This is a genomic window from Pontibacter pamirensis, assembly GCF_010015475.1.
In the GTDB taxonomy this organism is placed as follows: Bacteria; Bacteroidota; Bacteroidia; order Cytophagales; family Hymenobacteraceae; genus Pontibacter; species Pontibacter pamirensis.
Window position 1 is genome coordinate 1 of sequence record NZ_SSNI01000048.1, and the last position, 40,763, is coordinate 40,763.

General features: G+C 48.7%; 27 protein-coding genes and 2 pseudogenes. 15 read left to right on the forward strand and 14 right to left on the reverse strand.

Annotation, left to right across the window (positions count from 1 at the left end):
* The 3 genes and pseudogenes from E1919_RS28295 to E1919_RS23740 all read left to right on the forward strand — a co-directional run.
* Positions 1 to 106: pseudogene (locus E1919_RS28295) on the forward strand (IS701 family transposase); the annotation flags it as partial.
* A gap of 8 nt (positions 107 to 114) precedes the next feature.
* Positions 115 to 282, forward strand: a complete 168-nt coding sequence (locus tag E1919_RS23735; protein ID WP_162055903.1) for a hypothetical protein — start codon at positions 115 to 117, stop codon at positions 280 to 282.
* A gap of 335 nt (positions 283 to 617) precedes the next feature.
* The gene (locus E1919_RS23740) at positions 618 to 1,838 is read left to right on the forward strand and encodes an adenylate/guanylate cyclase domain-containing protein (RefSeq protein WP_162055904.1); all 1,221 of its coding nucleotides are present in this window, start codon (positions 618 to 620) and stop codon (positions 1,836 to 1,838) included.
* 260 nt (positions 1,839 to 2,098) lie between these two features.
* On the opposite strand, the gene E1919_RS23745 is transcribed toward E1919_RS23740, so the two are convergent.
* On the reverse strand, positions 2,099 to 2,485 hold the full coding sequence (locus E1919_RS23745; RefSeq protein WP_162055905.1) for a DUF302 domain-containing protein: 387 nt from the start codon (positions 2,483 to 2,485) through the stop codon (positions 2,099 to 2,101).
* Between the two features lie 425 nt (positions 2,486 to 2,910).
* On the opposite strand from E1919_RS23745, the gene E1919_RS23750 reads away from it, so the two are divergent.
* From E1919_RS23750 to E1919_RS23765, 4 genes are all read left to right on the forward strand, one after another.
* Positions 2,911 to 3,561: a Crp/Fnr family transcriptional regulator gene (locus tag E1919_RS23750; protein WP_162055906.1), complete on the forward strand. Its 651-nt coding sequence runs from the start codon at positions 2,911 to 2,913 to the stop codon at positions 3,559 to 3,561.
* Between the two features lie 212 nt (positions 3,562 to 3,773).
* Positions 3,774 to 5,114 carry an MBL fold metallo-hydrolase gene (locus E1919_RS23755; RefSeq protein WP_162055907.1) on the forward strand — a complete coding sequence of 447 codons (1,341 nt, stop codon included), beginning with the start codon at positions 3,774 to 3,776 and terminating at the stop codon, positions 5,112 to 5,114.
* A 308-nt stretch (positions 5,115 to 5,422) separates the two neighbouring features.
* On the forward strand, positions 5,423 to 6,955 hold the full coding sequence (locus E1919_RS23760; RefSeq protein WP_162055908.1) for a hypothetical protein: 1,533 nt from the start codon (positions 5,423 to 5,425) through the stop codon (positions 6,953 to 6,955).
* Between the two features lie 350 nt (positions 6,956 to 7,305).
* Positions 7,306 to 7,557 (forward strand): COG3415 family protein, encoded by a 252-nt coding sequence (locus E1919_RS23765; protein ID WP_162055909.1) that lies wholly within the window; start codon positions 7,306 to 7,308, stop codon positions 7,555 to 7,557.
* Between the two features lie 264 nt (positions 7,558 to 7,821).
* On the opposite strand, the gene E1919_RS23770 is transcribed toward E1919_RS23765, so the two are convergent.
* From E1919_RS23770 to E1919_RS23780, 3 genes are all read right to left on the reverse strand, one after another.
* Positions 7,822 to 9,417 carry a hypothetical protein gene (locus tag E1919_RS23770; RefSeq protein WP_162055910.1) on the reverse strand — a complete coding sequence of 532 codons (1,596 nt, stop codon included), beginning with the start codon at positions 9,415 to 9,417 and terminating at the stop codon, positions 7,822 to 7,824.
* A gap of 504 nt (positions 9,418 to 9,921) precedes the next feature.
* Entirely contained in the window at positions 9,922 to 11,706 is a 1,785-nt protein-coding gene (locus tag E1919_RS23775; protein ID WP_162055911.1) for a hypothetical protein, read from the reverse strand.
* Positions 11,707 to 11,716: 10 nt separating this feature from the next.
* Positions 11,717 to 15,235 carry a hypothetical protein gene (locus E1919_RS23780; protein ID WP_162055912.1) on the reverse strand — a complete coding sequence of 1,173 codons (3,519 nt, stop codon included), beginning with the start codon at positions 15,233 to 15,235 and terminating at the stop codon, positions 11,717 to 11,719.
* A gap of 895 nt (positions 15,236 to 16,130) precedes the next feature.
* Here E1919_RS23780 and E1919_RS23785 point away from each other — a divergent pair.
* The 7 genes from E1919_RS23785 (at position 16,131) to E1919_RS23815 (ending at position 26,371) form a co-directional block, all read left to right on the forward strand.
* Positions 16,131 to 17,492 (forward strand): hypothetical protein, encoded by a 1,362-nt coding sequence (locus tag E1919_RS23785; RefSeq protein WP_162055913.1) that lies wholly within the window; start codon positions 16,131 to 16,133, stop codon positions 17,490 to 17,492.
* Positions 17,493 to 17,497: 5 nt separating this feature from the next.
* Entirely contained in the window at positions 17,498 to 17,911 is a 414-nt protein-coding gene (locus E1919_RS23790; protein WP_162055914.1) for a hypothetical protein, read from the forward strand.
* Positions 17,912 to 17,913: 2 nt separating this feature from the next.
* The gene (locus E1919_RS23795) at positions 17,914 to 19,365 is read left to right on the forward strand and encodes a hypothetical protein (RefSeq protein ID WP_162055915.1); all 1,452 of its coding nucleotides are present in this window, start codon (positions 17,914 to 17,916) and stop codon (positions 19,363 to 19,365) included.
* Between the two features lie 115 nt (positions 19,366 to 19,480).
* Entirely contained in the window at positions 19,481 to 22,942 is a 3,462-nt protein-coding gene (locus tag E1919_RS23800) for an acetate and sugar kinases/Hsc70/actin family protein (protein WP_162055916.1), read from the forward strand.
* A gap of 166 nt (positions 22,943 to 23,108) precedes the next feature.
* Complete coding sequence (locus tag E1919_RS23805) at positions 23,109 to 23,948, forward strand: hypothetical protein (protein WP_162055917.1); 840 nt, start codon at positions 23,109 to 23,111, stop codon at positions 23,946 to 23,948.
* A 9-nt stretch (positions 23,949 to 23,957) separates the two neighbouring features.
* Complete coding sequence (locus E1919_RS23810) at positions 23,958 to 25,715, forward strand: hypothetical protein (protein ID WP_162055918.1); 1,758 nt, start codon at positions 23,958 to 23,960, stop codon at positions 25,713 to 25,715.
* A gap of 2 nt (positions 25,716 to 25,717) precedes the next feature.
* Entirely contained in the window at positions 25,718 to 26,371 is a 654-nt protein-coding gene (locus E1919_RS23815) for an OmpA family protein (protein WP_162055919.1), read from the forward strand.
* Between the two features lie 929 nt (positions 26,372 to 27,300).
* On the opposite strand, the gene E1919_RS23820 is transcribed toward E1919_RS23815, so the two are convergent.
* The 7 genes and pseudogenes from E1919_RS23820 to E1919_RS23850 form a co-directional block, all read right to left on the reverse strand.
* Entirely contained in the window at positions 27,301 to 28,227 is a 927-nt protein-coding gene (locus E1919_RS23820) for an IS3 family transposase (protein WP_162055929.1), read from the reverse strand.
* Positions 28,164 to 28,481 (reverse strand): transposase, encoded by a 318-nt coding sequence (locus tag E1919_RS23825; protein ID WP_162055920.1) that lies wholly within the window; start codon positions 28,479 to 28,481, stop codon positions 28,164 to 28,166. The genes E1919_RS23820 and E1919_RS23825 overlap by 64 nt, the downstream gene beginning before the upstream one ends.
* Positions 28,482 to 28,737: 256 nt before the next feature.
* A pseudogene (locus tag E1919_RS23830) lies at positions 28,738 to 29,004 on the reverse strand (transposase); the annotation flags it as partial.
* Positions 29,005 to 29,039: 35 nt separating this feature from the next.
* Positions 29,040 to 29,594 carry an amidohydrolase family protein gene (locus E1919_RS23835; protein WP_162055922.1) on the reverse strand — a complete coding sequence of 185 codons (555 nt, stop codon included), beginning with the start codon at positions 29,592 to 29,594 and terminating at the stop codon, positions 29,040 to 29,042.
* A 39-nt stretch (positions 29,595 to 29,633) separates the two neighbouring features.
* Entirely contained in the window at positions 29,634 to 30,470 is an 837-nt protein-coding gene (locus E1919_RS23840; RefSeq protein ID WP_162055923.1) for a DUF6671 family protein, read from the reverse strand.
* Positions 30,430 to 30,756, reverse strand: coding sequence for a hypothetical protein (locus E1919_RS23845; RefSeq protein WP_162055924.1), 327 nt, complete (start codon positions 30,754 to 30,756; stop codon positions 30,430 to 30,432). The genes E1919_RS23840 and E1919_RS23845 overlap by 41 nt, the downstream gene beginning before the upstream one ends.
* A 204-nt stretch (positions 30,757 to 30,960) precedes the next feature.
* Entirely contained in the window at positions 30,961 to 32,397 is a 1,437-nt protein-coding gene (locus E1919_RS23850) for an NADP-dependent isocitrate dehydrogenase (RefSeq protein WP_162055930.1), read from the reverse strand.
* 148 nt (positions 32,398 to 32,545) lie between these two features.
* On the opposite strand from E1919_RS23850, the gene E1919_RS23855 reads away from it, so the two are divergent.
* Positions 32,546 to 33,469, forward strand: coding sequence for a LysR family transcriptional regulator (locus E1919_RS23855; RefSeq protein ID WP_162055925.1), 924 nt, complete (start codon positions 32,546 to 32,548; stop codon positions 33,467 to 33,469).
* Positions 33,470 to 33,624: 155 nt separating this feature from the next.
* Here the strand turns inward: E1919_RS23855 and E1919_RS23860 are convergent, their stop codons facing one another.
* From E1919_RS23860 to E1919_RS23870, 3 genes are all read right to left on the reverse strand, one after another.
* Entirely contained in the window at positions 33,625 to 35,277 is a 1,653-nt protein-coding gene (locus E1919_RS23860; protein WP_162055926.1) for a SulP family inorganic anion transporter, read from the reverse strand.
* Between the two features lie 124 nt (positions 35,278 to 35,401).
* Complete coding sequence (locus tag E1919_RS23865) at positions 35,402 to 36,379, reverse strand: L-threonylcarbamoyladenylate synthase (RefSeq protein ID WP_162055927.1); 978 nt, start codon at positions 36,377 to 36,379, stop codon at positions 35,402 to 35,404.
* Positions 36,380 to 37,227: 848 nt separating this feature from the next.
* The gene (locus E1919_RS23870) at positions 37,228 to 40,494 is read right to left on the reverse strand and encodes a PAS domain-containing sensor histidine kinase (protein WP_162055928.1); all 3,267 of its coding nucleotides are present in this window, start codon (positions 40,492 to 40,494) and stop codon (positions 37,228 to 37,230) included.
* Positions 40,495 to 40,763 lie beyond the last annotated feature (269 nt).

The following is a 40,763-nucleotide window of genomic DNA, read 5'->3' on the forward strand; positions in this document are numbered from 1 at the left end:
GCGCCCGGCGTGGGTGAGCGCCGACAGCTGGTACGCCTCCGTAGAGAACCTGAAGTTCCTGAGAAACCAGGAAGTGGGTTTTCTGGTGGGGCTGGAGGCAAACCGCACCGGTTGATGTTGACAACACAGCAGAAAGCTTCCAATGGAACAATCACCTGGCAGCACTTCATCTATGAAAAGCTCACCGATGATGCTTTTAAAATGACATTTGAAGTGAGCAGGGATGGCAACACCTGGCATATGGTTGACTACCTGGTTTTCAACCGTATGTCAGCAGGTTAAACCGGAACAGGTGCAAAGATGTGCATTAGGCAGGTTTTTACACCGGCAGCCTGCCAGGAAATCAATTACTTCCAGCAGGAACAGGTGAGAGTCCACTTGGTGTGCTGAATCCCTTCATCATACATGGACCCGCAAAAGTGAAAGATAAAAGTGGCATTATAGTTATATTTAATAGTCCTGTTCTGTTTATCCGTTGATGTGGACAGCCAAACGGAACAAGCCCTGTTTAGCTAACAGTTGGCGGAAGTTCCTACCTCATGTAAAAGAATAGTTTCGTCTGTTTCCAACACCTTGTATGATGATTTTTTAAGAATAGCACCTTATAAACTCGTTAAATGAACATCGTTAAACGCATAACAGACCTGGGTACAAATAAGCAAACCGACCCGGTCTATAATAAGCACATAAGGTTTACCAATTCGGTAGCCTTGTTTGTTTGCTTTTTTATCGTTCAAAACGCCGCCTTGGCTTTTTTCTACAATCAGCCTCTCCTTCTTTTGGTTTACATGCTGCATTTTATATCGATTGCCCTAGTGCCTGTTTTTAGTTATAGGGGGAAAAGGGTTCTGGCCAGCGCCTGGTTTAGTAGCGTGGCCATCCTATTCGTTACTTTTTATTCTATTGAGTTCAACTTGGCCAGCTATAATTTTGTTTTTCTGCCAATGATTGTGTTTTTGCAGTTCTTTCTTTTCTCTGCCACAGAAAAAAAGCAAATTATCATCTTCACAGTCATCACTATAATTTGTTTTGCGGGTGCCATAGTATGGCAAGAACTGCAAATGCGTTTGCTTATACCTGTTCCTAAAGGGCTTTTGGAGGCACAAAGGTGGAATTCACTAATCGGCATCCCTTTTTTAAGTATAGCTTTTGGTATTTATGCCCATTCTACGATTCATGATGCAGAGCAGGAGGTGGCCAGGGAAAAAGAAAAAACAGAGCAACTTCTGCTCAATAATTTGCCCCAAGCTGTGGCGGAGCGGTTTAAAAATGACCAGTCATATTTAGCAGAAGGCTATCCATCGGTCAGTGTGCTTTTTGCCGACATCGTGGGGTTTACCCGCTTTTCAGAAAAGGTAGCACCTGATGACTTGGTCCAATTCCTGAATGAAGTATTTTCAAAATTTGATTCCTTGACCGAAGCCTTTGGGTTGGAAAAGATTAAAACCATTGGCGATGCCTACATGGTGGCCGGAGGGGTACCTGTCCCTTCGGATAATCATCTGCAAAGGGTTTGCAGGATGGCAATCAAAATACAAGAGGTCATTCAGGAAATCAAAAGCCCTGATGGAGAACCGTTGCGTATGCGCGTCGGCATCAGTACCGGACCAGTAACAGCGGGTGTCATTGGGGTAAAGAAATTCATTTACGACCTGTGGGGCGATACAGTCAATACCGCCAGTCGGATGGAATCACTTGCTGAAGGTGGAAGTATTCAGATAACCGGCGACGTCTACGAAATTATCAAAAATGAATTTGACTGCATAGCACGGGGAACGATTCAGGTGAAAGGCAAGGGAGCCATGGCGACTTATTTATTGATAGGAGCCAAGGCATGAACGGGTGAATAGCACTTGTCTTGTCCTGATATAGGTTGATAAATTTTTCTCTTGGAGATGGTTTTCTTCAGATGCTTTTACAACCAACAGTCTTTGTACTTACCATGATAGGTGTTATAGGAGTCTTTCAAACCATCTCTTTATGAAGCTTAACCAAGCTATTTCCAGAAAATAGGATAATAGATCAAAAAGAGCATCTAAGCAGGGATTCCGGGGCGAGTGTCTGAATGGGTATTTTGTACCTACGAACGGTTTTGAGCCTATATGCTTTCAATGACAGTTTTAAGTTTCTGGCTCACTTCTTTGGCTATTGCTTCTAAGTCAGCATTGCCTATGGCTGACATGGATTCCATTGGGTTGATAGCGGTTACCTCTACCTCCCCGTTCTCATGTTCCTGCACCAGCACGTTGCAGGGAAGCATCACGCCAATTTTATCTTCTTGCCCGATTGCCTCATAGGCAAGCTTCGGGTTACACGCACCCAGGATTTTATACTCCCTGAAATCCACATCAAGCTTTTCCTTTAACTTTTCCTTGAGGTCAATCTCTGATATCACGCCGAAGCCCTCGCTGCCAAGAGCGGCTCTGGTCTTCTCTAATGCATCCTGGTAGCTGTAGTTTACTTTTTTGGTGATGTGGTAGTTCATAGCAAAAAAATGGATGGTGTTTCCTTAAATACGAGAAGATGATGCGCGTGTTTATGTACCAGTTAGTCCACACATTAACAGGCCCTTGCTCCTGAAATCAGGGGTTATAAAAGCAAGTCTACATCCTGCCAGTGTAACAAAAGTCACACACTGGTTCTGATTAAAGAGTTAACTTTGTTGGCTACGCCGGTTCTGGAGTACGGACTGAATAATCAGTCTCAGCCTTCTTTTTACCGTTAAAAGAAAAGAAGTGCCACTTTCTGCCGCTGTTGCAAAGCGTTAACCTGACACACATGCCCTCATCGGCTGTTTTGGAAGGCTGAAAACCTCCAAATCCGTGAGGCTAATGCTTTTAACAGTCACTTTATTACGGGTTAAGAGAACCTGGGAGTAGTAAACAAAATATCTGACTAAGCTTCCTTTATATGCCTATTGAACTTCCACTTATCACAGATCCTGTTTTGCTTGAAGAGATAGAAAAGAACGGCAAAATTCAGGAGTTTGAGCCTGGGCAGGCCATCATTGAGCCGGGGCAGTACATCAAGATGGTGCCCATCATCCTGGAGGGGTCTGTTAAAGTGATGCGGACCGATGAAGAAGGGCATGAGCTGCTGCTCTACTACATCGAAGGCGGGGACACCTGTGCCGTTTCCCTGACCTGTTGCAGTACCTCAAGCCCCAGCGACATCAAGGCAGTGGCGGAGGAAAGAACAAGGGTATTGGGAGTTCCTGTCCGGAAGCATGAGGAGTGGACGAATGAGTTTCGCCAGTGGAAGGACTTTGTCGCCATGACCTACCAGAAGCGCTTTCAGGAGATGCTCAGGGCCATTGATGATGTGGCCTTCAGGAAAATGGACGAGCGCCTGCTCCGGTACCTGGTGGTCAAGTCAAAGCAGCTGAATACGCTGGAACTGTCGGTTACTCACCAGGAAATCGCCAATGAGCTGGGCACCTCCCGGGAGGTTATCTCCAGGCTGCTCAAGCAACTGGAGAACCGCAAGTTGGTGGAGCTGGAAAGAAACAAAATCTATGTGCGCCATGATCTGGAACAATTCCTCGAGAGCCTTTCCCGCTAAGTCGGCCTCTGTTTATACAGGATTATATATAAGGGGCTTAAGCTCCTTTCGTAAAGATATTCTTCCAGTAACCTTCATTTATAAGAGTTTCCTGTTTTCCCAAGTTCTACAAAAGGGAGCGTAAGCCCTTATGTGACAAGAGTCACAGACATTGCCTTGTATGGTATCTACCTTTGTATCATATATTCAGACAAAAGGAAAACGATAGGAACATGAAAATAAAACAATTTGAAGACAAGGGACTGGCGCATTACTCCTATGCTGTGCTCAGTGAATGCGAACGGGAAATAGTACTCATAGACCCTGCTCGCGACCCACAGTCCTACTATGACTATGCAGCGGCGAACAACGCAAAAATTGTGGGGGTGATAGAAACGCACCCCCACGCGGATTTTGTGAGTTCGCACCTGGAGATACACCAGCAGACCGGCGCCACTATTTACACCCATAGCCTGGTAGCGGCAGACTACCCACACCAGGCGTTTGATGAGGGCGCTGTGCTGGAATTGGGTAAAATCAAGCTCAGGTCGTTGCACACACCCGGTCACTCCCCGGACGGTATCATCATTGTGCTGGAGCACGAGGGAAAAGACAAGGCTGTGTTCACGGGCGACACGCTTTTCATTGGTGACGTAGGACGCCCGGACCTGCGGGAGAGTGCGGGCAACATTACAGCGAAAAGGGAAGAGCTGGCCCGGCAGATGTACCACAGCACCCGTGAAAAGCTGATGAAGCTGGACGATAATGTGGAGGTGCTTCCAGCCCACGGCGCAGGCACCCTCTGCGGAAAGGGGCTGAGCGAGGCTAACAGCAGCACCATTGGTGCGGAGAAGTTCGGGAACCTTGCCCTGCAGGAGATGAGCGAGGAGGCTTTTGTGAAAATGATTACAGAGGACCAGCCTTTCATCCCGAAGTACTTTGGCTATGATGTGGACCTGAACAAAAAAGGAGCGCCGGCTTACCTGGAGTCCCTGCAAGGGGTAAGGGTGCTGAAGAAGAACGCGGTGCCTGAGGCGGGTGTTCTGGTAGTGGACGGACGACCACAGGAGCAGTATAAAAAAGGCCATATAGCAGGTGCCATCAACATCCAGAACGGAGATAAGTTCGAGACCTGGCTGGGCAGCATCGTGGGGCCGGACGAAAAGTTCTTCTTAGTCGCAGCGTCAGAAGAAGCCCTGAACCAGCTAATGGAGAAAGCAGCTAAGATTGGCTATGAACTGTTAGTGGAGGGGGCCTTTGTGTATGACAAAGAAGGCGGTAAAGCAAGCGAGGCTTTCGACAGAGAGACTTTCAAGGCCGAAGAGAATGGCTTTACCGTGGTTGACATCCGCAACAGCAGTGAGACAAAGGCCGGCAAGTTCTTCCAGCAATCCATCAACATTCCCTTGCCTGAACTGCGGGAACGAGCCAGGGAGATTCCGACAGACAAACCCGTGGTGGTGCACTGTGCCGGAGGATACCGCTCTGCAGCCGGAAGCAGTATTCTGGAAAGCCTGCTCCCGGTAAAAGTGCTGGATATGAGTGAAGCAGTGACAGCGTTAAAAAACAATTAGGGATTTTGTACAATTACCCAAATATTCATTAAGCCCACTATACCTGTAAATCAAAAGAAGGATGATTCATTTAAAAATTATTAAAATACCATTAGTTTGCCTCGGTTTAAACATAAGATTTCAAGAATAATTCTTCTCTCCGCTTTACTATCTTCCAGTATCTAATCTGTACTTCTTTCATCCATTCATCATGCCTACTAACATTTTCTTCACTACAAATGTGAAGCTCAGCTAACAAACTAAGGCGACTGCCGTTTGGAGAAATAGAGCACCGCATGATTTTTTTAACCTAAAATATCGAGCAAGCCATGGATTTTAATAAATTGAAAGCGAGACAAAGGCAAGACGAAATCTCCTTTGGGGTGCGAGCCAGCCTTAAGGCGCCGACGATCAAAGGCAATCGAGATGGTGATCTCCCGTACGAGAAGATAAAGCGATGGCAGTGCGTTTTGGATAGAAATCGGATAGTGCTGGGCTTGAATCGCCTTGGGATACTTTGTCTATCCCTCGTGTTGATTTTTGTTCTCGGTGCATGCGAAGACTTGGAAGACTTGGTGGATAAACCAACGGATAATGGGCAGTCAGGTGCCTACAAACTCTATGAGTCGGTAGGCATCCAGATCTCGGGCAGGAGCGGCGAGAACATCCAGTTCGGCGACTATTTCAGCGATATGACGGAGGTCTGGTCGGGTAACCGGGCTGCAGGCGACGGTACGGGTTTCGGCGACTTTCGCGTAACGCTCCCAGTAAATATCGAGGTGAGCGACAGCCAAGACGACACTTTAATCGTTAAAGACATCTTTGGCGATAACAAATTCACCTGGCAGCGCCTCGAGTCGCTGAGCGATCAGGCCCGCCGTGTCGGTGGAGTGTTTGAGGTGGACATGCCCGTGCTCATCCGCGTATCCGACAGCAAACGCATTTTGATCGACGTAGAAGATATTTTCGGCGACAACTCCTTCACCTGGACCGTCGACACGACGGACACGATCTTAGACGTGGGTCAGATCGTCGGCGGGGTGGGTGGCCCCTTCCGGATCGCGATGTCCGTGACGATTGAGGTGTTCGACAGTCAGGATGTCGAGGTCGACGTCGAGGACGTGTTCTGCGATATGAATTTCACTTGGAACGGTGGCGCGCAGAGTTCGGCCAGTTTTGTTGGTGGGTCAATGGGTATCGAAATGCCCCTAACGTTTCGGGTAGAGCGCAGCGAGCGGGTCAGGATCAACCTCGAGGACACTGCAGGGGATATGAAGCTCAACTGGACCGCAGGGGGTAGCGAAGTCGTCGGCGGCCCTATCCGTTTCGACGTACCGACGAACTTCATCGTCGTCAATAGCCGCGACGTGAACATCGACTTCGAGGATCAGGCCGGCGACAACATTCTCAACTGGGTGCTCAAGGGGCAGGGGCAGAACCCCACGCCGCCGCAGCTAAATACCCCGGTAACTGCCTCGACCCCGGCTGTGTTCCGTGTGATAGACAGTAGGGGAGTGAAGATCAACAGCGAAGACTTCTTCGGTGACAACGTGTTTGTATGGAAAGGCCCGTTTCCCCAGGAGGCCCGCCCCGGCCTGGATGTCGCCGTCTCGGTTTGGGCGCCTACGACGTTTGAGGTAAAAGTCAGCCAAGATGTCAACATCGACGCGGAGGACGTCTACGGCGACAACGTGTTCGCGTGGTACCCACCCAATATCGACCAAGCATCGCCTCTCCCAGCGTCGGTCTACAAGGTTGTCGGGGACGTGCGACGCGATGTGGTGGGCAGCGACTCGGTGATCATCGAATTTGCGAACTTGAACAAGGGCAACCAATACCTCTGGGGGCCTGCACCTGAATAAAGTGAGCTATATCACGAGGGGGGCCGAGTTTAGGCTCTGAAATTGATTTGCCGTACGAGGTGGTGAAGCGCCGGAAGCGGGTCTCGAATAAGGAGCCGATCGGAAGCATAAAAAACTGTGGGGCAAATAGTTGTGATGGTTCTATAGATGCGCTACATTTTTGAGCAATTCTAATACCAAATAAATCAAAGAACCTTCAACAGTAGAAATTTATTGAAGGTCTATGGGATGAGTAAAGAACGGAGATTAAGGAAAGTGCTGAGGAATTGCTGAAGAGGAGTAGAAAGATCTCCCACCCCTTAGCGCATGCACGTGTACGGGCCTTTTATTTGTACAAGAGCGGAAAGAATATGGAGTATGGGAAAATAGCCAAAGAAGTTGGTTATGGCGCTCATGCGGTAGGGCAGTGGTTCAGGCTTTATAAGGAAAAAAGCCTGGAAGCTTGTCTGGAGATAAATCCGGGAGGCAACAAAAGAGAGTCAGTCATAAGTGGGAAAGTACTGGAGGAATTGAAAGGAAAGCTTTCTGATCCGGTCAACTACTTTACTTCTTATAAAGAGATTCATGAGTGGCTGGAAAAGGAGCAATTAGAAAGAGTTTGAAATTACAGTTAAGAGCTGACACTTGTAGTTCAAGGGGTATGGTCTTAGACCTGATGTTCAGTTGGTTCAGTTCCCTGAGAACACGTCCTATCTCTGTCTCCGGAATGTTGATCATAATTAAGATATTTTTGTCAATGTAGCCAAAACGCTCCTGTACAACCGGAAACGCTTTTATAAATGTAACTACACCTCACTAATTGTGGCTCCCAAATATTGTTCTAACCTCATCACGCCTAGATATGTTGAAACTCAGTTATACAAATTCTAAACGCATTCCGCGCTAACTTCGCGCCCGAATATACGTCCGGCCTGACCAAGTGTTGAAAGTCCTCCCATAATCCCATGCTGCTCCAATAGCACAAGAACACTTTCATCTTGGAGCAGAGCGCGGAGCGTCTCAAGCTCTTGTTCCTCTACACCAGCCTCCTGACGCAGCTGTTGTAGTTCGGGTGTCAAACCCTCCGAGCGGACGACGTGAATAGCTTGAGCCAGTATCTCGGTTGATGGCAAGTAATGGGCTTCGAGTTGCATTATAGCTTCGGCGGAAAGAGACGGTAAAGTTTCTGCTTTTGCTATCAGTTCTCCTGTTAACTGCCTGTAAAAATTTGCTTGCATCTGTATAGCTTGGTAATCGCCTGCTTCCAGAGCGCCCATCATTCGTCCATGAATGATACTACGTGCTTGGTCGCGCGCTGTTATAAAGAAGACCGAGAGCAAAAGATCACGGATTGCTGTAAACTCAGGGTTTGTTAATATTGGAGGCATTTCAGGCAGAGGTTCCACACTTACTGACTCATGGAAGTGGGGATCTGGCTCAGGGGGATCAAGAGCCACCGCACCAAATGCCGCTGCTGCTGCATATGCTTTTGCGGCCATAGCGAAAAGTGCAGGGGCAGTTGGCGCGGTAAATATACCTATAAAAGCCGCAGCAGCCCCTATAGCGAAGCCAGCCGCCGCAATCATGGCCCCTTGAGCTGAGAAGCCAGCCGCGAGTTTCACCTCCGGCACCTTAACAGTAACGGCAACCTCTAGAGAGGATACAGCTGGGTAAAGATTGCCATATTCGTCCTCCAATGTGAAGTTGACAGTATATCTGAACGTATTGATTGTTGGACCCTTGATAAGCCATGTTAGCTTTTGTATCCAATCCCAGTCTTTTTTCAAGGGAAATCGAAGGATTGATGAGTTAGCTCCCACCTCTATTGAGGTATCGGAGTTCACTCCACGGTCCGAAATGGCACTTGCATTATCAGTTTCTTCAAGGGCTGCTTCAGCACGTTTTATCTTCGCATGAGCGTGATTTTTTAACTTGCCTTGCAAAAAATAGTTCTCTTTCCATTTGATATCTCCTGGCGTATCTATCCATTCCCACCATGTAGCGTCTACTGGCTCTGGTATGACATGGAGCTTACGATCACGGACGAAAGGACCTTGATCCTTTCCTTCTCCAGTTACCAAGAGTCGCAACCCATTGGTTCCGACCTTGTACACGCTGTCGGCCGCGTCATCGGATGGTATTATGTTTAATTCCTGAATGACGGCTATCCCAGGGGCCTCACCTACCGGGTTGTATGGTTTAAAAGCCACACGTCCACTTGTCCACACTAAGCTTCCGCTTGTTTCGATATCAGCGCGAACAGCATCTCCTGGATCTGTAGCAGCGATAAAGCTTCTTAGTACTGACCAACGTATGGGAATAGCCTCACCGGGATATATTGTACGCCGGACAGAGAAATTGACAGAAAAGTAGATAATTCTGAATCCAACCGCAGAATTATAGTCGGCCCTATCAATCTGCCATGTCCGTGCCAGATCATTTAATATTATACTGTTCTCGAGTTGAAGAATGCTGTCAGGCATAATATTTATATTTTAAGTACGGAAAGAAACTCCACTATCAATGGCGGTAAGTAACTGTTAAAGCAGCTTAAGGGACAGGCTGTGATAGAATGCTTGGGAAGCAGTGAAAGGGCAAATCTTCTTAAAGTTTACATTGAGCATCACATAAAGAAACTGTGCATGATGCTGGTTTTTTAATCTAATATATATAAGTCATTAAAACTGTATGTTTTTAAGTTGTATACGTAAAATTGTTAATATAAGGCAATTGTATATAAATATTTTAATATTAAAATTGTTGTTAACCAGAATAATAAGCTATAGGTTTGGTTAATAAATTATTAATGGTGTTGTCATATGATTCAAAAGCGGGAGAAGAAAAGAGTATTCGTCCGCACTCATTTCTAAGCGAGGAGGTGTTCGAGCAGCTGTCACCAGCTATTGTCCCTGGAATGGGAGTAATATAAGCCGTAATATGCCTGGTTAAGCAATTACTTCGAACCTACCCACACCCAAGCGACCAATTTAAGGTCCTGAGGTTTCTGCTGCGGCTTGCCGCAGCGCCTCAATAAAGTTGCGGTTTTCACGGGCCGTCATGAATTGAAGGTTGCCACCATCGATCGTGCTTATTAGCGGACGCGCGTCTTTCAGCCTAACCGCATCATCGACCGCTTTGCTATGGCCGACAATGCCATGGTCAAAATCCACGTGCGTTTGCACCCGCTGGGCCTTTGGCCCCTTCGTGCGGATATGTATTGTCCAACTTCGTGTCAGCCTGTTCTTGCCAACAATGATACCGGCGTGCTCCTTGAGATCATTCACCAATTGATTGTCATTGCCGATCCTGCGCATGGCTCTGGCTCGCCATTTTTTATATAACTTGTCTCTAACGAAGTTATTGGGATTGGGCGGGCTTTTAGACCGCAATGCCTGTTCAAGCTTGCGGTATACCCCTTGGCAGGCTTCAAGAGCGTTATCTTGGCCTTTCGGCAATGCGGCGTTCCAATGCCGGCGAATACGGTCGGTTATGCTAGCTGCAATGTCTTCGGCATCCTGTAGCGTGCTCTTGGCCATCTTGGATGCAGGCTTTCCCCATGTGCGACCCAGCAACCGACCTAAAACAAGTGGTTGGCGACGGTTGAGGAACATGAAGGCCCGAGCGGTCGGCGTGGCTATCTTTACAACTTTGGCAATAGGCAATGTGTATTCAACAAAGGCTTGATCGATTTCTCGCATTAATCGCGCTTCTCCGTCGGTCAACCGTAACCTTTTCCCTGCAGCGCGAGCTTCGCGCATCCGCTTTAGAAGTTCCGCAACTTTTCGAGGGTCGATGTGCCTTAGGCGGCTGAGAATCCGCAGGAAGGCGGTAACGCTGGTGCGAGCGGACATTGCTACGCGCGCGAGACTTCTACCGGCGAATACGATTGTCTTCGCCGCAGTCAAACCAAGCTTTGCAACCATGGCTGCATCGCCGGCCAAGCCTCCGCCAGGCATCAGCGAGATCACTACGAATACACCTTCAAGGATGCGCTCACCGGTGCTAAGCTCATTACCACTCATATCTAATCCAGTAACAGCCGAGGCAAATGAACCGGCTGTACCATGGGTCATCATATTGATTGCCATAGCGACCGATTGCAGGCCAGCCCTCGATTGGAAAAAAGGGATTGAACGAGGGTCTATCACACCCGGATGGCGTGGCATATTGCCCTTCTCATATTCCATCACGAAAGCCTCGACAAACTGGTAGTCGAGGCCGGTTTCGTCCACGTATCTCTGAATCTTTTCTCGCCACTCCTGATTTGCACGATAGACTGGATCCTGTTCCATTGCTCTAGCTCGAGCCGCAATTTGGCGGCGTGTGCCGGCTTTAACTATCTCAAGGTACTCTTTTCCAATAGTCCGGATCATCATCCAAGTAAGATCTGGGTCGATATTCGGGTTTCGTTTAGCAAAAGCACGGAAAGCAGCGTCAGCAAGCCTTTCTGCATCTTGATCGTTCTGAAGAAGATGGCTGCTGAATTGTTGCCGTACCCTGAGCGCCAGCTCGTTTAAGTCCTTTGCCTGTGATGCAAGACGCTCGCCCATCTGCGTAAGCGCGAAGCCTGTGCTGCGCTGCTGAAAACTGATGCCGAAGTCAGTAAGACGAGACTCTTCAGCTGCTAGCCTGTTATATTTTGGGTCAGATGCTCCCTCGCCCGGCGAAGGGACGACATCCACAGATGCAAATGGATCCTTCGCTTGATGACGTTTAAATTGCGCCCCTATCAAGTCTGTGTCTGGAAATTCCTTACCTGTGTCGTTTCCCATTGTATTTGATTTACTCCGGATCGTCTATGGGTAACATTGGTTCCACCGCTCCATTGATGATGATCTTCTTCTCGATGTCCGGATCTTCGCGTTCGCCGTTGAGGATGCGATCAACGAGCCGCAGATTCTCGAGTTCTGCCTTGCGCACCTCAGCTTGTACTTTCTTGACGTCAATGGCGCGGTGTAGCATCTTAAACCGCTCTATCAACGATGATGTGGCCGGTAGCGCTTCAATAAACAAAGATCCGGTTGGCACAATGATCTCTTCGCCGTTGCGGTGTGGTGCCTGAATCAATCTCTGGTACTGATCCATGAGCTGCTGCCGAACTTTTTCGAACTCTGTGTCGCTCAACTTCCTGTTTAGTTTAACAACATAGTCGGCAAACTCCTCCAGTGTCCAGTTTCCTACATCGTCCGGATCAACAACTTCCTCGAAACCCTGAAGTATGTATGGATCCGCCATAAAACGGGTAAGTGGGTTTGACACTTTCAGTGCAAAGATCATGTAGTTGCCAAAGTAACCAAGGAGGTTATCCAGATCCGCAACTTGGGAGAGTGGCTTAGTCTCAAGCCGCTCAAATTTCGTGACGATCTCGCTCTCATAGACTGCTGTTGGTTGGCTGATGCCGGAGCCTGGAATGGTGCGATGAGCATACGCCGTCATGGCTCTGCGTACCGGCGTCACACCAGTCGGGAAGCTATACCAGCTTTGATGCCTGAACGTCGGCACCGGCACTTCGTGGAGTCGCAGGTACCGCTGATCCGGTGGCTCATGATTCCAAATCGCCTGCATGTAATGAAGAATGTTTTGCTTGATGTGCGTGCGCAAGCGAAGGATCTGTGTCCGGTGATTCAGATTCTCGGAAAGCGCCTTTGCATAGGTCTCCGTGAGGGCGTTAAGTGCCGTTACTTCGCGCTCCACGCGCATCAAGAGGTCCCTTTCTTCATCCGCCGTGCGCTGAATCACATCTTTGAGCGTGTCTTGGCGGCTGTCGCCGAGTTCCGGTGTGTCCGGGTGAATGAAGTCGCCAACCGCATCGTAAACGTCCTCGACCAGTTCCACTGCTTCACCAACTACAGGAATGCCAGAGAACCATCCACCGTCGTTACCCTTTTCCTTGGCAGAACGCTCCAGCAACGAGCGTTCGAGCAAATTGCGATATGTGGCGACCCGGGAACGAACAACCGCGAGTTCACGCCGCAGTTCGGAAATGAGACGTCGCTGCTGCTCAATGTTCTTAAGCATTTCAGCCAGCGCGGCCCGGTCGCCGACCACTCTCTTGCTCAAATAATCAAGGGCAGGGATGAATGAGTCGTCTAGAATCGTACGTCGCAAAATCCAGTCATGGCTAACAAGCCATGCCTCATTGATCTCATGTGGCGCCGGCATCTCTTGGGCAACGAGCACGACCTCAGTTAACTGATGAAGGCTCTCTGATACTGCGTAACGTCTCTGCAGCTCATAGAAAAGGAAAGTAACTGCAAGCTCATCGTTTGGATTTGAGATCTCGCCAGACTCCACGGTCTCTACGCTCTCGATATCTTCGGTGTTGACCTCAACGGTTAACTCGTTCTTGAACTCCTGCGCAGCCTTGATGACGGACTCCCGGAAGCTGCGCTTCACTGATTCCGATGTTTCCCCGACGTCACGGTCGAACGAAGTTTTGAACGTGTTTTTGCCCGTCGCATCCGTGCCGCTGCTAGAATCCGAACTCAGATGGAAGTCAGTCTTCGTATTTGCCTTGCGTATTATTTCCTCTTCGGCACGTGAGGTCGTGGACATTTCATCTTTGCGCACGCTTAGGTGATTTTCGACTTCCCGCTCCGCGCGCTTGCGCTGACGCTTGACAGTTCGAGTATACTTCTGCACTTCCTTCGGCGCGAGGGTGATTGTCTTCGCCAGCTTGCCAGCTTGATAGTCTCCAGGTGTCCATTTCTGCCGGTAGGTTACAAGTAACCCGAAATTTACGCTCCGCTCGCGTCGGTTCGCAGCGAATGTGGTGAAAGAATAAGGCTCTTGCAGGCGTTGCTCAAGCTCGGCAATGAGGTCCGGGAGTGGCGTGTGGGGTTTGTCCGGATACTCTGTGCGTAAACCGTCCAACATACCAACATTGCCGCCGAGTATACCCGTTTGAGCAAGTGGATGCCCAGATAATTGTGCCCCCCCCTTCGCGACCGTACTCAAGGGTTCGGCGGCGCGGCGCATAGCAAAGTTCACCGCGGCAGCTTCACGTTTCAGACCCAACACGGGGTCAACAATGATGCCGTCCGGTGGCGGCTGACCACCGGTAAGTACGATTTCGTTGTAGGCGCTTTCGGCGATATCAAGCACGCCTTGATCAATTGCTTCCTGCCACACATGGCGAAATGCAACTTGGAGATTGTAGAAGTCATAGAACGCAGGTGTGTCTGCGGGACTTGGCTTGAACGCGAGATCCTGAATATTTTCGGTGACTGTCCCTTGCGTGGTGCGTGGCTCGAGACCGGCGAGCACTCCTTCCTCTGGTGATGTCATTGTGTCAACAAGCCGTGCGAGATAGTGTGGAACGTCCGATGATTCTATCATTTCCACGCCGCTACCGGGCGTGTCCAGCACGTTACCCTGGGGCGAATCATCATCCTCACCTTTGAGTGCAGCAAGTGCTTCTATTTCTTGTGGCGAGGCCGTGCGCCGGATTTGATCCGAAGGATTTGTGCGCAAATAAATAGGGCCGCTCTGAGCTGGCCGATCGGGACCGAGAAGTGATTGCAGATCTTCAACGGAAATCTTAGACTCGTTATCCAGTTTATCTTGAATTGCGCGAGCCTGGTCCTCAGTCAATGCGAGGCGTGCAACGGACTTTGGCCGAGTGCCTCCTTTACTGATCACGTCTTTAAGATCGGCATCGACAACTCCGCTGTGTACAGTCTGCACTGAGGCATTAGGCTCCACGAATGTTCCGGATATTAGCTGTTTTGGACTGACTGCGCTTAAACGATCTGCGAGCGCGGGTCTAATCTCTTTGCGGAAGACGGACATTTCGCTGCGTGCCTTCGCGACTTTCAAAGTCACTGCCTCTTGTTCCACATCCGCGACTTCCACGTCACGCGTTGCGCGAGCAATTAGTCGCTTCCGCATTAATGCAGGCGGCTCGGCCACCCCATCATCTAATTCGCCTGGTAGTGCGATTCCGTTCATTTCTAGATCGTTGGCAGGGATACGGATTTGATACGCCTCACAAGGACTAGCGTTCTTTCGCACAGTGGGGGCGATGAAGAGCGGCTGACGTGCACCAGCGGTTTCCTCTGGCGGGAATACCGTAAGGAGCAACTGCACTCGACGTCTATCGGCTCCTTCAGTGTTGGCCTCCGCATATTCCATCTTGAACTTGCCGTCGGAATCTGTGATCGCGGACGCCAGGCGCATCCATTCATCTTCTGGAGCAACAGCCGTAGTTACTTGAGAACTCACATCAAAGGCGGCCACCATGAGATTTGGGACACCACGCCCTGTCTCTCTGACAATTATACTTCCGAATACTGTGTTCATAAAGGATCCTCCGAGTTATTTTGTGGACCAGAATGAGTAATCAATGAAGTGTGCGCACCACTATAACTTCCACCGGCCGCATAGTGTGCACGAGTGAAAACAGCCTATTAAGAAAAGTATAATCATTACATTCATACCCTTTGTTTACCTAGGATTGTCAAGATTACACAGCTCAATTCTGTCTATTGATGTAGCTTATCGGTTATTTCAGTGACTCTGGATTGTTTTTGTCGCTCCGTCTCATTTTTCCTATCAACTACGACAATGAATAGTTATAAAATGGGGTTCATAATCATATATACGTTTTGGATTTAAAAAGTATAATTAATTATGGAAAATTTTAAACATATTGGGTTGTAGATTAATCATTGACTATGCATTACTTGACATGTTCATCAATACCCTGAAAATATAATTCATATAAATAGACAGCCAGGGAGGGTGCTTCTATGCTACATAGGTACAGCTAACTCACCGATGCCATTCCTCTTAATTGTATAACGTTGCTACCAAAAAAAATAAATTGAGACAGTTGTTGTTGACTCAAACTTGCCTTCTGCAGGAATGTTTTCCAAGTTAGGTTGCCTAGCAACATGTTATATTATTTTTTACTTATATTTAGCTGGATATGCTCCGGAATGGTAACCTTATAGTTCTGTAAATGGTGTAAATATAAAGGACTGAGTGCTACAGCAACATGCTATTATGCCCGGTGGCAAAGCAAATAATAATGACACTCCTGTTTAAGGTTTATATAATATACTCGTCTGGGCACCTTACCCGTTGTTTATATGGTTGCCATACTATACTAAACAGGACAAACTAAATTACGAGCGGTTTTATCTAACCTTATTCCCTTTTTTTCAGTAGTTGCGAATCAGTTAAAATATATTGCATGCGTATTACAAAATTCAAGAGCGTTTTATACACGCTGCTGCTTTGCATTGTGCTTACTCTGTCTGGATGTTTTAAAAAACAGAGTGCCGGTGACGAATCTGATACGGAAATAAATCCGACAGCACAAACCGGGGAAGCAGCATCTCCAACTACTGCCACAACTGCAGAAAACGCCGCTCCCTCAAAAGTAAATGTAAACTTGTACCTGGAAATCTCCAACGGGATGAAAGGGTTTATGCCCTCAGCCACTGCCGGAAAAGAAGCTACTACCTTCCAGAACAACCTGAACAAGCTGCTTTCAGAAGTACAGGATGGGCGTTATGTGGCAAACAAAGGCTTCTACCTTGCGAAAGAAGATGCGAAGAGCCGCCCGGTACTGGACAGCGTGTCTTATAATACCATTAAAAGCTATATCGTCAGCGGAATTAAGGATGATGTGCGTGGCACACCGCTTCCGGCCATGCTGCAGGCGGCTTTGCAGAATTCTATAAACCAGGAGGCAGTGAGTATAATCATTTCTGATTTTATACATGGTCCCGATCCGCGCGATCAGGGTCAGTTTATCTCCCTTGACTCGGATATCAGGAGCAGCCTCAGAGAAGCAGAGCATCAGGGTTTGGCCATTGCCATACTTGCCAATACCTCCGAATTCTTCGGCACTTATCATCCTGCAGTGAAAACACCGGAATTAAGGCGAACGCTGAATGGCGTGGAGATACCTTATTATATATGGGTGATTGGAAAGCAGCAGGACGTACAGCTGGTTACAAACAAGGTGCTGCGTAACCTTCCCCTACAGCAGGCTTACTTTGGTTTTGAGTATGAGTCGGTCCCATTTTCTGCCTTACTGAAAGAAAAAGCATTCAAGCCTGCCGGTATCGTTTACTGCAGCAGTCGCAATGCCGACCCCTGCACCTCGGTTAACCTGCAGCCTGGTAAAAATGAGCCGGTAGAGTTTACGCTGGGGCTAGACCTGAGGCTTTTACCGGCATCCATGCAAAGTGTAGATTACCTGAAGCGCAACCTGAAGGTAACCGGCAATGGGAGCAGACCAGCTTTAGTATCGGTTACGGCAGCCGATGAAAGCATTAAAGCAACACCCGACCTGGCGAAGTATTCTCATTTCGTTCGGGTGCAGGTGCCACAGCTCACCGCTAACTCTGGCTCAATCTCTGTGCAGTTGCCGCAGGTTTCTCCGAACTGGATAAAAACCTGGTCTACCGACAACGATAACAACCCAGTAGCAGCACCGAAACAAACCTACAAGTTTAGTAAAATAGCTGATGGTGTTCAGGCATTATACCGGGACCAGAGCGACTACGTTTTCAATGCAACTACACAGTTTATTAAAGCAGATTAACCTATATGATACAACAGTTTTTTTCAGGACTCTATGAATTCGTTTTAGGTCGTCCTATGCCTGCCAACTTCACCAATGATTACCGCGAAGTTGTATTCCCAAACACTGGGTTGATGTTATTCATCATTTCACTGGCAATGGTGCTGGTTTATTATTATGTGCTCAACCGCATGATGAGCACCGGACTCTACAAACCCCGGCACTGGGTTATATTCCTGGTACTGAACGCAATCATCGCCTTCATTATCCCCATTGCGCAGGTAAATGGGAATGAAATTGAGACACATTCTTACACGTATATGTTCGCTTTCGTGAACGTGGTATACAGCCTGATACTTTTCTTCGTTTTCTCATTACTGCTTAAGAGGGGATCCGTGCAGGCATGGACAACCCCTATGAAATGGCCCAATAAAAAATAACTATGGCAAAACTTTTTGTATTCGGAATAGGTGGCACAGGCTCCCGCGTGATCCGCTCGCTGGTCATGCTAATGGCGGCAGGTGTCAGAATTCAGAACTGTGATAAAATTGTACCCATTATAATTGACCCGGATACGCAGAACGGTGACATGAACCGTACAGTGGAGCTGCTCAAAACGTACAAGCACATACACGACGCGCTGGGGCGCCGAGAGGAAGGTTTCTTTCACACTGACATAAGTACCCTCTCCAGCATAGCCGGCGATGGCACCTCTAAGATCAGGGATAGCTTTGTGTATGACTTCGGCGGGATTAATAAGCCCTTCAAAGACCATGTAGGCTATAACCAGCTCGACATAGAAAGCCAGTCACTGATTGATCTGTTGTTTACACCTGAGAACCTGAACAACAGCCTTGATGTAGGCTTCCGTGGCAGTCCGAACGTAGGTAGCGTGGTGCTGAATGAGATCATTGACTCTCCGGAGATGCGCTTTTTTGCCTCTAACTTCCAGGCAGGTGACCGGATATTTTTTGTAAGCTCTATTTTTGGCGGAACGGGTGCCGCTGGTTTCCCGCTGCTGCTAAAGAACTTCAAGGACACCCGCACAAGTTTACCTAACGCTGCCAGCCTGAATGCAGCACTGACAGGCGCAATGGTGGTATTGCCTTATTTTTCGCTGGAGCAGCCTGCAGCCGGCGTAGAAGCTGATTTTATAGACTCCAATACATTTACCACGAAGGCAAAAGATGCGCTATCGTACTACCAGCACCACCTGAATGGTGTGAATGCGGTATACTATATGGGCGATACGCCGGACAAGCCAATGGAGAATAATCCGGGTCGTGCCAGTCAGAAAAACGATGCTCACTTGGTAGAACTGCTGAGCGCACTCGCTATAGTAGACTTCATGGATTACTCGGACAATGAGCTTTCTGGGAATGAAGTATACCATGAGTATGGCCTCCGAGAAGACGTAAGCAATGTGCAGTTCTCGCACCTAGACAGTGAGACAAGGGATCGCATTGCCAAGCAGCTTATCCGCTTCCATTACTTTGAGCGCTACTACACCACCCACCTGCCCGCTGACTCGCAGGCGGCTTATGCCAAAGGGGTGGATTTAACCAGCGCCATCCGCAATGAGCCTGTGTTCAAGGAGCTGAATAAATTCCTTACCAACCCGGAGTTCGGATATCAGTCGTGGCTGCGCGAGCTTAACAGCAAGGAGCGAACATTTGACGCGCTCAATCTGAACGAATCTGATTTCAACCGCATGGTATCGGACAAGCATATTGAGACGGGCTTCCTGAACAAAGGCATCCACCAAGGCTCTTTTGTGAAAGAGCTGAACCGGGCATCTGAATCCATATCAGACAGAAATGCTTTTAAGGCAACTATAAAAGCCTTCGAAACCGCAACAGGTACGCTGGTAGAAGAGAAGCTGAAGTATAGTTAATTCTAAAAGTGAGTAGGTCCCACCAGGGGCAAATCAGTACTGCAATTTTAATGTGCAAAACCAACGGACAGCGCCTTGTGTCGCTGTCCAACATTCTTTAACAAACTGAAATAACATGCCGAAAGTACTTCGTCTTCATAAAACTGGTTCTAATGTGGAGGGTTGGGCCAAAACCAGCAAGATCACCAGCACCGAGATAAAAGATATCACCGATGGCGCTGGGGGGAGAGCCTTGAAGATCAATGCCTCTATCCCGACGCCGTTCGCCCGCATGCACCTGTTCGAAACTGCCTTCGATTTTGTGAAACGTGGCGTGGCGGGCTCGAACAACAGCATTTACCATAAGTTCGTCACCCACTTCTGGGACCTTTGGGAGCTGCTCTATAACCACCAGAGCTACGCACAGGCTGGAAATAAGATCATCATCCGCCGTTGGAACAAGCAACAGCAGCTGGGAGCAATGCAAGCAAACCCGAATACGAACCTGTTGGGCCGTACCTTGGAGCTGTTCATGAATGACAGACGCTTTGAAGGTATAGAAGATATTTTCCTGTTCTTCTTTGAGTCTACCAACAGCCGCGGTGAACGTCAAATGCAGCTTATTGGCGGCACATCACCCTTGACGTTCCTTTTTGTTGCTCCGAACGTGCAGCCCCTCAGTCTTAACCGTGCGCAGAATATAGGAACTTACTTCGACCATAACTATGTGTCGCTGGAGGCGAGGGAGCGGGATTTTAAAGAGTATGTCCACAAGCTTTTTGTGTCAGACCCGGCCATGATACAGGCTTTTCCGGCCGTACATAACTCGCTGGATGAGAACCTGCTGCGCAGCATTAACATGGCGGGTGCCGTGGGGCAGAACGCGATTGCCTCCGAATATCTGCAACTGGTAGATTTCCAGCAGAACCCGGTGCACGTTGGCCACCTGAACTTCCTGGTGAAGAAAGACCAGACCGCCGTTGCCAGCAGCGACCTTTTTATTAGCCCGACCCACACTGGTTTTACTGGTGAGCGGCCTATCGTGCTGAAGCCCGAGTTGCGATTGGCGCCAAACATCAAGTATGTAAATAACTTGGCATGGCCAACAAATACAGTGGTAGGCTATTCTGATGAAAAACCACTGGAGAACCGTTCTTTGCCAGGCGTAGGATTCAACTACCCCTACCTTACGATAAACGACCTGCTGCAGGAAACGCTGGTGCAGGTGCCTTACGAAGTAAACACCGACCGTTTCTACAGCGGTACGGTTGTGTATCAGCCGGGCGTTACGGAGAAAACTTTTAATTACCTCCTTCCTGTAACGAGCCTGTACTTTGATTTTTTTTCGCCACAGGATCTGGCGAGTCACCTGACCTTTCATATCGACGTGAACCATGTGCGGGTAACGTTGCAGGTGCCAACAGAAAGAGGAAATGTGGTGTATGAGCGAAGTTACTATGATAACCCGCTGAACTCGAAAGATGCCAGTGGAAATGTAATTCCAGAGAAAGGCCAAATTCTGAAATCCAGGATTGGTTTGGGTGTGTTCCCTTTCTACAAGTTTACCGATGCCGTGCAGTACAACGACTTCTATAAGGTGATGCTAGTGGATGAGGACATAGATCCGCTGATGGTGAACAAGAACCACGGCCTGTCTTTTTTTGTGGGGAGCAAACAATTGGAATCAAGCGGAGGTATTATTTCCGCGACGGCGCACCCCAGAACCAAAAAGAGCAACAGTAGCGCCGGCAGTACCTATTATGAGATACGTGGCACACACTTTGATTTTGCTGAGTTAACCCATGCCGGCGTGAATCTGACTGGCAAAGCGTTGATTGTGCCGAAGTTCCAGGAAATGCAGCAGGGCATACATAGCTTCACCTTTGCAGTTGATTTTGGAACCTCGAATACTCACATTGCTTACACATCCGGCTCTAACCAACCTCCGCGTGAGTTCTCCATCACGGCTAGCGATCAGCAACTGGTGATGCTGAACAAGCCATCCGAAGATCCTACCTTAACAGATTACCAGCGTTTCCATAAGCGAGGCTTTGGCAGATTGTTTGCCGTAGAGACCTTGCTGAAGCGGGAGTTTTTACCGCTCATCATCGGATCGGGTGGCTCTTTGTATAACTTTCCGACCAGGACAGCCATTTGTGAATCCATCGACTTTGAGAACCAAATTACGAACCTGTTCGGTAACATCAACATTGGTTTCTCCATCAACACCGAAGGTACACATCAGAATCAGTACAACCAGACATACCACACTGACCTGAAATGGAGCGAGACGCTGACAAATACCGGCAAGCGCCGAATTGAGGCTTTCTTTACTGAAATCATGCTCCTTATTAAGAATAAGGTGGTGCTGAACCACGGCAATGTCGCTAGCACGAAGATTGTGTGGTTTGCGCCGCTGAGCTTTGATGAGTATTCCCGCAACATGTTCCAGAACGTGTGGGACGGCGTGTATAACAGCGTATTCAAGAATGGTAGAACAACAGTATGCATCACTGAATCGGTAGCGCCTTTCTATTTCCTATCCAGAACGGGTGCCGTGGTGCCAAGCCAGGATGAGAACCTGATCAACGTTGATATTGGCGGAGGCACAACCGATGTGCTGCTGTTCACAAATCGAAAGCCGTCCCATAGCTCTTCCTTCCGGTTTGCCGGTAACGACCTATGGGGCGATGGTTTCGCCACCGTGAAGACCAGCAAAGACAATGGACTGCTGCAGTACGGCGTAGACCATGTGCTGCGCATTCCACTGACTGAAGAGGGCCGCGAATACCGCAAGTTCCTGGAAACTGCCCTAGGTAATCCTGATTTCAACTCTTCTGATATCAGCTCTTTGCTGTTCAGCTATGACAAAGAGTTGAACTACAGCTCCCAGTTGCTGCAGGCACGCCAGCTAAGGCTGATGTTTTACCTGCACTTCGGCGCGCTAATGTACCACCTCGCGCAGCTGGTAGCGCAATTGGATGTGAAGGTGCCACGTTACATTTCTTTCAGTGGTCGCGGAAGCTTATACATCAAGCTCCTGAGCGCAGGTAACAACCTGTCGAATGTGGAGCGTTATGCTAAAGCCATCTTCTATAAAGTGACAGGGCAGGAGCCACCGGCAAACTTCAAACTTGTGCTGGTAGAAAACCCAAAGCAGGTAACAGCCAATGGTGGTGCCATGGCGCTGGAAGGAGCAGATTTGAATGACCTGACCAACATCCCGATCATGAAACCAACAGGCTCAGCAAATAAGGAAGATGCCCTGACGCCGGTTACTAAAACCCAGATAACAGGGGAGTTGCGACAGGAAGTAATGGACAACGTGATGAACTGCTTGCAGCTGCTGCTGGATGATCCGGACATATCGCCGCTGATGCGCTCTATGGGTGTGGAAGTGGACCCGATGCGGGTGCTCAACTTTATGCGCGCCAACCTACAGGATAGCTATACCATGGTGCTGGAAGATACTGTACGGGGTCTGACAGACAGGGAGCAGCTCCACGAAACCATGTTCTTCATGCCGCTGAAGCAGTCATTATACCTGTTGTCAAAAGATCTATACAAGCAGCAGGCGCAGGTAGGTGCCATCTCATAAAGTGCGTGCAGGAGCAGCGTTTAATTCAGCCTTTCCTTGTCCCTAAGGAGGGGAAAGGCTGAAACGGGCTAATTGGCAGGCATAAGAGCTGTTTTGCTAAACGCTTATTACGAATGCCTTGTTAAATCCGACACTATATCTATTTTAGAACAAACCACAGGTTTACATGAATTATATCGCAATTATACTGAGTATTATAGCCCTGATAGGAGCCGGATTTGCTATCCTGAGGGCCAGCAGCTCACACCGTATTTTAATGAAACGGATAGAGACGCTTAAAGAAAGGAACAATGCGCAGGAGGCGCGGCTCCGTAAGTTGGAGGGTAATTCGGGAAGAGGTAACAAACCAGCACGTGAACCTAATGAGCCGGATCAAAGAAACCAACCTCGGCAAAAACAGCCGCGTCATGAGCAGGAACAGCAAAAAAAGCAAAGACAAAACGACCAACTTCAGCAGGTGTCACAAGCATCTCAACAGACACAGGAAATCCCACAACAGACTCAGCCAAGAAAAAAGAAGGAAAACAGAAGACGCAACGAACCAACAGATAGAACTAACTTCCAGGAACAAGGGGAGGAGCGTCCAATTGTAGCAGCGAAGAATATTAGGCTGGAAATTGCAGAAGGCGATTTTCTGGATAACCTGGAGCGGTCATCAGAAAATAATCCGACGGCAACAGTAGCAGAATCTGGTATAAAATATGCCGTCATCCCGGAAGACGGTTTGATCAGGATGCACCAGCTGCAGCAGCAGCCGGACTCCGACAGCTACCTGGAGGTAGATGTGCCGGCTGATGGCAGCAACATAACAAACTACCGCTTTAACCTGGCCGGGAATCACGCTTTTGTTATCGCACAGGGTATCGACCGTTTGGAAAACGCCTTCTCTTTTGAGAAGCCCTCTAACCGGATGGTGAGTACGGTGGTGCAGCAGCAGGATGGTGTGCTTACCAGAGTGAACAACGGCTGGAAAATTCAGGAAAAGGCGAGAATCGATTTCAGATAAACCCCTTACATGGAATTCATTTTTATTTTTGAGGCTCTTTTAGTACTGGCTATTCTTGGCTACCAGGTGTACGTGTACCGGAATACAAGAAGTAAAATTGAGCTGATAAAGAACCTTTTTCCTTCCGAAGACCAGCTGTCTGTGGGTGAGCATCTGCTCGACAACCCTTCGGTACCTGCTTCAGAAAAGCAAACTTCTGAACAGCTGTGGAGGACGCTGTTGGCAGGGCAGCCTTTCAGGGAATTTAAGGCATCTAATCCGGTAGTAAAAAGAATTGTTTCTTCCGAGAATGGCGTCTTACATATAGAGGCAAAGGGTGGGGCCGTGCAATTTTATAAAACTGCTGTCGATAAATTTGATCAGCTGGTAAAGGGTAATAACGTCTACCTGATAGAAGGTGACCCGGAGGCCTTATTCAGTACAGTAGACGCAGGGGGTAAAGGAGCTGCCACTATCGATCTGATTGAAGTCCGCAACCCCTCTGAAACTTTCAGCAAGATCATCCGGAATACGAACGAGTATCTGAAGCGTAACAAAGGGGCAGCGGCTGATTTTGATATCTTAAAGGATGTGTCAGAGCGCTTTTCTGAAGCCCTGGATGCCGAAGTACAGTCTACGGTTGCCACACCGCTATATATTGGTTTACTTGGTACTTTTTCCGGAGTTATTATTGGTCTCTCGAGCCTTATTTGGTCAGGTTTAGGTGCCGGGGAGGCCGGTGCTGCGACAGATTCGTTTATTACAGATCAGAACATCCCGTCTTTCCTATTCGGAGTGCTCATTGCAATGGCAGGCAGCTTCTGCGGGCTTCTGCTCACCTTGTTAGGGAATAATGCCCTCAAAAATGCCCGCAGCACCCGCGACATGCACCAGAATGAATATTATACTTTCCTGCAAACACACCTTCTGCCTAAGCTGAACTCGGATATGGCTGCCAGCCTAGGCAACTTGAAGTCGGTGCTGGATTCCTTTAACAAGGACTTCCTGGACAAGGTGCTTGGCTTCCGGCCTATTGTGGACACGCTCACAGAGAACATCAGCACCCAGAAGGAATTTATTGAGAAGCTGGACCAGATAGGGTTCACACAAATGGCCAACGCCAACCTGCAGGTATTTGACAAGATCAAGGAAAGCGAGCACCTGTTCAAGAACTTTATGCAGTACCAGGTGGCGTTAAATGAATCGGTGCGGAAAGGGGCGGAGCTGACACATAGCATAGAGCAGGTACTGAGCAGACTGACCAGCCTGCAAAAAGGTTTTGACGAGGTACCGGGTTACCTGCAGAAGCACGACGAATCCATTCAACGACAGGTGAATTTCTTTGGACAGCACGAGCAGGATTTAAGAAACATTGGTGCCCGTGTAGAACAGTATTTTGACAAAGCCGCACTTAGGTTAACTGACCTGATGGAGGCGCGGCTACAGCACCAGGAGCGCGATGCGCAGAACGCGTATGAGAAATGGCAGGAGCATTTCAGGAGGCTCAACGAGGATAACGTGTACAACCGTATTCTGGAGTACATGCAGCCTTTCGAAAACCTGAATCAGCAGCAGGAAAAGCTGAATGTTACCCAACAGCAACTGTTAGGGGATATACGGCAGACAAATGAGCGCCTGCTTCAGAAAATTGAAACTGACGCAGCCATTCAGCAGCAACTGCTCAGGCAGCTTGAAACGCTGAATGCGAACGTGGTCAAAAGTATGGAGCCTGGTCCGATAAAAGCAACTTTCGATAAATTATTTGGCAGCGGGAATAACAGGAGGTAAAGATGAGCAAGGAAAGCAGAGATTTTTTCTGGCCCAGTTACGTCGACCTTATGACAGTGCTGTTCTTGGTGATGCTGGTGCTGTTTGTACTGAGCTTTAAAATGTTTCAGGGGAAAGACAGAGAGAATCGCGAAAACATAGCCCGGCTGCAGGTAGAAGTACAGGAAAAACGAAAGCTCGATGAGATAAAAGCCGCACTCGCCCGCTTAGATGGCGAATACTTTCAGTACAACGAACAGTATAAACGGCATGAGCTGCTGGTAGATGTGCTTTTTGAACAAAGCAGCGCTGTTATTCCTCAGCGCTCGCGGGCACCGCTCCGGAAGGCAGGAGAAAACCTAAGCCAGGTCATTAACTCAATCGATGATAAAGATGTAAAATACTTAATCGTGATAGACGGCCGTGCCGCCAGCTTTCCGGAAGGAGACCCTCGCAATGTGAGCCAACGGGAATATGCCCTAGAACTTAGCTATCAGCGCGCCCTGGCTCTGATGGAGTTCTGGCAAAACGCAGGAATAAAACTTCCAAAAGACCGCATAGAACTCATAGCCGCCGGTAGCGGTTTCGGCGGCGCAGGTCGGAAAGGAGATATCCGCGACCGCCGCTTTGTCATTCAGGTACTACCTAAAGTAGGTACACTGGAAATACTGGAATAAGTACTTTACGGCAAAGTGAACGTAGTAATATAAGTATTCAGAATAAACATCGTACCCCCCCTACAACAGAGAAATAAGGAGACGCTATGCAAAAACTACGTACACATAGCATCAGCACAGCTGTGCCTGTCAGTGAAGCCTGTCCAGCAGCTTCCGGAGGCCAGTATACTCCGGCTCTTCCAGCACATTAAGCTCGTCATCGGTTGTCAGCTCCTATCCTCTGTGGTACTGGTCCATCCTGCCGAGCGTTAGCTTATTTGTAAGTGGTTTTCTGCTGATATAGCTAATTTTTTAAACCAGACTCCCATGGAGTGGTGGAGCTTTTTAAGCATTTCTCCTTAGCTACCGGTGCTGGTAATCGGCAGCAGAAAATGTAATGAATAGATAACCAACCAAACATGTGTGGCCATAGTCCAGAGTTTACATACCCTGTGTTCTAACACTAGTTTCAAATCCAAAACTACTAGTGGTCTAATCAAAGATTTTATTTCAGAAGAAGCTTTACCAATTTTCATGTCTCTACCGGCTTCTGTAGTCCTTACCCCTCGCCACCGTTTTGTAGGCCATACAGTGCCATTTTTACTTTCTCATCCAGATGATCAACGTTATTCTTTTTGTACTTAAGGAATTCCTGATGTGACTTAGTACCCATCATTTCCATAAGAGTGAAGTCATCAAACATCTTTGAAAAGTATGAAACCCATCCACGTCTGTTGCAGTGCGAAGAGTACAGATTATAGAAAGTGTCCGTTTCTTCAATGGGATTAGGGTAGATGTACTTCTTACGAGTGATTGTGATTGGTCTGGAATAAAGGTTATACTTCTCAAGAAATAGTTTTAGGAGAATCTTTATCTTATCGTTATAATCTTCTTTTGTAAAAAGCAGCATATCATTATTTGGAATTGCAATGTTTCACTGGAGACTTTTTTCAGGCAGCCACTGCTTGGTTGTATAGGAGTTTTTCATACTGGCAAGGCGTCAGGTAGCCCAGAGCCGAATGCCTCCTTTTCCGGTTATAGAAGCTTTCTATGTACTCAAAAACAGCCAGCTTTGCTTCATGTCTGGTGGTGAATTGGTGGTGGTACACCATCTCAGTTTTCATCGTCTTAAAGAAGCTCTCGGCTACGGCATTATCCCAGCAGTTGCCTTTCCGGCTCATGCTCTGCACCACTGGTACCCCCTCGAGTTGCTCCCGGAAGGCACTGCAGGCGTACTGCACACCCCGGTCAGAGTGAAACAAAAGGGAATAAAACACAGGCCTGTTCCGGATGGCCATCTGAAAGGCGGCCACCGTGGTCGTCTCCGCCTCCATGGTCTCGCTCAGTGCCCAGCCCACCACTTTCCTGTCGGCCAGGTCCACTACGACTGTCAGGTACAGCCAGCCTTCCCTGGTTCTGATGTAGGCGAGATCGGACACCCACTTCTCTGCCTGCCTTAGCGCTTGAAAATCTCTTGCCAGGTAATTCTCTGCTACTGTATAGGTATGGCTGGAGTCGGTGGTCTGTACCCGGTACTTCTTTCTTATAATACTTTGTATCTGGTGTTTCTGCATGAGACGGGCTACCCTTGGGAGGGAGGCCCGGATGCCCTGCTCCCGGAGTTCAAAGCTGATCCTGGGGCTGCCATAGCGGCACTTGCTCTGCTGATATACTTCCTTGATTTGCGCCACGAGATCCTGCTCTTTGAGCTCCCGCAGACTGACCGGATGATGAAGCCAGTAGTAATAGCCGCTGGCACTGACCTGAAGCACTTTGCACATCTTCTCAACGGGAAACTGGTGACGGTGCTCCTTTATGAATCCGTATACCGCCCGTCTCCCTTGGAGAAGATGCTGACCGCCTTTTTTGACCCGCAGACGTGCGTCAGCATCGGGTCCATATCGCGCTCCATCTGCGCCTCCTTCAGCTCTTTTTGTAGCCGCTTAATCTCTTTCTGATCATCACTGAGCCCCTCGGTAGACCTTACTGGTGAACTGTCCTTCTGCCGCCACTTGCTCAGCCGACCTGGATCAATGCCTAACTCGTCGGCTACCTCTTTTACTGATCCCCTCGCGTAGGAGAGGTCAATAGCCATCCGTTTGAAGGAGGCATCAAATATACGTTTTCCCATCATAGTCAAATTTAAACATTTAGTTAAATCTGCCTAGAAAAGGTCTCCAGTCAAAGGTAGCAACTCCACAAGAAATAATCCAAAGCTTGGAGGCCGGAGCCTCTCTTTCAGGTGTCAGCGCAGCTGACAAAAACAAAATAGCCCCGGCTTTTGCCAGGGCTACACAAGATGAGCATCCAGCACCTGTCGGCCAGGAGCTCTCTTTCAGGTAAGGGAAAGATAAGAAAAATCTAAAAAAGATCCTTGACTTTTAAGACAGTACCTTTTTTTCGATAATCTCTTTGGCTACTTTCAAATCCAGGGCCAGCTCGGCGTACATGGCCTTGAGGCGGCGGTTCTCCTCCTCCAACTCCTTCAAGCGCTTAAGCTCGGTGGCGTCCATGCCGTTGTAGCGCTGGCGCCACTTGTAGAAGGCTGCCTGGCTCACGCCGTACTCACGGCTGATTTCTGCCGCGCTCTTGCCTGCCTCGAACTCCTTCAGGATTCTGGCGATCTGCTGAGGGGTAAATGTCTTTCTCTTCATAAATAACTGTTTAAAGTTAAAGCTTTTTCTCTACTTCAAAACAGTTCTGTTTTCAGGGAAGCTGACACTGTACGTGAAAAAAGCTTTTCCAGGAAGTCAGGATAATTAGCCAGTATTCCTTCCTCATTCTGAAAGTAGAGGCCGTCATCGGTGATGCCGCAAACGTTTTCTGTATCCGTTCTTAAGGCTTCCTCCAAGTTGTCTTTCCCAATGCCCATGAAAAAGGAATAGTTCGCCAGGGACCTCACAGACGCGATACCGTATTTTTCCTCAAGCAACTCCTGCGTCAGCGTATTGGGAACGGTATTGGGCATGTCCATATAGGAAGTAACACCACCCGCAACAGCGGCTTTTGACTCGGAAAAAATGTCTGTTTTGTGCGTGAGGCCGGGGTCTCTGAAGTGCACCTGGTCATCAATAACACCCGGCATCAAATACAGCCCTTCCGCGTTTATCTCCACATGTTTCCCTCCTTTCGAAGAAGTAATTTGAGGGGCAACCTTCTCAATTCTACCCTTTGCAATCAGCACATCTGCAGCAAACATCCTTCCTTCATTTATGATATTAGCGCTGCGTATGATAGTTTTCATCTCCGGCTCTTAAATAATCTCTTTAACTTATAAGATTGATTATGGATTACACATATCGCAGTACATTGGGTCCTCGCTGGTCTTTTGATGCGGATACTTCTCCTCTTTTATGAAGGCACACTTCTGACACTGGTAAATATAACTCAGTGTGGAACGGGTAGGGTAACGGCAACATTCACAGGGCAGTCCCGGATTGGCTCCGGTAACACCGAAGCCAGGACTAGTGCAATGGGGGCAACGTGAGCTGACTTTCTCTATCAACTTCTGGGCTGCCTGTCCGATTACCTTCATCCGCGCAGGGTTCAGCATGGCCCTCATGTCCGTTTCCACGTACACCGTGCCGTGCTTTCCCAATAAGTGATGAAAAGAAGCCTTAAGCTGGCTCCAGTCCTGAATACCTTTGATAACCTCGGCATTGTCTTCTTTCGACTTGCGGAGTATCAAGGCATGCGACGGGAACTGCGCCCTTTCAGCGAAGCTTGCCAGCTGGCCCTCTGTGTGAACTTGCTCCCCGCCAAAGTTGGTTTCGGTGCTCAGCTTCCTGACGATAATCTCCAGATTGTTCTTCCTGTCTATAAAGATCAGGATTTCCTCGTCAGCATGCAGGAAAAAAAGGGAAGGATGAGGCCCAAACGAACCTTCACTGGCAACGCCTAAGTCGCAGTCATACATGGCCATGGCTTCCATGCATTTGCTCCGTGCGGTGGTGATGGGGTCATCCTTCCTTTCTGTCTCTCCGCTGAATGTGCCAAAGGTATCCGTATCAAAATTCTCTGCCACAAAGCACTCCACCCCAAGAGCCTCCTGGAGGAGGGGGGCAATCACACTTTCTTTCTTATGCTTGGTAGCTACCAGCAACCTCCTGCCCTTGAACATATGCCTCAGGTTGAGCTTTGACTTTGAAGGCAATATCTATTGTTGACCCGATCTCAATCATGGTCTTGTCGTCTATTGCTTTTTGAACAAGCGCAATGATTTGCGCTCCCGCCTCTTTCAGCTCTCCGATTCTCGCTTCTGAATCAGCGTCAGCTTTGCCAAAATGAACATGTGCGCTCAGATTCCGAAGTTTATGAAAGTTGATTTTAGTTTCTACCATTTTGAGAAGGATCTCCTTGGCCTCCAGGGGGGTGTAGTCACCCATGATCAGATTGATTGTTGTCATAATAGATGTTTTTTAGTTTATAGAGTTATTTGGGGTTATTCGGATTAGGTTTAAGCAAACTATAATGGCTAAAGCCTTGGTAAGCTCAGTCAGTAAAGAGGCTTCATTTTGGGCTGTGATGAAAAAGCAGGCAACTAATGAAGCCAAGCTTAGAAAGGTTATGAATTGCTTCATTCTACTATAAGTGCTGGCTAAAAAACGCATTTATTGCCCTTGCCCGAGCGAGAAGGCGATTCTGTTGTCAAAGGCGTAAAGGTTCTCCGTTTTGATGGTGTCAATGTTTTTTTCTATGGCCTTCGATAAAATATCCAGGATATGCTGCTTCGTGATGAATTTCCCTTCCTCGTGCTTAAAGCGGCAGCGCCAGTGGTCGGTGCAGAAAGTCTCCTCAAACCCTTCGGGCCATACTTTAATGCCCCTGTTGGTGATCATGCTGAGCTTCACTTCAGGCGTGTCCAGCTGTTGCATCAGCTCTCCCATTTCATCGGCGCTGGTGCCACTCCACTGGACAAACACATCCACGCCGAGCAGGTCTTTTTTAGCAGCCGGCTTCCGCCGGTATTTGGGCAGGTTGAACGATGCCCCTTTCTCATAGGCCACCGGCTTCAGGCAGGAGGGCTTCTGACCAAGGTTCTTGATAACGGCCTGTGCAAATTCCTTCGTGCCCACTCTTTGTTTGCTGACGCCCTCCTTGTATATGTCTGCTGTGTGCACTCCGTCCTCTATGGTCTTGAGCCAGGCGTTCTGCACTTTCTGGGCAACGGCGGTCTGCCCGATGTGGTTCAGCATCATAATGGCACCCTGAAGCAACCCGGAGGGGTTAGCCTGGTTCTTGCCTGCAAGAGGAGGGGCTGAACCATGGATGGCCTCGAACATGGCACACGTTTCACCTATGTTGGCTGAGCCGGCTAGCCCCACTGAACCGGTTATCTGCGCTGCCACATCGGAGAGTATGTCGCCGTAGAGGTTCGGCATCACCACCACGTCAAAGGCCTCGGGGGTGTCGGCCAGCCTTGCGGCACCGATATCCACAATCCAATGCTCGCTTTCGATGGCGGGGTACTCTTGGGCAACCTCATTGAAAACCTGGTGAAACAACCCGTCGGTTTGCTTCATGATGTTGTCCTTGGTAAAGCAGCTTACTTTCTTGCGATTGTACCGCCGTGCGTACTCAAACGCGTAGCGCACTATTTTCTCACAACCCGGTCGGCTGATGAGCTTCAGGCACTGCACCACTTCATCGGTTTGCTGGTGCTCAATACCGGCGTACAGGTCTTCCTCGTTCTCCCTGACAATCACCATGTCCATGACAGGGTGCTTGGTCTTGACAAAGGGGTGGAGACTCTCACAGGGACGCACGTTAGCGTACAGGCCCAGCATTTTACGCATGGTCACGTTCAGGCTTTTGTACCCGCCTCCCTGCGGGGTCGTGATGGGTGCCTTCAGGAAAACCCTGTTGCGCCGGATGGCTTCCCAGGATGCTTTGGAAATACCGGAGGTGTTTCCGCTGAGGTATACGCCTTCCCCGACCTGGATCTCCTCAATCTCCAGTTTAGCCCCGGCCGCAAGCAGCACCCTCAAGGTAGCCGCCATGATTTCCGGTCCGATGCCGTCGCCTTTTGCGACGGTGATTTTTGTCAAAGCCGGAGCGTCCACCGACGCGGGAGAGTTTTCGTAGCTTCCAACTAGTTTCGTTTCGCTCATGTGTGAATTATTTGTGCTACAAAATTGACCAATTGCTTATATAAATAAAAATATATACTTTTAATGCCACCCATAAACAAAATTAATGAACTACACATTGCACCAGTTGCAGGTTTTCCTGAAAATCACCCAGACGCAAAGCATCACAAAGGCTGCCGAGGAGCTGCACCTGACACAACCCGCCGTGTCCATACAACTCAGGAACCTGCAGGACCAGTTTGAGATCCCATTGACGGAGGTGATTGGGAGAAGGATATTCATCACTGACTTCGGGAAGGAAATAGCTGTTGCAGCAGAGAGGATACTCAATGAGGTGCATGCCATCAACTACAAGACGCTCGCCTATAAGGGGCAGTTGATCGGCCGCCTGAAAATCACGGTTGTGTCAACCGGCAAATACGTGATGCCTTATTTTCTATCCGATTTTCTAAAGCAGCACCGCGGCATCGAGTTAGTGCTGGATGTGACGAACAAGGCCATGGTAATTGAAAGCCTGGAAAAGAATGAGGTGGATTTTTCCCTGGTATCGGTACTACCGGAGAACCTGCAGGTGGACAATATTGAGTTGATGGAAAACAAACTGCACCTGGTTGGCAATAAGGAGCAAGAATTTAAACGAGAGCTACACGAAAAAAGCATTCTGGAGACTATCCCCCTGATTTACCGGGAGCCGGGGTCAGGAACCCGGCATATAATGGAGAAGTTTATCAAACAGAACAACCTGCCTGTCATAAAAAAAATGGAGCTTACCTCCAATGAGGCGGTAAAACAGGCTGTGATTGCCGGGTTGGGCTATTCCATCATGCCGTTGATAGGAATCAAGAATGAACTGAGCAACGGTGACCTGCAGATCATCCCAGTCAACGGCTTCCCGATAAAATCTACCTGGAGTCTGATATGGTTGAAAAACAAAAGCTTTTCACCTGTTGCCAGTTCGTTTTTGGATTATCTGCAAAAAGAAAAAGACAGGATAATTCAGGAACGGTTTGGGTGGCTTCATCAGTTCTGAGAGCAAAGGGCACAGGTTCAGCGTGCGTGTTGACTGCCTGCCGCTGTGCCTTTTCCCGCTACCGCTTCTTTTTGCCCCCTGTTCAAAGCCGGGGTATAGGCTAGGTTAACTCAGGTGCCGACAACACACGGGTCGAGTAGGGGCAAGCGGCCTTCTTAAGTGGCTGCAGTCGCGTGCCTTCGCTGCTGCACCCTGACCCTTGCCGCATGCGGGTGCTTTGAAACAGGCTTATGGCCATGGAGCCCGGTAATCTCCAGCCATCCCCCCTGCGCCGTGTACTCCTCCCGGTACTGGTGCAGGTGCTTCATCACAGTGTGGTCCACGACTACGGTGTCAGAAAAGTCGAGCACCAGGTGTTTTCGGCGTGGCAGGCTGTCAAGGTACTTTCTTAGTCTAATGTAGTTGCTGAACACGGCTCCATCCGACAAGGCTATGTGTATGTAGTCATTGTCCTCGTGCTGCTGAAGCTTGATGCCGGGCTTGAAGATGCTTTTCACCGGCAGCCCCTTTATCATCAGGATGAGCAGCTCGGCGGCTATACCGGCGCCTATACCCACAAGCAGGTCAGTGGAGAGGGTGAAGATGATGGTAATCAGGAATATCACCAGCTGCTCCCAGCCTTTGTGGAAAGTCTGAATGAAAGTAGTGGGCGAAGCCAGTCGGAAACCGGTGTAGATGAGCATGGCAGCCAGTGCGGCAAGCGGAATCTGGTGGATAAGGCCAGGGGCAAGGGCAACGAAGAGTAGCAGAAAGAGCCCGTGAAAGAAATTGGCCCAGCGTGTCTTGCCTCCACTGTTGATGTTGGCAGACGAGCGTACTATTTCCGAAATCATCGGCAGGCCACCAATCAGACCGGCAAGGGTGTTGCCGATGCCCACCCCCACCATATCGCGGTTCAGGTTAGCCTTGCGCTTGTAGGGGTCCAGTGTATCCACGGCTTTGGTGCTCAAAATACTCTCTAATGAACCAACCACTGCGAACATGATGATGTACTTAATAGAGGTGCCAGAGAATACTTGGGAAAAATCCGGGAAAGTGATGGCGCTGAGCAGGTCCTTGGGGAGTGTTACCAGAAACTCGGGGCCAACGCTGTAATTGTGCTCGTCCAGGAAAAGATAAGTATGGCTGTGCGCCAGGCCGAACAGGTGCCCCAGCGGAATAGAGACCAGTATCACAAGAAGTGGTGCCGGTACCCGCTTCAGGTATTTGTTTTTCAGGAGCGGAAGGGTAAAGAGAATGAGCAGGCTGGTAACTCCGATGATGGCTATCTGAGGGTTCAGGTTGGCAAGCCCCAGGGGTATTTCAACTAAAAGCTCCAGCGGTTCTTTGCCGGCAGGCTTCACACCCAGCAGGGTGAATACCTGCTTTGAGATGATGATGATACCGATGGAGGCCAGCATGCCACTTACGGCTGCTGCCGGAAAGAAATCCCCGAGCACGCCGCTCCGAAGCGTTCCGAACAGGATTTGGATTACACCAGCCACTACGATGGTAGCCAAGGCCAGCTTGTACCCCAGCAGGGAGTCCCCCTGCCCCAACTCTCCCACAGCGCCCAAGGCAATCACGATAAGTCCGGCAGCCGGCCCTTTTATGGTGAGTTCTGAGCCGCCCAGAAAGCTGACTACCATGCCACCGATAATAGCGGTCAGAATACCCGCCACAGGGGGGAAACCGCTGGCCATTGATATGCCAAGGCAGAGGGGCAGGGCAATCAGGAACACCAGGAAGCCAGAGAGGGCATCACTTTTAAAGTTCTCGCGCAGGCCAGCCAGGCCACTTGCGACAGAGGCTGTTTTAAGTCCTTTCATGAATTGATATTTTCTGGGTTAGGGTTTAGTTTTCAAAGACACAAGTGTAAGACTTGAGACAAGAGATTTAGGTGGTACTACTCACTGGTTAAGCGGACTCAGTAGGCCAACATCACAAAAAAGCCTACCATGATTCGGCCGCTGTTCTTCCTGCCGCTTTTTTCAGGCGCTCATTTATTGTCCTTCCGAGACCAGTTTCCGGAAGCCTTTCGGCAATGATCCGCTTCAGGTTCATGCCATCCAGCCGGTGAAGGGAGTGGTACAGGTTACTGGCTGCTTGGCGCATGTTGGCAGTGGGCGACAAAATAGCAAGGTGCTCCTGCGGCAAGTTTTCCATGGTCTTATGAAATGTGATGATACCCGTTTCTGCAGAGCCATGCTTTTCCAGTAACTCCTCAACTTTGTCTGTCAAATACAACGGGGTTCTGGGAGAGTAGTGGTAAGGCAGCATTCCGGGGCTTAAAGGGCGACAGCCTGTTTGTTTGTGCACCTTAACCTCTCCCGCTACTTCTTCTATCTCCTCAGGGGTAATGGCACCAAGCCGAAAAACCACTGGCGTGTTGTTCTCGAATCCCACAATCGTTGATTCTACCCCCTGCTCGCAGGGCCCCCCATCCAATATGTACGGTATCTTCTCACCGATCTGCTGCTGTACGTGCCCTGGTCGGGTAGGGCTTATGTAGCAAAAGGGATTTGCACTTGGGGCTGCCAGCGGAAAATCCAGCATCTGCAGCAGTTTAAGGGTCAGGGGATGATCTGGTACCCGGATAGCTACATGCGGCAGTGATGCTGTGATGATTGCCGGAATATTTTCCTTTTTGGGGAGCAACAGCGTAAGTGGCCCGGGCCAGAACTTCTCGATCAGCTTCTCCGCTATAGGAGGCACCTCTGCCACATATTTTTTCAGCTCATCACTTTGCCCGATGTGTACGATCAATGGGTTATAGGTGGGTCTGTTTTTAACGGCGAATATCTCTGCAACTGCAAATTCATTCAGTGCGTTGGCTGCCAGGCCATAAACGGTTTCAGTCGGGATAGCCACTAACTTCCCACCGGACAAAAGCCGGCGTGCGCGCTGAATGTTTTTACCTATGGCAGCCATAAATGATGATGAGTGTCTGATTCACATGCATTTTATTATCGCTGCAAATATAAATTCAATGAACTATAAGTTTTTATTTATTATATTAATAAAACATATAAAATATATTTATGATTTATACTCTTTCAGCTCCCTTTGTTCTTCTGATGGTGCTTGTCTACAAGATTATTCAGAAAGCAACTGATGGACTACACTGGGAAAAATCCAAGCTGATTTTCCTTTGTGTGGAATGAGATTGATTTAGAAGAGAAACATAAAACTTTCTTCGGAGGAAAAGAGGAGACTATTGCTATCATTAACTTTAAGAAAGGTACAGAAAGGTAAAAGTTGAACTTCTTTGTCATCTTAGTTCTGCAACAGCTTTAACAGCAGGTGTACTGTCATGACAGAAACTTGGAAGTAGAACAGCTCATGTACTTCGATACGTTAAACTGGTAACACAGTGCTTCAACATGAATTTATGATGAGGCCTAAATGTTCTCCAATATCATCTGTTATAAGCGAAACAGCCTCCAGAGCCCAGAATTGAGGTCGGCGGTATCGGTACCTTCCTTGTTCTATAACCGATTGATATGTTCAATAGAGTCTTGGGCAAATAGAAGCTGTAAGCACCATATTGCTTTACATAACTGTTGCTATCGGCATCAAATAAGAATTCCCCGGGAAGAGAAACCTTAGCGGGAGCTGTTTTTATATTTGACAGGCATTTTATCGCTCCCAGGGCTGGCTGGCATTTTGTCAAAACCACAGGCACGCTTAATGCAGCAACCCGCGCCTGGGCTTTCAGCGACAGCGCAAGCTCTCATCAGCCCTGCCATACCCTTTGCCTGCCAAGTGCAGCCACGCCTTTAGTTGCCGTGGTCGGGTTTTGGAATGCCGCTATCCCGGAAGAACACCCTGAAAATCGTCCCCTCATTCACCTTGCTTTCAACCTCAATCTTTCCGCCCGCATTCTCAACAATCTTCTTGACGATGTACAGGCCCACACCAGTGCCCTCTACATGGTCGTGGAGGCGCTTGAACATACCAAACACTTTGCTATTATCTGTGAGATCCATCCCCAGGCCGTTGTCCTGCACGGACAGCACCTGGTAGTTGTCCTGCAGATAGCAGTCAATTTGTATCAACAGCTGGCGCTCGGGTGATCGGTACTTCAAAGCATTTGAAACTAAATTATAGACAACGCTCCGGGCATTTTTAGAGGAGAAGTCGATAAGCCTGCACACCTGTATGTCCACCTGAATTTCAGCACCCGCTTGCTCAATCTGGGGATTCAGGTCCAGCTGTACCTCCCTGATTACTTGAGAGAGAGCCACCTGCACGTCCCCCTCATCAGCTTCTTGCCGCTGCAGCTTTGTGATTTCCGTCAGGTCATTGACCGTACGCTTGAAACGCTCAATGGAAGCACCCATTAATTTGAACAGCTTCTCAACAGCAGGGTTTTCCCTGCTCTCAATAGAAAGGTCCTCCAGGATGGCATGCATCAGAGCTTCAATGTTGGAGATGGGAGCCCGTAGGTCATGGGAGGCCGTGTAGATGAAGTTGTCCAGGTCCGCGTTGGTGTGGCTTAATTTCCGGTTGCTGTCGGAGAGCATATCGTTCGCTTCCTGCACCTGTTTACTGGATGCCCGCAGTTCTTCATTGGCGGCAGCAAGCTCGACGGCTAGATTTTGCAGTTTTAACTCTGCCTGTTTGATTTCCGTGATATCGATGGAGGAGCCGACATAGCCATATAAGTCACCATCAGCAAAATAACTGGGGGCTCCCTGCGACAGCATCCAGCGATACGCACCGTCGTGGCGAAGAAGACGCTGCTCCATCCGGTACATTTTGCGCTCCCTAAAAGCCGCTTCCACTTTTTGCTGGGTCAGCTTTAGGTCTTCAGGGTGGACGATAGAATCCCAGTTGGAAACAAGGAATTTATCCATGGAAGTGTCTATGAACTCCAGCAAGAATTTATTCGCATATTTTATGGATGTATCCGGGTTCAGGGCCCAGATAATGTTGGGTGCGGCATCGGCCATGATCCGGAAGCGCTGCTCGCTTTCCTCTAGGGCGTCCTGGGCCAGCTTTTGCTCTGTAATGTCAGTAGCAGCCCCAAACCACTCTATAATTTCTCCTGCCTGGTCCAACACCGGTATAGCCCTGGAGAAAGTCCAGCCTACATTGCCATCTGCTGTGATCACGCGATGCTCCAGTTCAAAAACGCTCTTTGTGCGCATGGCCTCCTTTATAGTCTCCAGTGCCCTTTCCTGATCCGCCGGCGGGAGGTAATCGTCTACCCAGGTCTTGTTTGGCTTGTCTGTGATGGACAAAAAGTCTTTCCCCTCCAGGGTGAGCATCTGCTGCCAATCCGCGCTCATCCTATACAGTGTATCGTTGCTTGCCTGCACAAAAAGGCGGAAGCGTTGCTCACTTTCTTTTAAATTTTGCTGTGCAAGTACCAGGTCTGTTACATTGGCTGCTGTATTCATAATGCCATACACCTTGCCAGCTTCATCAAAAAGCGGTGTAAAATTATTATTGAAATAAAACGTCTGCAGTTTATCATTCACTACCAGCTCTACTCTCTGGTTCTTTTCGCTGTAGGCAATCCCAGTTGTATATACCTGATCCAGTAGCTTAAATATCTGCTGGCTCTCCAGTTCAGGAAGAATGTCTGCCAGTTTCCTGCCTATCACCTTGTTGCCTTTTCCCCATGCATCCAAAACTGCCTGGTTAGCACTTTGCACCTTCATCTCCTGGCCCACATACACAGCTATAGGAAAAGGTGCGGCTTCCAGCATGGAGCGTACCTGTTGCTCGCTTTCCTCTACCTGTTTTCTGGCCAGCACCTGTTCGGTTACATCCATAGCTGCATGTATAATGCCGTTAACCACACCTTCTTCCAAAAGGGGGGTATAGGAAATGTTATAGTAGCCTAGCTCAAGCCTTCCTTGAACATTTACATGCGCTGGCATCTCACTGCCCATATATGGCATACCTCTTTCCAGGACATCCTGTAATAACTTCATCATTACCTGGTCCTTTAGCTCAGGCATTACCTCAACCAATTTCTTCCCAATCGCTTCATCCTTATGTCTCCTGCCCATTATGCGCAGCATGGAAGGGTTTATATCCTGGAACACATGGTCTTTGCCGCGGGTAAAGCCAATGGCTACAGGTACCTGCTCGACCATGCTGCGGAAGCGGGATTCGCTTTCTTCCAGCTGCCTCCTGGCCAATGCCGCTGGAGTTATATCTTGTAGTGTTCCGTTAAAGCGGTATGCTTCCTTATCTTCATTGAACCAGGCTCTTCCCTTGGCTTTCACATAACGTTCCTGTTTGGTAGCCGGGTTGACAATGGTGTATTCAATATTATACCCTCCACCGGAAGCATACTCATAAGCGCGTTCTATGGCAGACAGAACGCGAGCCTTGTCTTCTTCTGCAATCACATCCACCGCTGTCTGCAGGTCCACTTCTTCGTCAGCACCCAGGCCAAACCACTCCTTTAGTCTTCTATTTCCTTTCAGCTTAATGGTTAGCGGGTTTACATCAAAGGTAGCCAGTTCGGTCGCCTCAATGGCAAAGCTCAAATCATCTGCGCTTTCCTCAAGCTGAGCCAGGGCAAGCACCTTCTGGGTAGATTCAATAATGGTTACCAGTACTCCACCGGGTGTTCCGGATTCATCATGGACAGGACTGAAGCTATAGGTCCAGTACACATTTTCCATTTTCCCGTTGCGGTAAATAGGAACCAGTTGGTCTTCACTCCAGACAGCCTCCCCACCAGCCTTCACCCGGTAGATTGAAGACTCAACCTCATGCCAGGCTTCTGCCCAGAACTCCCAGCCTGGTTTACCTAATGAGGCCGGGTGCTTGCCTTCATTGCCAAGGCTGGGGCGAAAAGCATCGTTATAAAAACAAGTATATTCAGGCCCCCAGTACAGGAACATGGGAAACTTTGAGTTGATAATGACACTCAGGATAGTGCGCAGGCTCTGCGGCCATTTTTCAATCGGTCCAACAGCTGTTTTCGACCAGTCGAGTGAGCGAATGTGCGCACCCATTTCACCGCCTCCGGGCGGGAAGTTAGAGCCACCGTTGAGAGGTGAAGGAACAGAAGGTGTCATTTAATTGGATAAGCAGGGTTGATAAAAAACAAAAGGTAACTTAAATAGAAACTATAAACTATTCTTCTCTTAGAGTAAACTTCATCACGGCAGCAATTACGAGTTTTATCATCACTTTTTTACGGAGTAGACACCCGGGCCTATATAATACTCCCTTGATTTAGGGCCACTACTTTAATTGACGTATAACATTTAACTTAGTGGAACAATGAAAGGAACAAGAAGGAAATTCAGCGCGGTCTTCAAGGCCAAAGTAGTCCTAGAGGCAC

What these genes read in the sequence shown, in the direction of transcription:
- E1919_RS23840 (WP_162055923.1), bottom strand. Translation starts at nt 30,470, where the DNA reads ATGTTCAAGGGCAGGAGGTTGCTGGTAGCTACCAAGCATAAGAAAGAA.
- E1919_RS23790 (WP_162055914.1), top strand. Translation starts at nt 17,498, where the DNA reads ATGATACAACAGTTTTTTTCAGGACTCTATGAATTCGTTTTAGGTCGT.
- E1919_RS23825 (WP_162055920.1), bottom strand. Translation starts at nt 28,481, where the DNA reads ATGGGAAAACGTATATTTGATGCCTCCTTCAAACGGATGGCTATTGAC.
- E1919_RS23845 (WP_162055924.1), bottom strand. Translation starts at nt 30,756, where the DNA reads ATGACAACAATCAATCTGATCATGGGTGACTACACCCCCCTGGAGGCC.
- E1919_RS23745 (WP_162055905.1), bottom strand. Translation starts at nt 2,485, where the DNA reads ATGAACTACCACATCACCAAAAAAGTAAACTACAGCTACCAGGATGCA.
- E1919_RS23755 (WP_162055907.1), top strand. Translation starts at nt 3,774, where the DNA reads ATGAAAATAAAACAATTTGAAGACAAGGGACTGGCGCATTACTCCTAT.
- E1919_RS23775 (WP_162055911.1), bottom strand. Translation starts at nt 11,706, where the DNA reads ATGGGAAACGACACAGGTAAGGAATTTCCAGACACAGACTTGATAGGG.
- E1919_RS23785 (WP_162055913.1), top strand. Translation starts at nt 16,131, where the DNA reads ATGCGTATTACAAAATTCAAGAGCGTTTTATACACGCTGCTGCTTTGC.
- E1919_RS23750 (WP_162055906.1), top strand. Translation starts at nt 2,911, where the DNA reads ATGCCTATTGAACTTCCACTTATCACAGATCCTGTTTTGCTTGAAGAG.
- E1919_RS23815 (WP_162055919.1), top strand. Translation starts at nt 25,718, where the DNA reads ATGAGCAAGGAAAGCAGAGATTTTTTCTGGCCCAGTTACGTCGACCTT.
- E1919_RS23855 (WP_162055925.1), top strand. Translation starts at nt 32,546, where the DNA reads ATGAACTACACATTGCACCAGTTGCAGGTTTTCCTGAAAATCACCCAG.
- E1919_RS23865 (WP_162055927.1), bottom strand. Translation starts at nt 36,379, where the DNA reads ATGGCTGCCATAGGTAAAAACATTCAGCGCGCACGCCGGCTTTTGTCC.
- E1919_RS23735 (WP_162055903.1), top strand. Translation starts at nt 115, where the DNA reads ATGTTGACAACACAGCAGAAAGCTTCCAATGGAACAATCACCTGGCAG.
- E1919_RS23870 (WP_162055928.1), bottom strand. Translation starts at nt 40,494, where the DNA reads ATGACACCTTCTGTTCCTTCACCTCTCAACGGTGGCTCTAACTTCCCG.
- E1919_RS23860 (WP_162055926.1), bottom strand. Translation starts at nt 35,277, where the DNA reads ATGAAAGGACTTAAAACAGCCTCTGTCGCAAGTGGCCTGGCTGGCCTG.
- E1919_RS23760 (WP_162055908.1), top strand. Translation starts at nt 5,423, where the DNA reads ATGGATTTTAATAAATTGAAAGCGAGACAAAGGCAAGACGAAATCTCC.
- E1919_RS23765 (WP_162055909.1), top strand. Translation starts at nt 7,306, where the DNA reads ATGGAGTATGGGAAAATAGCCAAAGAAGTTGGTTATGGCGCTCATGCG.
- E1919_RS23780 (WP_162055912.1), bottom strand. Translation starts at nt 15,235, where the DNA reads ATGAACACAGTATTCGGAAGTATAATTGTCAGAGAGACAGGGCGTGGT.
- E1919_RS23770 (WP_162055910.1), bottom strand. Translation starts at nt 9,417, where the DNA reads ATGCCTGACAGCATTCTTCAACTCGAGAACAGTATAATATTAAATGAT.
- E1919_RS23800 (WP_162055916.1), top strand. Translation starts at nt 19,481, where the DNA reads ATGCCGAAAGTACTTCGTCTTCATAAAACTGGTTCTAATGTGGAGGGT.
- E1919_RS23835 (WP_162055922.1), bottom strand. Translation starts at nt 29,594, where the DNA reads ATGAAAACTATCATACGCAGCGCTAATATCATAAATGAAGGAAGGATG.
- E1919_RS23810 (WP_162055918.1), top strand. Translation starts at nt 23,958, where the DNA reads ATGGAATTCATTTTTATTTTTGAGGCTCTTTTAGTACTGGCTATTCTT.
- E1919_RS23805 (WP_162055917.1), top strand. Translation starts at nt 23,109, where the DNA reads ATGAATTATATCGCAATTATACTGAGTATTATAGCCCTGATAGGAGCC.
- E1919_RS23795 (WP_162055915.1), top strand. Translation starts at nt 17,914, where the DNA reads ATGGCAAAACTTTTTGTATTCGGAATAGGTGGCACAGGCTCCCGCGTG.
- E1919_RS23740 (WP_162055904.1), top strand. Translation starts at nt 618, where the DNA reads ATGAACATCGTTAAACGCATAACAGACCTGGGTACAAATAAGCAAACC.